Annotated in this window: 49 protein-coding genes, 2 tRNA genes and 6 pseudogenes (1 of these 57 only partly in view); 39 read left to right on the top strand and 18 right to left on the bottom strand. The window is 62.4% G+C overall.

Annotated features, from left to right (window positions below):
* Positions 1-204 precede the first annotated feature (204 nt).
* From Atro_RS00005 to Atro_RS00090, 18 genes and pseudogenes are all read left to right on the top strand, one after another.
* Positions 205-501: pseudogene (locus tag Atro_RS00005) on the top strand (phage tail tip fiber protein).
* Positions 471-629, top strand: coding sequence for a hypothetical protein (locus Atro_RS00010; protein WP_497925809.1), 159 nt, complete (start codon positions 471-473; stop codon positions 627-629). The pseudogene Atro_RS00005 and the gene Atro_RS00010 overlap by 31 nt, the downstream one beginning before the upstream one ends.
* A 339-nt stretch (positions 630-968) precedes the next feature.
* Positions 969-1,628 (top strand): hypothetical protein, encoded by a 660-nt coding sequence (locus Atro_RS00015; RefSeq protein ID WP_497925788.1) that lies wholly within the window; start codon positions 969-971, stop codon positions 1,626-1,628.
* Between the two features lie 206 nt (positions 1,629-1,834).
* Positions 1,835-2,935 carry an SGNH/GDSL hydrolase family protein gene (locus tag Atro_RS00020; RefSeq protein ID WP_497925811.1) on the top strand — a complete coding sequence of 367 codons (1,101 nt, stop codon included), beginning with the start codon at positions 1,835-1,837 and terminating at the stop codon, positions 2,933-2,935.
* Positions 2,887-3,129, top strand: coding sequence for a hypothetical protein (locus Atro_RS00025; protein WP_497925813.1), 243 nt, complete (start codon positions 2,887-2,889; stop codon positions 3,127-3,129). The genes Atro_RS00020 and Atro_RS00025 overlap by 49 nt, the downstream gene beginning before the upstream one ends.
* 31 nt (positions 3,130-3,160) lie before the next feature.
* Positions 3,161-3,862: a polysaccharide lyase family 7 protein gene (locus Atro_RS00030; RefSeq protein ID WP_497925792.1), complete on the top strand. Its 702-nt coding sequence runs from the start codon at positions 3,161-3,163 to the stop codon at positions 3,860-3,862.
* Positions 3,863-3,933: 71 nt separating this feature from the next.
* Entirely contained in the window at positions 3,934-4,419 is a 486-nt protein-coding gene (locus Atro_RS00035) for a glycoside hydrolase family 24 protein (protein ID WP_497925794.1), read from the top strand.
* Complete coding sequence (locus Atro_RS00040; RefSeq protein WP_497925796.1) at positions 4,416-4,862, top strand: holin family protein; 447 nt, start codon at positions 4,416-4,418, stop codon at positions 4,860-4,862. Before Atro_RS00035 ends, Atro_RS00040 begins: the two co-directional genes overlap by 4 nt.
* A 127-nt stretch (positions 4,863-4,989) precedes the next feature.
* Positions 4,990-5,068: transfer RNA gene (locus Atro_RS00045), tRNA-Val, on the top strand.
* 230 nt (positions 5,069-5,298) lie between these two features.
* Complete coding sequence (gene thrS, locus Atro_RS00050; RefSeq protein WP_497925798.1) at positions 5,299-7,221, top strand: threonine--tRNA ligase; 1,923 nt, start codon at positions 5,299-5,301, stop codon at positions 7,219-7,221.
* Complete coding sequence (gene infC, locus Atro_RS00055; RefSeq protein ID WP_169531319.1) at positions 7,221-7,772, top strand: translation initiation factor IF-3; 552 nt, start codon at positions 7,221-7,223, stop codon at positions 7,770-7,772. The genes thrS and infC overlap by 1 nt, the downstream gene beginning before the upstream one ends.
* A 62-nt stretch (positions 7,773-7,834) precedes the next feature.
* The gene (gene rpmI / locus Atro_RS00060) at positions 7,835-8,029 is read left to right on the top strand and encodes a 50S ribosomal protein L35 (RefSeq protein WP_039804765.1); all 195 of its coding nucleotides are present in this window, start codon (positions 7,835-7,837) and stop codon (positions 8,027-8,029) included.
* A gap of 30 nt (positions 8,030-8,059) precedes the next feature.
* Positions 8,060-8,416 (top strand): 50S ribosomal protein L20, encoded by a 357-nt coding sequence (gene rplT / locus Atro_RS00065; RefSeq protein ID WP_089167862.1) that lies wholly within the window; start codon positions 8,060-8,062, stop codon positions 8,414-8,416.
* A 196-nt stretch (positions 8,417-8,612) separates the two neighbouring features.
* On the top strand, positions 8,613-9,629 hold the full coding sequence (pheS, locus tag Atro_RS00070; protein WP_497925801.1) for a phenylalanine--tRNA ligase subunit alpha: 1,017 nt from the start codon (positions 8,613-8,615) through the stop codon (positions 9,627-9,629).
* Positions 9,630-9,665: 36 nt separating this feature from the next.
* On the top strand, positions 9,666-12,044 hold the full coding sequence (gene pheT, locus Atro_RS00075; protein WP_497925803.1) for a phenylalanine--tRNA ligase subunit beta: 2,379 nt from the start codon (positions 9,666-9,668) through the stop codon (positions 12,042-12,044).
* Positions 12,045-12,047: 3 nt separating this feature from the next.
* Positions 12,048-12,350, top strand: a complete 303-nt coding sequence (gene ihfA, locus Atro_RS00080; protein ID WP_011913482.1) for an integration host factor subunit alpha — start codon at positions 12,048-12,050, stop codon at positions 12,348-12,350.
* Positions 12,331-12,687, top strand: a complete 357-nt coding sequence (locus Atro_RS00085) for a MerR family transcriptional regulator (RefSeq protein WP_039804752.1) — start codon at positions 12,331-12,333, stop codon at positions 12,685-12,687. The genes ihfA and Atro_RS00085 overlap by 20 nt, the downstream gene beginning before the upstream one ends.
* A gap of 80 nt (positions 12,688-12,767) precedes the next feature.
* Positions 12,768-12,844: transfer RNA gene (locus Atro_RS00090), tRNA-Pro, on the top strand.
* A gap of 31 nt (positions 12,845-12,875) precedes the next feature.
* Here the strand turns inward: Atro_RS00090 and Atro_RS00095 are convergent.
* From Atro_RS00095 to Atro_RS00130, 8 genes are all read right to left on the bottom strand, one after another.
* On the bottom strand, positions 12,876-13,499 hold the full coding sequence (locus tag Atro_RS00095; RefSeq protein ID WP_497925815.1) for a hypothetical protein: 624 nt from the start codon (positions 13,497-13,499) through the stop codon (positions 12,876-12,878).
* Positions 13,500-13,755: 256 nt separating this feature from the next.
* Complete coding sequence (locus Atro_RS00100) at positions 13,756-15,195, bottom strand: DUF3987 domain-containing protein (RefSeq protein ID WP_497925817.1); 1,440 nt, start codon at positions 15,193-15,195, stop codon at positions 13,756-13,758.
* Positions 15,105-15,419, bottom strand: a complete 315-nt coding sequence (locus Atro_RS00105) for a phage NrS-1 polymerase family protein (protein ID WP_497927728.1) — start codon at positions 15,417-15,419, stop codon at positions 15,105-15,107. The genes Atro_RS00100 and Atro_RS00105 overlap by 91 nt, the downstream gene beginning before the upstream one ends.
* A gap of 65 nt (positions 15,420-15,484) precedes the next feature.
* Positions 15,485-16,195 carry a hypothetical protein gene (locus Atro_RS00110; RefSeq protein ID WP_497925819.1) on the bottom strand — a complete coding sequence of 237 codons (711 nt, stop codon included), beginning with the start codon at positions 16,193-16,195 and terminating at the stop codon, positions 15,485-15,487.
* A complete protein-coding gene (locus Atro_RS00115) occupies positions 16,192-16,677 on the bottom strand; it encodes a hypothetical protein (RefSeq protein ID WP_497925821.1) in 486 nt (161 codons plus the stop codon). Before Atro_RS00115 ends, Atro_RS00110 begins: the two co-directional genes overlap by 4 nt.
* On the bottom strand, positions 16,677-16,880 hold the full coding sequence (locus Atro_RS00120; protein ID WP_497925823.1) for a helix-turn-helix transcriptional regulator: 204 nt from the start codon (positions 16,878-16,880) through the stop codon (positions 16,677-16,679). The genes Atro_RS00115 and Atro_RS00120 overlap by 1 nt, the downstream gene beginning before the upstream one ends.
* Positions 16,881-17,008: 128 nt before the next feature.
* Entirely contained in the window at positions 17,009-17,872 is an 864-nt protein-coding gene (locus Atro_RS00125) for a hypothetical protein (protein ID WP_497925825.1), read from the bottom strand.
* On the bottom strand, positions 17,872-19,260 hold the full coding sequence (locus tag Atro_RS00130) for a tyrosine-type recombinase/integrase (protein ID WP_497925827.1): 1,389 nt from the start codon (positions 19,258-19,260) through the stop codon (positions 17,872-17,874). Before Atro_RS00130 ends, Atro_RS00125 begins: the two co-directional genes overlap by 1 nt.
* A 580-nt stretch (positions 19,261-19,840) precedes the next feature.
* Between Atro_RS00130 and Atro_RS00135 the strand changes: the two genes are divergently transcribed.
* The gene (locus Atro_RS00135) at positions 19,841-20,041 is read left to right on the top strand and encodes a YodC family protein (protein ID WP_497925829.1); all 201 of its coding nucleotides are present in this window, start codon (positions 19,841-19,843) and stop codon (positions 20,039-20,041) included.
* Between the two features lie 513 nt (positions 20,042-20,554).
* Here Atro_RS00135 and pta read toward each other — a convergent pair.
* Positions 20,555-22,693, bottom strand: coding sequence for a phosphate acetyltransferase (gene pta, locus Atro_RS00140; RefSeq protein WP_497925831.1), 2,139 nt, complete (start codon positions 22,691-22,693; stop codon positions 20,555-20,557).
* Between the two features lie 122 nt (positions 22,694-22,815).
* Entirely contained in the window at positions 22,816-24,003 is a 1,188-nt protein-coding gene (locus Atro_RS00145; RefSeq protein ID WP_497925833.1) for an acetate kinase, read from the bottom strand.
* A gap of 421 nt (positions 24,004-24,424) precedes the next feature.
* Here Atro_RS00145 and Atro_RS00150 point away from each other — a divergent pair, with 421 nt between their 5' ends.
* A complete protein-coding gene (locus tag Atro_RS00150) occupies positions 24,425-24,979 on the top strand; it encodes a host-nuclease inhibitor Gam family protein (protein WP_497925835.1) in 555 nt (184 codons plus the stop codon).
* A 113-nt stretch (positions 24,980-25,092) separates the two neighbouring features.
* Here the strand turns inward: Atro_RS00150 and Atro_RS00155 are convergent, their stop codons facing one another.
* Together Atro_RS00155 and Atro_RS00160 are read right to left on the bottom strand one after the other, a co-directional pair.
* Positions 25,093-26,682 carry a tetratricopeptide repeat protein gene (locus tag Atro_RS00155; protein ID WP_497925837.1) on the bottom strand — a complete coding sequence of 530 codons (1,590 nt, stop codon included), beginning with the start codon at positions 26,680-26,682 and terminating at the stop codon, positions 25,093-25,095.
* A 1,721-nt stretch (positions 26,683-28,403) separates the two neighbouring features.
* Entirely contained in the window at positions 28,404-28,886 is a 483-nt protein-coding gene (locus tag Atro_RS00160; protein ID WP_497925841.1) for a hypothetical protein, read from the bottom strand.
* 577 nt (positions 28,887-29,463) lie between these two features.
* On the opposite strand from Atro_RS00160, the gene Atro_RS00165 reads away from it, so the two are divergent.
* The 12 genes from Atro_RS00165 to Atro_RS00220 all read left to right on the top strand — a co-directional run bounded on the left by Atro_RS00165 (position 29,464) and on the right by Atro_RS00220 (position 45,071).
* The gene (locus tag Atro_RS00165) at positions 29,464-31,617 is read left to right on the top strand and encodes a hydantoinase/oxoprolinase family protein (RefSeq protein ID WP_497925845.1); all 2,154 of its coding nucleotides are present in this window, start codon (positions 29,464-29,466) and stop codon (positions 31,615-31,617) included.
* A gap of 35 nt (positions 31,618-31,652) precedes the next feature.
* The gene (locus Atro_RS00170) at positions 31,653-32,135 is read left to right on the top strand and encodes a hydantoinase B/oxoprolinase family protein (RefSeq protein WP_497925848.1); all 483 of its coding nucleotides are present in this window, start codon (positions 31,653-31,655) and stop codon (positions 32,133-32,135) included.
* Complete coding sequence (locus Atro_RS00175; RefSeq protein ID WP_497925850.1) at positions 32,048-33,970, top strand: hydantoinase B/oxoprolinase family protein; 1,923 nt, start codon at positions 32,048-32,050, stop codon at positions 33,968-33,970. The genes Atro_RS00170 and Atro_RS00175 overlap by 88 nt, the downstream gene beginning before the upstream one ends.
* Positions 33,971-33,980: 10 nt before the next feature.
* On the top strand, positions 33,981-34,487 hold the full coding sequence (locus Atro_RS00180; RefSeq protein WP_497925852.1) for an acetone carboxylase subunit gamma: 507 nt from the start codon (positions 33,981-33,983) through the stop codon (positions 34,485-34,487).
* A gap of 285 nt (positions 34,488-34,772) precedes the next feature.
* Entirely contained in the window at positions 34,773-36,761 is a 1,989-nt protein-coding gene (locus Atro_RS00185; RefSeq protein WP_497925854.1) for a sigma-54-dependent Fis family transcriptional regulator, read from the top strand.
* A 192-nt stretch (positions 36,762-36,953) separates the two neighbouring features.
* Positions 36,954-37,751, top strand: coding sequence for a PP2C family protein-serine/threonine phosphatase (locus Atro_RS00190; RefSeq protein WP_497925856.1), 798 nt, complete (start codon positions 36,954-36,956; stop codon positions 37,749-37,751).
* A 15-nt stretch (positions 37,752-37,766) separates the two neighbouring features.
* The gene (locus tag Atro_RS00195; RefSeq protein ID WP_497925858.1) at positions 37,767-39,506 is read left to right on the top strand and encodes a serine/threonine-protein kinase; all 1,740 of its coding nucleotides are present in this window, start codon (positions 37,767-37,769) and stop codon (positions 39,504-39,506) included.
* Between the two features lie 56 nt (positions 39,507-39,562).
* Entirely contained in the window at positions 39,563-40,408 is an 846-nt protein-coding gene (locus Atro_RS00200; protein WP_497925860.1) for an FHA domain-containing protein, read from the top strand.
* 321 nt (positions 40,409-40,729) lie between these two features.
* The gene (locus Atro_RS00205; RefSeq protein WP_497925863.1) at positions 40,730-41,251 is read left to right on the top strand and encodes a rhodanese-like domain-containing protein; all 522 of its coding nucleotides are present in this window, start codon (positions 40,730-40,732) and stop codon (positions 41,249-41,251) included.
* A gap of 78 nt (positions 41,252-41,329) precedes the next feature.
* Positions 41,330-42,313, top strand: coding sequence for a serine O-acetyltransferase EpsC (gene epsC, locus Atro_RS00210; protein ID WP_497925865.1), 984 nt, complete (start codon positions 41,330-41,332; stop codon positions 42,311-42,313).
* Positions 42,314-42,364: 51 nt separating this feature from the next.
* On the top strand, positions 42,365-43,297 hold the full coding sequence (locus Atro_RS00215; protein ID WP_497925867.1) for a family 2A encapsulin nanocompartment shell protein: 933 nt from the start codon (positions 42,365-42,367) through the stop codon (positions 43,295-43,297).
* Entirely contained in the window at positions 43,272-45,071 is a 1,800-nt protein-coding gene (locus tag Atro_RS00220) for a family 2A encapsulin nanocompartment cargo protein cysteine desulfurase (RefSeq protein WP_497925869.1), read from the top strand. Before Atro_RS00215 ends, Atro_RS00220 begins: the two co-directional genes overlap by 26 nt.
* A 41-nt stretch (positions 45,072-45,112) precedes the next feature.
* On the opposite strand, the pseudogene Atro_RS00225 reads toward Atro_RS00220, so the two are convergent.
* A pseudogene (locus Atro_RS00225) lies at positions 45,113-45,329 on the bottom strand (IS1595 family transposase); the annotation flags it as partial.
* A gap of 752 nt (positions 45,330-46,081) precedes the next feature.
* Between Atro_RS00225 and Atro_RS00230 the strand changes: the two are divergent.
* The 3 genes and pseudogenes from Atro_RS00230 to Atro_RS00240 all read left to right on the top strand — a co-directional run bounded on the left by Atro_RS00230 (position 46,082) and on the right by Atro_RS00240 (position 48,827).
* Positions 46,082-46,885 carry a tripartite tricarboxylate transporter substrate binding protein gene (locus tag Atro_RS00230; RefSeq protein ID WP_497925871.1) on the top strand — a complete coding sequence of 268 codons (804 nt, stop codon included), beginning with the start codon at positions 46,082-46,084 and terminating at the stop codon, positions 46,883-46,885.
* 82 nt (positions 46,886-46,967) lie between these two features.
* On the top strand, positions 46,968-47,321 hold the full coding sequence (locus Atro_RS00235) for a tripartite tricarboxylate transporter TctB family protein (protein WP_497925873.1): 354 nt from the start codon (positions 46,968-46,970) through the stop codon (positions 47,319-47,321).
* Between the two features lie 20 nt (positions 47,322-47,341).
* Positions 47,342-48,827: pseudogene (locus tag Atro_RS00240) on the top strand (tripartite tricarboxylate transporter permease).
* A 210-nt stretch (positions 48,828-49,037) separates the two neighbouring features.
* Here the strand turns inward: Atro_RS00240 and Atro_RS00245 are convergent.
* A pseudogene (locus tag Atro_RS00245) lies at positions 49,038-49,205 on the bottom strand (IS5/IS1182 family transposase); the annotation flags it as partial.
* A gap of 50 nt (positions 49,206-49,255) precedes the next feature.
* Positions 49,256-50,479: an MFS transporter gene (locus tag Atro_RS00250; RefSeq protein ID WP_497925875.1), complete on the bottom strand. Its 1,224-nt coding sequence runs from the start codon at positions 50,477-50,479 to the stop codon at positions 49,256-49,258.
* An 895-nt stretch (positions 50,480-51,374) separates the two neighbouring features.
* On the opposite strand from Atro_RS00250, the gene Atro_RS00255 reads away from it, so the two are divergent.
* The 3 genes and pseudogenes from Atro_RS00255 (at position 51,375) to Atro_RS00265 (ending at position 54,097) form a co-directional block, all read left to right on the top strand.
* Complete coding sequence (locus Atro_RS00255; RefSeq protein WP_497925877.1) at positions 51,375-52,367, top strand: hydroxyacid dehydrogenase; 993 nt, start codon at positions 51,375-51,377, stop codon at positions 52,365-52,367.
* Between the two features lie 144 nt (positions 52,368-52,511).
* A pseudogene (locus Atro_RS00260) lies at positions 52,512-53,044 on the top strand (transposase).
* Between the two features lie 306 nt (positions 53,045-53,350).
* Positions 53,351-54,097 carry a TerC family protein gene (locus tag Atro_RS00265; protein ID WP_497925879.1) on the top strand — a complete coding sequence of 249 codons (747 nt, stop codon included), beginning with the start codon at positions 53,351-53,353 and terminating at the stop codon, positions 54,095-54,097.
* A 100-nt stretch (positions 54,098-54,197) separates the two neighbouring features.
* On the opposite strand, the pseudogene Atro_RS00270 reads toward Atro_RS00265, so the two are convergent.
* Positions 54,198-54,407 (bottom strand): annotated as a pseudogene (locus Atro_RS00270) (IS5/IS1182 family transposase); the annotation flags it as partial.
* A 90-nt stretch (positions 54,408-54,497) separates the two neighbouring features.
* Between Atro_RS00270 and Atro_RS00275 the strand changes: the two are divergent.
* On the top strand, positions 54,498-55,208 hold the full coding sequence (locus tag Atro_RS00275; protein ID WP_497925881.1) for an IclR family transcriptional regulator: 711 nt from the start codon (positions 54,498-54,500) through the stop codon (positions 55,206-55,208).
* 401 nt (positions 55,209-55,609) lie between these two features.
* Here the strand turns inward: Atro_RS00275 and Atro_RS00280 are convergent, their stop codons facing one another.
* On the bottom strand, positions 55,610-56,941 hold the full coding sequence (locus tag Atro_RS00280; protein ID WP_497925883.1) for an MFS transporter: 1,332 nt from the start codon (positions 56,939-56,941) through the stop codon (positions 55,610-55,612).
* Positions 56,942-57,025: 84 nt separating this feature from the next.
* A protein-coding gene (locus tag Atro_RS00285) for a hydroxyacid dehydrogenase (protein WP_497925885.1) crosses the window boundary here: on the bottom strand, positions 57,026-57,138 show its end. 865 nt of this gene lie beyond the right edge of the window; the window shows 113 of its 978 coding nt (coding positions 866-978); its start codon lies beyond the right edge, outside the window — the gene reads right to left on this strand; the stop codon is at positions 57,026-57,028.

Genomic DNA, 57,138 nt, shown 5'->3' on the forward strand with positions numbered 1-57,138 from the left:
CTTTGTCGTCGCAGCTGACCACCCTGGAGGCAACCGCGTCCAGCAATACGGCGGCCATTCAATCGGAGGCGTCGGCCCGGGCAGGCGCAGATAGTGCGTTGTCGTCGCGGATCGATACCGTCGAAGCCACGGCCGGCAGCAACTCGGCGGCGATCCAGCAGACCCAGCGAAGCGCTGTCAGGGCTCGATGGCGAGCTGTCGGCGATGTGGAGCGTCACAAGCTTGCAGTCACCCCAGGACGGCAAGTACTACGGCGCCGGCATGGGCATCGGCATCGAGAACACCCTGAAGGGATGCAGGCGCAGATCTTGTGTCAGGCCGACCGCTTCGCGGTGATAAATGTCGCCAAACGGCCAGATCGCCACGCCGTTCGTGATCCAGGGCGGCCAGGTGTTCATCAACTCGGCGGTCATCGCGACGGCAACCATCGACATGGCCAAGATCGCCAACGGCGCTGCAGTCGACGAACTATGCGCAGGGCCCAAGCCGGCTGGCGGCTGAGCAAAGATGGCAACTTCGAGATCAACGCGCCGGTAGCGGGGAGCGGTCGGATGCTGATCAACAACAGTGGCGTCTACATCTACGACGCCAACAACGTGCTGCGCGTTGAGCTGGGAGCATTGAACTGATGTGGTTACGAGTTAGGGATGAACAGGGCCAGATCATTCTGGACTCGGGCGATTTCACATATGAGGTAATTTACAACGAGGTTCTGGGATTGGACTGGCGTGGGGATCGTGGAGACAACAATAACCATAGACGGCTTCGATCCGTCTACTTGTTGTTTTTGTATGTTCTTGAGTATCCGGGAAACTATAATCCAACATCGGGTAACGGGTATCCCGGCATGCCTTATATATACCCGTTCTCTGGTAACCAGATAACACTGCGCAGTGCAACGCCGGGAACGTGTCTACTAGAACATATGCCACGGGTGTTTATCGACTGATGGCATTCAGGATGCTCTGATGTTTGGATTTCGAGCACGTAACGACGGTGGGGTGATCCAGGTTTCTGCCGAGCGTCCCTACCTAAGTCTGCACGCCGAGGGATCTCTTAACCTCGGAACGGCATATCAAGCGACAGTCACATTTCCCACGGTGTGCACAACACAGCAACCCCCTCTGATATTCGTCAAACCAACATGGGCGAGTCAAGGCGAGAAACTATCGATCAAGTGCGGTGTGATCGGCTCGCCGGGTAACTGGACGGGATTCCGGCTGGTCAACGGGAATACATCGCAGATCAGCAACCTGGATTGGCTTGCTGCAATCTGGGCGCCGCTTACCGCCTCCGGAAACTATGGAATGCGCATCAGGGACGGCGGCGGCAATATTTGCTTTCACTCATCAAGCCAGCTCGTGAAGTTCAGTCGGTTCATTACAGCTTGGACAAGGACTGTATGGAATAGCTCGCTAACTGAGTATGAGAGCGGTGTGACGATAGCAAATGATGAGTTTGCCCTGGTCAGCCACTGCCACTCTTACTCGGTGATCAGTCAGGCCAGTGCAACACTCCACATCGGTGTGTCATTCACTTCGGCTGGTGTTGTCGGGCTTACATTGAATAGTTCAACTTCCAGCGTAGGCATTGGTTACTTCCCGGTATTACTGGCCAAGAAAAGTTAATTGCTGACAACCCTCCAATCACCGGCCCGCTAATGCGGGCTTCGTTATTTATGGGGCCCCCATGCTAACCCGACCAATAACTAAGCCGGTTATGCGGCCTTTGGTAAGTTCTGTGTTAAAGCCCAATCAATCTACTCTGGCAAATATTGTTGTCTCCGGTGGGCAGGTTGTTTTCTCAAATGGTTCAGTCGTTGTGAGTAGCTGATATGCCAGTTCAACTAATTGACGAACTAGACCGGTTGAAGGTCAAGCGCACCGACTTGCTCAGCTTCAAGCCGCTGGACCGCTGGATTAACTGCCCCGGCGACAGCCGTACCGCCAACGGTTTCGGCGGCACCGCGCCGAGCATCACCGGGGAGAACTACGGCCACTCGGCCCATTACTGCAGCCAGACCAACGGCCGGGTGCGTACAGACAAGGCACGCAACACCGCCACGCCGGGACACACCACGGCCGACTGGCTCAACGATATGCCGAACAAGCTCGCTGCCGGCGGCGACGTGTTCGTCAACCTGATCGGCACCAACGACCGCAACCCGACCAACAACTTCTCGCTGAACCGCAGCAAGCGGAACATCGAGTCCGGGCTGAAGATGCAGCTGGACGCCGGCAAGATCCCGATCATGATCGCCGAGCTGCCCCGTGGGGGTGACTATGTGCTGACCGGCGATCAGCTGAGCTATCACCTGGGACTGCGTGAATGGGTGCTGGAGCGCATGCCCGAGCTGGGCATCCGGGTCTCGGACCCTTGGCCGCTACTGGTCGATCTGGCCAATGAGGCGCTGGCCTTGCCCAGGCCGGAGTTCTTCGTCGACCAGCTGCACCCGAACCAGCCGGGCGGCATCCTGATCGCCAAGACCACGGCGCCGCACCTGATCGACCTGTTCGGTACGCCCCTGATCCTGCCGACCTACGACGAGCCCTACGACGCCACCTACTGCAAGGGCGGCTGGCTGACCGCCAACCCGCTGATGCTCGGGACCGGCGGCACCAAGTCGGCTTCGGCCAATGCTACCGGGCCGGTAGCGAACAACTGGAACGTGGCCGGCTCCAGCTGGACCGGCGGCAGCGTGGTCTGCTCCAAGGAGGTCAACCCGGACGGTGGCGAGTACCAGGTGTTCGAGCTGGGGGGTACGCCGACCCTCGCCGGCTCGAACCTGATCCTCGAGCAAGCCATCCCCTGGCCTCGCTGGCCACCGGCAACATTCTGCGCGGCATCGGCAAGGTGGTTTATTCGGGGCTGTCGGGCGTGGGCGGGGTGTCGCTCGATCTGCGCTTCATGCGTGGCGGCACCGCCTACTTCATGAAGAGCTTGGACCGCTATGCCGAGGGCTGGCAGATGAGTCCAGGCCCGGAGGCCGGCCCACAGGAGACGCCCTACCTGACCGCCGACCTGACAGAAACCGAGATCAAGCTGCGCGCCGTGATCTACGGCTGTCAGGGCGTGCCGATCCGCGGCACCGTGAAGGTCGGCCAGATGACGGCGCACAAGGTTCTGTAAGACCCCGCACCATCACCTGATAGGAGACATCATGGATCTTTCCGGTTTTAACCTAACCACCCCCGAATTGGCCTCGGATGGCGATGCCAAGACGTACTGGCCGGGCGAGTTCCCGTCCAATGAATATTTCAATGTTCTGAGCAATGGCGAGGTGGACCTCTGGACCCCCACCAAGCCCGAAGCCACCACGCCGAACTCGGATCGCTCGCGCACCGAGTTCCGAGAGATCATCCCCGGCACCAAGACCCTGAAGAACTGGCAGCTGGGCGAGCATCCGGCGCAGTACCTGCGGCCAGCGATGACCCTGTTCCAGTTCAACGGTAACGGGCGGGTCTGTATCGGCCAGATCCACATCAAGGACATCTCCCGCCCTGTCCTGAAGATCATCGCCGACGCCAGCAAGGACCCGGAGCGCAAGGTATTCAGCGTCCAGGCCAAGGTTCGCCAGGCCTGCAACCAGAGCGACGACCCGGGTTTCGTGCTGCTTGAAGGCGTGCCGATCGATGAACGCTTCAGCTATTCGGTGGTGGTCAGCGGCGGCGGGGTGGTGTCGGTCAACTTTGCCCACGGTACTCGCCGTGGCGAGTGTCGCTTCAACTTGCTGCCGTCGTACCTCGGCCGCCTGCTGTACTTCAAGGCCGGGCTCTACGTCCAGGAAGACGCCACGGAGCTGACCCTGCCAACCGAAGGCGCGCGGGCACGGCTGCATAGCCTTGTCGTCGAGCGCCCGTAACGCCGAGCTATCCCCTCTGATCATTACTCCGAACCCGCCGCCGGCGGGTTTGCTGTTTCTGGAGACTCCCCATGGCCCGACTCTCTGCCGCCGTCGCCGGCGGTGCGAACGTGTGCGCCTTTCTGGATCTGATCGCCTGGAGCGAGGGCACGGATAACGGCCGACAGCCGACCCGCGACCACGGCTACGACGTACTGGTGGGCGGAGGTCTGTTCGCCGGCTATACCGATCACCCGCGCAAGCTGATCAGCCTGCCGCTGCTCGGCATCAAGTCGACCGCGGCCGGGCGCTACCAGATCCTGTCGCGCTACTACGACCACTACCGCAAGCAGCTTGGTCTGCCTGACTTCTCGCCAATCAGCCAGGACCGCATGGCACTCCAGCTGATCCGCGAATGCCGGGCGCTCGATGACATCAAGGCCGGCCGCATCGAGCAGGCGCTCCGCAGCTGCCGCTCGCGGTGGGCGAGCCTGCCCGGCGCCGGCTACGGCCAGCACGAGCATGCCACCGATGACCTGCTCGCCCAGTTCATCGCCGCCGGCGGGGTGCTGGCATGAGTCTGCTGACCACCGCCACGGCGCTGCTGCCGACCGTCGCCGGACTGCTCGACCGGCTGATCCCCGATCCCGAGCAGAAGGCCGCGGCCCAGCTCGAGCTGCTCAGGCTGCAGCAGGAGGGCGCCTTCAAGGAGCTGGACGCGGCCCTGCAGATCAACCTGGCCCAGGCGAAGATCAACGAAGTCGAGGCGGCGAGCCAGTCGGGCTTCCAGGCGGGCTGGCGGCCGCTGGCGGGTTATGTCTGCGTGGCGGGCCTGGCCTACGAGTTTGTGGTAAGGCCGCTGCTGCCGTGGGTGCTGACCGTGGCCGGTACCGCCGATGTCCCGCCGCTGCCGTCGCTCGACGAGGTGCTGTTCGAGCTGGTGTTCGGGATGCTTGGGCTCGGGACGCTGCGGACGGCTGATCGGTGGAAGAGGGTGAGCGTGCTGGCGCAGAAAAAATAGGGGGATTGAGGTGCCCAGAACGGGCCAAAGAGGTGTTTTCCTGTATGAAAATACAACGCTAACTTATTGATATTTCGTGCTACAATCCCCGCATTCAAGGGAATGCGATTAGACCCATTTCTTTTGTAGGTTCAATAAGTTAGTGCTGGCTGGCTATCACCTTGACATGGTGGGGGTCGTTGGTTCGAGTCCAATTGTGCCTACCAAATCGAAGAAAAAGGGTCGCGAAAGCGACCCTTTTTTTATGGGTCGCTTGTCAGTGGCACGGCTTTCTGAAAGCATCCCGCATCCTTATACCTCCAGTGACTCCGCTTCGCCCGGATTGGGCCTGTGGGCTCCTGCCAATGTGAGGCAGGCATATCCGGCGGATCGCTTTACTGGCTAATCCCAACCCATGTGGCCTTTGGTAGGGGTCACCACTAGGAGAGGAGGCGCCATGCCCATCATCACTCTTCCCGACGGCAGTCAGCGCACGTTCGATCACCCGGTGTCGGTCGCCGAGGTGGCTGGTTCCATCGGCGCCGGTCTGGCCAAGGCGGCGCTGGCTGGCAAGATCGGCGGCCAGTTGGTCGATACTTCGTACCTGATCGGCAGGGATGCCGAACTGTCGATCGTCACCGGCCGGGATGCCGAGGGTGTGGAAATCCTCCGTCACTCCTGCGCGCACCTGATGGCCATGGCAGTCCAGGAGCTGTTCCCCGGTACCCAGGTCACCATTGGTCCGGTGATCGAGAACGGCTTCTACTATGACTTCGACTGTGAGCAGCCCTTCACTACCGAAGACCTGCAGCGCATCGAGCAGAAGATGGCCGAACTGGCCAAGGCCGATCTGCCGGTGATCCGCTCGCTGATGTCCCGTGACGATGCCGTGGCGTTCTTCGACAAGCTGGGTGAGAAGTACAAGGTGGAGATCATCTCCTCGATCCCCGGCAACGAGGAGCTGTCCTTCTACAGCCAGGGAGGCTTCACTGACCTGTGCCGTGGCCCGCACGTGCCGTCCACCGGCAAGCTGCAGGCCTTCAAGCTGATGAAGGTAGCCGGCGCCTACTGGCGCGGCGACTCGAAGAACAAGATGCTGCAGCGAATCTACGGTACCTGCTGGGCCAGCAAGCAGGACCTGAAGGACTACCTGCATCGTTTGGAGGAGGCCGAGAAGCGCGATCACCGAAAGCTCGGCAAGCGTCTCGATCTGTTCCACACCCAGGAAGAGGCGCCGGGCATGGTGTTCTGGCATCCGAACGGCTGGGCCCTGTACCAGGTGCTCGAGCAGTACATGCGCGGCGTGCAGCGGGAGAACGGCTACCTGGAGATCAAGACGCCGCAGGTGGTCGATCGCGTGCTCTGGGAAAAGTCCGGGCACTGGGCGAACTACGCCGAGAACATGTTCACCACCGAATCGGAAAGCCGCGACTACGCGATCAAGCCGATGAACTGCCCGTGCCATGTGCAGGTGTACAACCAGGGCCTGAAGAGCTACCGCGAGCTACCGCTGCGTCTGGCCGAGTTCGGCGCCTGCCATCGCAACGAGCCGTCGGGGGCGCTGCACGGCATCATGCGCGTGCGCGGCTTCACCCAGGACGACGCGCACATCTTCTGCACCGAAGAACAGATGCAGGCCGAGTCCGCCGCCTTCATCGAGCTGACCCAGCAGGTCTATGCCGACTTCGGCTTCCAGGATATCCAGCTGAAGCTGTCCACTCGTCCGGAAAAGCGCGTCGGCTCCGACGATCTGTGGGATCGCGCCGAGGGCGCGCTGGCCGCGGCCCTGGAGGCTGCCGGCCTGCCCTATGAGCTGCAGCCGGGCGAGGGTGCCTTCTACGGGCCGAAGATTGAATTTTCCCTGAAGGACTGTCTGGGGCGTGTCTGGCAGTGCGGCACTCTGCAGCTGGACTTCAATCTGCCGGTCCGTCTGGGCGCCGAGTACGTCAGCGAGAACAACGAGCGCCAGCATCCGGTGATGCTGCACCGGGCGATCCTGGGTTCCTTCGAGCGTTTCATCGGCATCCTCATCGAGCACTACGAGGGAGCTTTCCCGGCCTGGCTGGCGCCGACCCAGGCGGTGATCATGAATATCACCGACAAGCAGGGCGAGTTCGCGCTCGAGGTCGAGAAGATCCTGAATCAAAGCGGTTTCCGTGCCAAGTCCGACTTGAGAAACGAAAAAATCGGTTTTAAAATTCGCGAGCATACTTTGCTCAAGGTTCCCTATCTCTTGGTGATCGGAGATCGGGAAGTCGAGACGCGAGCCGTAGCTGTGCGCACCCGTGAAGGAGTCGATCTGGGCTCGATGCCTGTCGAAAAGTTCCGTGAGATGCTGGCGCAGGCGGTAGCCCGGCGTGGTCGCCAAGAATTGGAGTAATCATTATTAAGCGTGAAATGAGACAAGATAGAAAAGCTCAACCGAAAGCCCCGATCAACGAGAATATCTCGGCACGCGAGGTTCGGTTAATTGGAGTGGACGGCGAGCAGATTGGCATCGTCTCGATTGATGAAGCGCTTCGTGTAGCGGAAGAGGCCAAGCTGGATCTGGTCGAGATTTCCGCCGACGCGGTACCGCCCGTGTGCCGGATCATGGACTACGGCAAGCACCTGTTCGAGAAGAAGAAGCAGGTCGCGGCGGCGAAGAAGAACCAGAAGCAGGTCCAGATCAAGGAAATCAAGTTCCGACCAGGGACGGAAGAAGGGGATTACCAGGTAAAACTACGCAACCTGGTACGTTTCCTTAGCGAGGGGGACAAGGCCAAGGTATCCCTGCGATTCCGCGGCCGTGAGATGGCTCACCAGGAGCTGGGCATGGAGCTGTTGAAGCGGGTCGAAACCGACCTCGTCGAATATGGCGCCGTCGAACAGCATCCGAAGATGGAAGGACGCCAGCTGATCATGGTCATCGCCCCCAAAAAGAAAAAATAACCCACCAGGGCACTGGCAGGCCTTGCGGTTATGCGTAATCACTCAATGCGGAGTATCCGAACATGCCAAAGATGAAAACCAAGAGCGGCGCCAAGAAGCGCTTCAAGCCGACTGCGAACGGCTTCAAGCACAAGCACGCTTTCAAGAGCCACATCCTGACCAAGATGACGACCAAGCGTAAGCGTCAGCTGCGCGGCACCTCGCTGATGCATCCGTCCGACGTCGCTAAAGTCGAGCGCATGCTGCGCGTTCGTTAATTCCGGTCAAGATTCCAGAGGTAATTATTCATGGCTCGTGTTAAGCGTGGCGTCATCGCCCGTCGCCGTCACAAGAAAATTCTGAAACTCGCCAAGGGCTATTATGGTGCGCGTTCGCGCGTATTCCGCGTCGCCAAGCAGGCGGTGATCAAGGCAGGCCAGTACGCCTACCGTGACCGCCGTCAGCGCAAGCGCCAGTTCCGCGCCCTGTGGATCGCTCGTATCAACGCCGGCGCCCGTCAGAACGGTCTGTCCTACAGCCGCCTGATTGCCGGTCTGAAGAAGGCGGCTATCGAGATCGACCGCAAGGTTCTGTCCGATCTGGCCGTGAACGAGAAAGCAGCGTTCGCCGCGATTGTCGAGAAAGCCAAAGCCATCTTGGCTTGATTCCCCGACAATCACCGGGCTAGCCCGGTGCCGAACGTCACCAATAGGGGAAGAGCCCAGTGCTCTTCCCCTATTTCGTATCTGAGAAGGGGTTTTTGCAAAACCGAGCGCTGCGTTCCTGGCAGACCGCCTGCCGAGTGCGAAAAGGTCGAAGCAGGCGCCAGGACAGTTCTGCAAGACCCCCTGGAGGTTGTACATGGAAAACCTGGATGCACTGGTCTCGCAAGCGCTCGAGGCCGTGCAACATTGCGAAGACATCAATGCCCTGGAGCAGCTCCGGGTCCACTACCTGGGCAAGAAGGGCGAACTGACCCAGCTGATGCAGACCTTGGGCAAACTTTCGGCCGAGGAGCGGCCGAAGGCGGGTGCTCTGATCAATGCGGCCAAGAGCAGCGTTCAGGAGGCCCTCAACGCGCGCAAGGCCGACCTCGAATCCGCTGCGCTGGCCTCCAGGCTGGCCGCCGAGCGCATCGACGTGACCCTGCCGGGGCGTGGCCAGACCTCCGGCGGTCTGCATCCAGTGACCCGTACCCTCGAGCGTGTCGAGCAGTTCTTCACTCATATCGGTTATAGCGTCGCCGAGGGGCCGGAAGTCGAAGACGACTACCACAACTTCGAAGCCCTAAACATTCCCGGCCATCACCCGGCGAGGGCGATGCACGACACCTTCTACTTCAATGCCAATATGCTGCTGCGCACCCACACCTCGCCGGTCCAGGTGCGCACCATGGAAAGCAGCCAGCCACCGATCCGTATCGTCTGTCCGGGCCGCGTCTACCGCTGTGACTCGGATATCACTCACTCGCCGATGTTCCACCAGGTCGAAGGCCTGCTGATCGATGAGGGTGTCAGTTTCGCCGACCTCAAGGGCACCATCGAGGAGTTTCTCCGGGTGTTCTTTGAAAAGCCGCTTGGCGTGCGTTTCCGCCCCTCGTTTTTTCCCTTCACCGAACCCTCGGCCGAGGTCGACATGCAGTGCGTGATGTGCGGCGGCCACGGCTGCCGGGTGTGCAAGCACACCGGCTGGCTGGAGGTAATGGGATGCGGCATGGTGCATCCCAACGTGCTGCGCATGTCCGGTATCGACCCGGAGAGGTACCAGGGCTTTGCATTCGGCATGGGCGTCGAGCGCCTGGCCATGTTGCGTTATGGGGTCAACGACCTGCGTCTGTTCTTCGACAACGATCTGCGCTTCCTTGCGCAATTCCGCTAGGACCGCAACCGTAACCGAATTCTTTGGGAGAACAGGATGAAATTCAGCGAACAATGGCTGCGAAGCTGGGTCAACCCGCAGGCGTCCCGCGATGAGCTGGTAGCCCGTCTGTCCATGGCTGGCCTCGAGGTGGACAGCGTTACCCCTGTGGCGGGTAATTTCAGCGGCGTGGTGGTGGGCGAGATTCTCGCCGCCGAGCCGCATCCGGATGCCGACAAGCTGCGCGTCTGCCAGGTGAGCGATGGCAGCGAAACCTTCCAGGTGGTCTGCGGTGCACCCAATGCCCGCCCGGGCATCAAGATTCCCTTCGCCATGATTGGTGCCGTGCTTGGCGAAGACTTCAAGATCAAGAAGGCCAAGCTGCGCGGCGTAGAGTCCTTCGGCATGCTCTGCTCGGCAGCCGAACTCAAGATCAGCGAGGAGAATGACGGCCTGCTGGAGCTGCCGACCGACGCGCCGGTGGGGCAGAATATCCGTACCTACCTCAACTTGGACGATGCCAGCATCGAGGTAGATCTGACTCCCAACCGTGGCGACTGTCTGTCCCTGGCCGGCCTGGCCCGCGAGGTGGGCGCCCTCTACGGCGCTCCGGTCACCCATCCGTCGATCGTCAGCGTACCGCCGCTACATGAGGAAGTGCGCCCGGTCGAAGTGCTGGCATTCCAAGCTTGCCCGCGTTATCTCGGTCGCGTAGTGCGCAATGTCGACCTGTCACGGCCGACCCCGCCGTGGATGGTCGAGCGCCTGCGCCGCTCCGATGTTCGCGCCATCGATCCGGCGGTCGACGTCACCAACTATGTGATGCTCGAACTGGGCCAGCCGATGCATGCCTTCGATCTCGCCGAGATCCGCGGTGGTATCCGTGTGCGCATGGCCGAGGAGGGCGAGAAACTGGTCCTGCTCGACGGTCAGGAGGTTAGCCTACGCGCCGATACCCTGGTGATCGCCGACCACGAGCGCCCCCTGGCCATCGCCGGCGTGATGGGGGGCGAGCACAGTGGTGTTGCTGCCGGCACTTGCGACCTGTTTCTCGAAAGCGCCTTCTTCGACACTATTGCCATCGCTGGCAAGGCCCGTTCCTACGGCCTGCATACCGACGCCTCGCACCGTTTCGAACGTGGTGTCGACTGGCAGCTGGCCCGCGAAGCCATGGAGCACGCTACCACGCTGCTGCTGGAGATCGTCGGCGGTGAGCCCGGCCCCATCGTCGAAGTGGTCGATCCGGCATACTTGCCGCAGGTGGCGCCGATCACCCTGCGTGCCGAGCGTATCGAGCAGATGCTCGGTCTGCGCATGGAGGCTGCCGAAATCGAGCGCCTCTTGGTCGCGCTGGGGCTGACGGTCCACGCCGTTGCAACTGGCCAGTGGCAAGTCGGAGTGCCCAGTCATCGTTTCGATATCAGTCTCGAGGTGGATCTGATCGAGGAGCTCGGCCGTCTCCATGGCTACAACAACTTGCCGGTTCGTTATCCGCAGGCACGTCTGGCACCGCAGGCGCGTGCCGAGGCCCGTGGCGAACTGCCGGTGCTGCGTCGCCTGCTGGTTGCGCGCGGCTACCAGGAAGCGATCACTTACAGCTTCATCGATCCCAAGCTGTTCGAGCTCTTCGCGCCGGGCACCGAGCCGTTGACCCTGGCTAATCCGATTTCCGCAGACATGGCGGCTATGCGTGCCTCGCTCTGGCCGGGACTGGTCAAGGCGCTGCAGTACAACCTGAACCGCCAGCAGTCTCGTGTGCGTCTGTTCGAGAGTGGCCTGCGTTTCGTCGGTCAGCTGAGCCACCTCGTGCAGGAGGCCGTGCTGGCCGGGGTGATCACTGGCAGCCGCCTGCCGGAGAGCTGGGGTCATGCCCGGGATGCGGTGGACTTCTATGATGCCAAGGCCGATGTGGAGGCGCTGCTCGCGACTGCCGGTGCTGTCGACGAATACCGCTTCGTCAGTGGCGAGCATCCAGCCCTTCATCCAGGACAGGCCGCACGGATCGAGCGTGGGGGGCGTCTGGTAGGCTTCCTGGGTTCCCTGCATCCTGAGCTGGGCAAGGCATTGGGACTGGATCAGCCGGTCTTCCTGTTCGAACTGAGCCTGGCGGAAATTACCGCCGGTCGTCTGCCGACTTTCCGCGAACTTTCGCGTTTCCCAGAAGTGCGCCGCGATCTGGCGCTGATCGTCAATCGCGAAACGCCGGCCGAAGCGGTACTGCAGACTATCCGCGAGGCGGCAGGGGACTATCTGACCGACCTTCGGCTGTTTGACGTCTATCAAGGTAAAGGCATTGATCCGCAAAGAAAAAGCCTGGCCGTTGGCTTGACCTGGCAACATCCATCGCGCACTCTTAACGATGATGAGGTGAACAGTACAACCCAGAACATCCTCGCCTCGCTGGAAGAAAGGTTCAACGCGACGTTAAGGAAGTAACGTATGGGGGCTCTGACGAAAGCTGAGATGGCAGAACGTCTCTACGAAGAGCTTGGCCTGAATAAACGAGAAGCCAAGGAATTGGTGGAGCTGTTCTTCGAGGAAATCCGCCAGGCGCTGGAGCACAACGAGCAGGTCAAATTATCCGGCTTCGGTAATTTCGATTTGCGCGACAAGCGCCAACGGCCTGGCCGCAATCCCAAGACGGGAGAGGAAATCCCGATTACGGCACGACGCGTCGTCACCTTTCGTCCAGGGCAAAAGCTGAAAGCCAGGGTTGAAGCCTATGCTGGAACCAAGCCATAACGACGAATTGCCTCCCATCCCTGGGAAGCGTTACTTCACCATTGGCGAGGTCAGTGAGCTTTGTGCGGTCAAGCCGCACGTGTTGCGTTACTGGGAGCAGGAGTTTCCCCAGATCAACCCGGTCAAGCGTCGGGGCAATCGGCGCTACTATCAGCGTCAGGATGTCCTGATGATTCGGCATATCCGCGCCCTGCTGTACGAGCAGGGCTTCACCATCGGCGGGGCGCGCCTGCGCCTCTCCGGCGACGAAGCCAAGGAAGATACGACCCAATACCGGCAATTGATCCGACAGACGATCGCCGAGTTGGAGGATGTTCTTCAAGTTTTGCGCAAATAGCCGAAGTCGCAAAAAAAACTTCCACTTTTCAGAAGCTTAATATATAGTTCGACCCGCTCCGGTAAACCGGGGCAAGTAGTCGGGGCGTAGCGCAGCCTGGTAGCGCACTTGCATGGGGTGCAAGGGGTCGAGTGTTCGAATCACTCCGTCCCGACCAATAAATTCAATGAGTTAGGCCGGTTGAGCAATCACCGGCCTTTTTCATTTCTGCAATTTGGCTGTTCTGGTGACCGTTGGGTGACCGTTTGTGCTTGGCTGGGCTTACTCGCGCAGCCCCGCACATACTCGGCCATTGAGGCGACGGCTTGCCGCTCAGCCTCCCGTAACTGCTCGATCTTCCGGGCGAAGGTTCGCCAGTGCATGCCCTTGGGCTTGGGGATCTGATCGACAGGGATCAGCTCATGGCAGCCCAGGGCACGGCGCAGCTTCCAGTGGCGGTTGTGCGGCCGGTCGCTCTTGCTGGCTTGCTGGGCGGAGTAGTTCAGGCTCAGGCAGTGGCGGCAGGCGGTCACCTCACCAATACACAGCTTGGCCATGCGGCTGCCACAGGAAGGACAGTGAAACCAAGGGCGCCTGCCTCCCAGGTGGACCGGCGTCCACTCGATAGCGGTGCGGTACTCCCGCGACTTCCCTGCCACTCGATAGCTCAGGCACAGATGCTCGGCATCCTCCACGTGAATGCGGATGCTGGCGCCCGGTCCCCATTGCCACAAAAAGGAGCGCCCCGGTTCCAGCAGTCCGTAACGGTTTAGAGCGTTGATATCCAGGCGGAGAAAATTTTCGACCGTCCCATGTTCCTTCGGTCTGCTCATGATTTTCTAACCTCGGTAATTTGGAAGATGAAATATTGAGTGCTTGAGGGTGTGCGGGACGGTGGGGGGCTGCGGATTCTGCGGATTCTGCGGAAAGCCCCGAATCTTAGGGACTCCAGCTTGCGGAAGATTTGCGGAGAGTCGCGGATTTTCTGCGGAAAGCACGGCGCGGGAAGTTACATAACTTACGGGGCGCCGACTTCCGCAGGCTTTCCGCACTTTTCCGCAAATCCTCCGCAACGGCAAACCCGCGCTGTTACTGGCTTTCCGCAGAGTCCGCAGAATCCGCAAGGGGGGCGAGTTGAAATTGCTTCCCGTCGCTGGTGGTCAGGTTGCCGTGCTCGACCAGGATCGCCAGCAGCTTGTCGCGTCGCTTGGCGCTACGGGCTGCCGGCGGCCCAGATTTGCCGAGCTTGTCCCGGTGGAACTCCCGCCAGGCATCCGCCCGCTTTGAATCGCGCAGCCACTCCAGTAGCGCAGCAGCCTGCCGCAGGTCGGGGTCAACCGCAGCCCTGTCCGTGTACCGCAGCCACTCCCCCAAGCTATGACGAACAATGGCGCAGGCGTTGCGCATGGCCTCGCCATCAATCCGGCCGCGCCCCTCGAAGTGGGCCAGCACAGTGGCCAGGCGGCGGGCCAACTCGCCCGCTCGACCGGCGAAAGGGCGCAAGCCAGCAAATTGCCCCAGCGTGACCTGTTCGCCTTCGACCTCGTTGTAGAACTCCAGCCACTCGGTCTCCCCGTCCGGCGCCAACGCCAGCACAGGGGGACGCACTTCGCTGGTATCCTTGTCGATGTGGTCATGGCTGGTCTGAATCTCCCGGCAACGGCTCCAGAAGGCTTGCAGGCGCCAGTCATCCCAGCTCTGGCGGGCCATCCGCTCGGCGTCCAGGAGCCGTGTACCGGCCAGGCTCTTGGGGCTGGCGAACAGGAAGCGCGGTAGGAAGCCTTGACCGCGCAGCAAAGGGTCATTCAGGGCCTCGGCCGCAGCGATGGGCTGCGCCAGCAGATGGACGCTCAGACGACGATGGTAGGCAAAGCCAGAGCCTTCCAGATTGGCACGCGAGCGGGTGCGCTCGAACGTGCCGGCATCGAACGCCTTGCACAGCCCGCCGATGGTCGCCGTTCGCGTGTCGGCCTTGAGCGAGGCGCCGCCCAGCATCTGCCCGCCTTCGTCCGTGTCCCAGGAGGCAGCAGCGGTGCCACGGATGAAATCACCGGCGATAGGCTCGAACGTCGCGTCGCTGTACTGCGTGCGGGGATCGGGCGGCATCGGGTGTGCCTCCAGGTACTCCTCCCGCTTCTTTCCCTTGTGCTGGCGGGCCTCGGCCTCGATCTCAGCGCATGCCTGCCGGTGGGCGCTCCGTGCCTCCCGCTCGGCCTCGTCGATCACACGGAAAGCTAGCCGGCGGCACTCGCTCTTGCGGTCGCCGGAGTCGGCCAGGGTCAGCATGAACAGCGATGCCGGCATGCCTTTGGGGTGATGAATATGCGGTGCGTTGATTCGCGTCTGAGCCAGGTGGGCGGCAGCGCCGATCACGCATTGAGCGGCCAGCGCCAACGGGGCCTGTACATGCTCGGCAATCGCCAGGGCGGCGTCGCGCATTACCGGTGGCAGGGCCTCGACCGGATAGGCTGCGCTCGGCGTGGCCTCGTCCTCGGGCAGCAGCGCACGCGGGGCCTTCTGGCCGTACACGCTGGTGCAGCCAGCGATGGCCCTCTCGATGGTCCGGCACAGGTAGTCCCCCGGCCCCACTTGTCCCGCGCCAGGTCGGAGCGCCGCATCAGGCGCTCCATGCGCACCGGGTTGCAGCCGGTCCAGAAGGCCAGACGCGACGCCAGGGCCAGATCGGCGCTGCTGCGGTCGATGCCATCGCCTTCGCTGCGGTCGCTCGGCCAGCAGGCGCTCAGGGCCTCCACGTCGCAATTCCACAACTGGGCAAAGCTCGCCTTGCCGGCTTCCCCGCCGAACGCTTGGGCAGCCGTCAGACGCGGCAGGCTGCGCTTAGCCAGCTCCAGCAATTCGTCGTCATCCTCGGGGCGCTCCAGCCCTCCCGCTGGGGGGCGTCGCTCCAGTCCACAGGGGTAGCCGTGGTGCTGCTGGCGCGGGGCGGGAAATACTCGGCGGCGACAGCGCGGATCTCGGCATCGAGGTCGCTTGCTGCGTTGCCTTGGGCGCCTATCCCGGTCAGCGCCACAAAGCGCCCTCCTGTGTACAACTCCAGGCCTTGCTCGGTGTTCTTGCAGGTGTGATCGAACGGCTTGGCGCAGGTGCCGATCAGGTGGAAGCCGGTGCCGCTGGACGAGACCTCGACTGCGGCGCCCGGCAGGCGCTGGAATAGGCGAGTGGCCAGCTCGCTCCATTGCCCAGTGGCGGAGTCACGGCAGCCGTCCCCGTCAAAGAACCAGAACGGGTCGTCCTCATGAAACACAAAGCCGATGCCGCCGCTGTGGCGGAACGTCTCCAGCCAGTGGGGCAGCATCATCAATGCATCGGCGGCGCTCATCAGGGCTTCCCGCTGCGCCCAGCTCGCCGGGTAGCGTGGCACCTTGTCCATCTTGCCGGGCCGGCCCTCCTTGGGAACAAGCTCATAGATCAGGAACGCCTTGTGTGCGGCCAGGGCATGCAGGGCGCCGCCGGGATCGAGTGCGGCGGCTATGGGCGAGGGCGGCGGTACTTGTGCGAGGGCGGTCATTGCTTGCCTCCCTGCATCGGAACAACCGGGGCGCGGGGCGGCTCGGGCCATTTCCCGTCAACAGGCGGCGGGAAGTCGAACACCGGGAGCGGCATCCAGCCTTCCAAGAACAGGCTGCGCGCGTCCTCCTCGCTCCACTTGTGACCGGGGATATCAGGCAGGGTGAAGAACTTCCGCGCGTGAGTACCGGGGCCGAGCCGGCGAACCACAGTGTGGGTGTGCGACGACAGCCCCGCCTCGATTGCCGCCCGCACCTCGGTGGGGTCAAGGCCGGGGGGGCAGCTCAGCCCCGTGAGGCCGCCCTGTATCTCGCCGGGCATAATGCGCCGAATGCGATACTCGCTGCGCTTGTGCCTTTTGAAATAGCTATGGTCGATGGCCATGAAGTCCAGATAGATCATGCTGGCGCTGGCGGATATATCATGACGGCGCGATTTATTCCCGAGCCTGCCCTTTGTGGTGGGCTTCTTTTTGCGTGACATCAGGCGCGGCCCTCCAGGCGATCAGCGATCCACTGCTCGACCTCGCGGCTATCCCACGCGACAGCGCGGACGCCGATGCGGCGAGCCTTGGGAAATTTCCCCTCGGCCATCAGGTCGTAAATGTGGGTGCGCTTGAAGCCGACCAGCGCCGACACTTCGGGCAGGCGCATAAGACGGGTGACTTGGTGTGCTATTGCGGCCATCGTCGTTTCCTCTTGAGTCGCAGCGGGGCGCTGCGGACGATGGCGAATCTAGGGGGTGGGGCAGGGCCCCGTCGTTGCCAATAAACCCCCCTGTTTTTTGGCAGCCGATCAGCAGGACATTAGGACTTTCAGGACTTGCTCTTCGCTGCAAATCTCGCACTGGTCCAGGATTTAACGATCCTGCGCGCCTCGATATCTGCCGGGCTTGGGGCAGGCGCTGGCCTCGGATGATCGGCCTGTCGCGCCCAGGATGCCTCGATATCCATAGGGGGAAGCTCGCCCTCTGTGGCAACTAGCGGGGACGGTGTCGGCTCGCCATTGGACAGCCCTAGCCAGTTGACGCAGAACAGCCGAGCCTTCGTGCGATTCCATTCTTTGATATCCCGCTTCTCCACCGGATGCATTTCCTCGGGGATCAGCTGGAAGCCGCTGTGTGCGAACTCCTCCACGTAGCGCATGACATTGCGGGCAGACAGCCCCGGCAACGGTGCTTGGTAGTTCACCAGGCCACTGTGCAAATATACCCCGACCGCCTCGGCCCGCCCGCTCTCGATCAGGCTCTTTGGCAGGAGGGCGAATTGCGGGTCTAGGTGGTAGCAATACCAAGCCCACATTTTGATCCAGCCAACATCGGATTCGCCGGCCTTTGGCGGGCGCCCAGCCTTGCCCCCCAGCCAGCCACTGGCATCTGTGTCCTTGTCCATCTGCTTTCGGAGCCATCCAACGATCTCGGCGCGCAGGGCAGGCGAGATAGGCTCGCCACGTTCTACGCAGTCGATGAAGCGCCCACGTGCGCCGGGACGCTCCAGCCCCTCCACTTGGCGCCGGAAGCCGTCCACAAGAAAAGCCAGAATATATGGCGGTATCGACCCGCCATGCTTCAGCCAAATTACCGCGCGCCCCAATTGGAAAAAGGCTTCGTCGGTGGACAGGCTGGTGCCGATGCAGCCATAAAAGCCGGGGATATTGGAGCCAAGGGGGATAGTTGGCATCACATAGCCCTACCGTGCCAGAGGCTAAACGGCACTACGTTGTCAACATCGGGCCGGGTCAGCAGGTCCAGGCGGTTGCCCAGCAGACGCCAAGCGTTGGCCATCTCAGTGGCGTAGCTGTGCCGCTGGTAGGTGCGCTTAACCTTATTTTCCTCGGTGTGGTTTAGGCAGCGTTCGGCCACTTCGGGCAGCACACCGAGGGCGGTCATCAGTGTGGCGCCGGTGCGGCGTAGGTCATGCGGTGTCCACTTGCCTCCCGGCAGCAGCAGGGCTTGGGCCTTGGCGCTGCGGCGGCTCATGGTGCCTTGGTCGGGCTGGCGTTGGCGGTCGCCAAGCTGCTTGGTCACGGTCTTGGGGCAGACCGGGCCGCTGTTGTCAGTGTTTGGATAGCACCAAGGCGACGCGCCGTTGATTGCTTGTACGCGCTCGAACTGGCGAGCAGCGAAGGCGGATAGGGTGACGGTGTGCGGCTTCCCGTTCTTGCTGTTCTCGGCAGGGATCAGCCAGGCGCCTTGCTCCAGGTCGACATGTTCCCAGCGGGCGGCCAGCAGTTCGCCTATGCGGCAGCAGGTAGACAGGGCGATCCAGATTGCCGCCTCCGTCGTGACCAGTAAGCCGGCCTCCGGTACTTTCTTGGCGAGGATGCGGATTTCGTCGTCGCTCAGCACGCGGTCGCGCTCCACGTCCTTGCCGCCGATCTTGGCTTTGCGGATGCTGGCTGTAGGGTCGTGCTCGATCAGGTCACGGTCCACGGCAAAGCGGAACATCTGCCGCATCAGTGAGAAGATCAGCTTGGCCATGCGATTGACGCCACGGGTGAGGAGGGCGTCCGTCACTTCGGTGATGTGGCCTTTTCTCACGTCGGCTACAGCAAGCTTACCCAAGTAGGGCAGCACGTCCTTTTCGAACATCCGGCGCACCTCGGCGCCCCCATCCTTGCGGTTGACCAGATCCACATTTGCCCAATGCTCGAACAGCTCGGCAACGGTTTTGCGTGCTGCCTGCCGGGCCTGTTCTGCCTCGGCGTCGGCTTTCTCAGCGGCCAGTCGCGCCAGCTCGGCATCACGAGCGGCAATGCGGGTGGCTTCTTCGGCTTCCAGGTGCTCGCGCAGATTGGTAATGCCACTCAAGTACAGGTCAGCCAGTTCACGGGCGCGTTGACGGGCAGCCCGCAGCGTTAATCCGGTAGTGCCATCCCGGTCATAGGCGCCGATAGGGAGGCGCACACGCTTCCCGGTTGAGTCGGTGTAGCGGAAGTAGAAAAGGCGGTCGCCGCTGGGGGTGATCCGGGCAATAAAGCGGCCATGCCCTTTCGGGGCTGATTCGTTCAGCCAAATATCTTTGTCCGCAGGCTTAGTATTCAACTGGCGGTCGGTGATTTCGCCCATGCTGTTCTCCAGTCGTGACCGTTTGCGTTTTCTGGTGACCGTTTGGTGACCGTTTGTGCGTGGCTGTAAACGGATGCTAGCGGAACACAGTGGACAAGGCAAAGATTGTAATCCAGTGAAATCAATGGATTGGCGATGATATGTGGATTTGTCAGGAAGGCGTCGGACTATGATTTACCCTTATGGGGTGCAAGGGGTAGAGTGTTCGAATCACTCCGTCCCGACCAATAAATTCAATGACTTAGGCCGGTTGAGCAATCACCGGCCTTTTTCATGTCCTGCGATTTGGCTTTTCTGATCACCGTTAGTGAAAAGCTGTGCGAGTTCAGCATGCGCACATCTCTCAGGTTGCCAATGCTGACTTATGCCCGATGGCAAATTACGCGTCAGCTTTCATCTTGAAGTCCTACTCATCGCATCCTCTTTGCGGCGAAGTGGCAATCATGCTCTGCCTGACCCGCCTTTGGCCTTGGATAGGAGGGCTTCAGTGGGCATGGTTCAGCATTGGAACTACATGTGAAAGCTGATTTGCGAAACCCGCTCCATACTTGAAGTTCAGCCATTCCTAGGGAGCAGAAAAATGACTGAGCTTGAGTTTGTGAAGGGCGATATCGTTGCGTTGAAAAGCGGTGGGCCAGCGATGACGGTTGAGAGTATCGGCAACTATGCCGAAGGTTTGGCGCGGGGTCCGGAGAAAGGAGCCAAATGTATTTGGTTCGATGGCGGTAAGCCGCAGGAGCACGTTTTTGATGTGGCAGTGCTGGAGAAGGTCGCGCCTTAGTTCTATTGACTGTCAGCGTAGCCAGAGCAGGGCAGCGGCGAAGGCCAGCATTTCCAGAGGTGGCTGGCCTGTTTTCAAAGCGCGTAGTGTCGAGCATGAACGACAGTCTGATGGTCTGTATCCCCACTCAATACCACGTGGGGCGTGCTCCAGACGCCAGCGGGCAAAGAGCACTTCAAAACGCTATGCCGTGAAGTCGAAGCAGCGGGGACGTATCCGCCATGAACACCGCTGCGCAGGATCCATGGCGCCGGGCGCCGCTTCGACCAGTCGGCGACAACTGGGAGTAGTGAGCCACATTCCCTTATGGCTAGGCCATTGTTGCCTGATGTGCTAGGGGGCAGGCCGAATCCTCGCTGCCACCCCATTGTGCTTCTCCGGGGCAGGTGTCCTTGCGTGAGCGCTTGGGCAGCGCTCACAGGTATCCTGGTTCGTGCTCAAGATCGGCATCCATGCCGATCAGATAGCGAGCACTGATAGACGTGATCCCTTGATCTACTTTTCTCCAGCCGGTCAGGCCTCGATCAGCTGGCCCTGCTCCAGTACCGTCTGCTTCTTCTGCTTGGCGATGCTGGCAGCCTGAAGCGCGGTGAGGGCGATGGTGAAGACGATGTCGTCCACCAGTGCGCCGCGCGACAGGTCGTTCACTGGTTTGGCCAGGCCCTGCAGCATCGGGCCGACGCTAATGCAGTTGGCATTGCGTTGCACCGCCTTGTAGGTGGTGTTGCCGGTGTTCAGGTCGGGGAACACGAACACGGTGGCCTGGCCGGCGACCGGGCTGTTCGGCGCCTTCTGCTTGCCGACGCTGGCCACTGAGGCGGCATCGTACTGCAGCGGGCCGTCGATCGGCAGGCCGGGCGCGCGCTCCTGGGCAATGCGGGTGGCTTCGCGGACCTTGTCCACCTCGGCGCCGCTGCCGGAGTCGCCGGTGGAATAGCTGATCATTGCCACGCGCGGATGCACGCCCAGGGCCACGGCGGACTCGGCGCTCTGCAGGGCGATTTCGGCCAGTTCGCTGGCGCTCGGATTGGGGTTTACCGCGCAGTCGCCGTAGACCAGCACCTGATCCGGCAGCAACATGAAGAACACCGAGGACACCAGGTTGTAGCCCGGGGCGGTCTTGATCAGCTGCAGGGCCGGGCGGATGGTGTTGGCGGTGGTGTGTACGGCGCCGGAAACCAGGCCGTCCACTTCGTCCAGTGCCAGCATCATGGTGCCGAGCACCACGGTGTCCTTGAGCTGCTCGTCCGCCATCTCGGGGGTGAGGCCCTTGCTTTTGCGCATTTGCACCATCGGGGCGATGTACTGGGCGCGAATGCTGTCCGGATCGAGGATCTCCAGGTCGGCCGGCAGGGTGATGTCCTGCTCGCGGGCCACGGCCTGAACTTCCTCCGGGCGGGCCAGCAGTACGCAACGAGCGATACCGCGCTCCTGGCAGATGGCGGCGGCGCGGATAGTGCGCGGCTCGTTGCCTTCCGGCAGGACGATGCGCTTGTTGGCTTCTTGGGCGTGCTTGACCAACTGATAGCGGAACGCCGGCGGCGATAGACTCAGCTCCCGCGGCACGCTGCAGCGGGTGTGCAGGTACTCCGGATGCAGGTGCTTGGCGATGAAGTCGGTGACGCGGGTGGCGCGGTCGATATCGTCCGCCGGGGTTTCCTTGTTCAGGGCGAACAGGCTGGTAGCGGTGTCATAGGATCCGGTGGTCACACTCATCACCGGCAGGCCACCCTCCAGGGCCGCCTTGCACAGATCCATGATGCGCGAGTCCGGCATGAAGTCGCTGCACAGCAACAGGCCGGCCAGCTTCACACCGTTGAGCGCGGCCAGGCTGGCGGCAAGGATGATGTCGTCGCGATCGCCCGGGGTCACCACCAGCACGCCCGGCTGCAGCAGCGGCACGGTGCTGGGCACGGCACGGGCACACAGGACGATTTTGCCCACCCGACGCAAGTCGGCTTCGCCGGCACTGAGCACCTGGGCGCCGAGCAGCTCGGCCACGTCACGGGTGCGCAGGGTATTCAGCTCTTCGGAGAAGGGAATGGCGCCGAGCAGCTGGAAGTCGGCGCTATCGAGCAGAGGCAGATGCTCCTTGAGGCGTTCGACGAAGGCCGGGACGCCGTCCTCGCTGTCGATCTTGTTGATGATCGTGCCGAGTACCTTCGGGTTCTTGGCGCCGCCGAACAGCTGGGCCTGGATCTCGATGCGCTCGGCCAGCTGCTTGAGGCTGTCGTTGCCCTGGGCGGCGATCAGGATGAGCTCGGCGTCCAGGCTCTTGGTCAGCAGGGGGTTAAGGTAGGCGGAGTAGTCGCTATCGCGGGTCGGCACCATGCCCTCGACAATCACCACGTCCTTGCCGGCGGCGGCTTGCTGGTAGCGGCTGACCACTTCCTCCAGCAACAGGTCGATTTCGCCGTCGGCCAGATGGCGCTCCACCTGATCCAGCAGTATTGGTTCGGGCGTGCTCCGACCCAAGGTGCGCTCGACCAGCAGGCAGGAGCGCTCGCGGCCTTGGTCGATGGGGAAGGGCTGGGCGATCGGCTTGAAGAAGCCGACCTTCAGGCCGGCCTGCTCTAGAGCGCGGATCAGGCCGAGGCTGATGGAGTTGAGGCCGACGGCGTAACCGGTGGGTGCGAGAAACAGAGTGTGCATGGGTTCTCTTGCTCAGACTGTGGAAAGCATGATACCGGCGGGAAGTTAGATGACGAAACCCGACGCCATGACGGCCGTCGGGTTTCGTTACATCGCTGATTCCCGTCTGCGCGGATGTTCGATCAGGCGTCGAGCAGGGCGAGGGTGTCCAGGGCGATCTGGCGTTCCTCGTTGGTCGGCACCACCAGGATGCGCGGGCTGTCGGCGGTCTGGATCTCGCCGCCGACGCCACGGGTGCAGCGGGCGTTGGCTTCGGCGTCGAGCTTGAAGCCGAACAGCTTCATGTGCTCCAGGGTGCGCTCGCGCACAGCGGCAGAGTTTTCGCCGATGCCGCCGGTGAAGATCAGGCCGTCCAGCTTGGGCAGAGCGCAGGCCATGCTGGCCAGCGACTTGGCCAAGCGGTAGCAGAACACCTCGAAGGCCAGAACGGCACCCGGATGGCCAGTCAGACGGGCCTCGGACAGGGTGCGCATGTCGTTGGACAGGCCGGACAGACCCTTCAGGCCGCTGTCGTGGTTGAGTACGCGGTCGATCTGCTCGATGCTCCAGCCCAGGGTACGGGCCAGGTGGCTGTGCAGGTTGGGGTCGACGTCGCCGCTGCGGGTACCCATCGCCACTCCTTCCAGGGGAGTCAGGCCCATGCTGGTGTCGCGGCTTTCGCCGTTGACGATGGCGCAGGTGGAGCAGCCGTTGCCCAGGTGAGCGCTCAGCCAGCTGCTGTCTTCGACCGGCACGCCAACCATTTCCGCTGCGCGCTTGCTGACGTAGCGGTGGCTAGTGCCGTGAAAGCCGTAGCGGCGCACGCCGTGTTCCTTGTACAGGAATTCCGGCACGGCATAGCGATAGGCGTGGGGCGGCATGCTCTGGTGGAAGGCGGTATCGAATACGGCGACCTGCGGCAAGCTGGGGAACAGTTCCAGCGCGGCCTCGATGCCGACCAGGTGGGCCGGGTTGTGCAGCGGCGCCAGGTGGGCGTTGGCGCGGATACCTTCGAGCACGTTGGCGTCGACCACATGGGACGCGGTGAAGTGCTCGCCGCCGTGCACGACGCGGTGTCCGATGCCGTCGAGACGGCCGCCGGCGGCTTCCTGGGCCAGTGGAAGGATCTTGCCCAGTACTGCCTGATGGTCGGCGCCTGGCAGGCTGAGGGTTTCCTTGGTGTCGCCAAACTGCCAGTGGAGGACTGCCTCCGGGCTACCGAGACGTTCGGCCAGCCCCTGCAGAGGGAAGGTTGTTTGTGTTTCGTTGACCAAGGCGAACTTGATCGACGAGCTACCACAGTTGATCACCAGAATATTGCGGGCGGACATTGGTGGGACTCCTGAAACATGTGGCGCATGGCCATTACGCTCAATGGCCACACAATTTTTGTAATTGGATTGTGCCCGGCGTTCTTGTGGAACATGGACGGATCAGGGGTTGCGTTATCGTGCCACGCAGGGTAGAGATCTGCCGTTCTGCTTTAGTCGAACGGAACTTTTTTGGACGGCTATCCGGCGAAAGATATTGGAGCGGATTCAGGATCGAATCTCCGGCCCGGAGGCAGGCTGCCTGATCTCGAGGGCAGGCTCGCTGCAAGGTTTGACGTGGCTTGATTCATGAAACAAGCTGAAATTGGCTCGAATTCGCAAGTTGCTTGCTCAAGAGAAGCTCGGCGCATCGACTTGGGCGTGATGCTCGAATCAGATTCAGCTCGATTTCACTGAAATGCTGGAGGCAGGAGGAGCAATCATGGCAAAAGCCACGCATGTGAAGGCCAACGCAGCCCAGTTTCCGGTTCCTCAAAGTCGCGATGAAGTGAACGAGGCAATTGCCAAGATCGGCCTGCTCCAGCGCGAGCGTGCGCGCATCCAGACCGATATGAACGATGAACTGGCCAAAGTGAGGCTGCGCTTCGAGGAGGCGGCCACTCCCCTCAACGAGCAGATCATGGCACTGACCCAGGGGGTGCATACCTGGTGTGAGGCGCATCGCATGGAGCTGACCAAGAGCGGCAAGACCAAGTTCTATGATTTCGCCGCGGGTGAAATCAAGTGGCGCATGCGTCCGCCCCGGGTGACCCTGCAATCGATCGACAACGTGCTGGAAACCCTCAGGCGTCTGGGGTTGACCCGCTTCATCCGGGTAAAGGAGCAACTGAACAAGGAGGCCATGCTCGCAGAGCCGGATGTGGTTGCCGGCCTGGCCGGAGTGAAGATCGAACAGAGCGAGGACTTCGTCATCTTGCCCTTCGGGACCAAGCTCGAGGAAGTCGACCGATCGGGCGACCACCACTTCGGCCCTTGATCCAGGGGCACCGTCGCTTCGCCGAGGCGCTTGCACCGTCTCGCTGAAGGCGCCGGCTGTGCCGACAGGCCCTGGACTTGCGGCGCGTTTTTTTCCGGCACGAGCGGTGGCGTTCAGCGTGCAGCCTCTGCCAGTTGCATGTCGGCGCCAGCCCAGACTTTGCGAAAGCGCCCCATGATCGCCTCCGCTTCCTCGTTGCGGTTCTGCGCGCGCAGAGCTCGAGCCAGGCCGTGCAGCGACCAGCCGTTCTCCGGAAAACGCTTCAAGTCCTCACGAAAGGCCTGTTCGGCTTCTGCGCTCCGGCCTGCCTCGAGCAGCAGCAGACCGAGTTCCTGACGTACCGGCACCGTCCACTCCGGAGGTTCGCCGTAGACCAGGCCGTCTTCGAGGCGCGCCGCTTCGCGCAAATGATCGATGGCTCCCGGAAAATCCGCCTTCCTGGCGGCGATCTGGCCGGCCAGCACTTGCGTGGCGATTTTCAGGATCGCTCCCGAGGTATTGAACTCGAGGCGCAACGAATTCATTTGCGGATCCTGGGCTGTGGCGCGCAGTTGCGCCAGCTCTGCCTCGGCTCCCGGCACATCGCCGCGTGCCGTCAGCGCCCGGCCCCGGGCGTAGTGCCAGAGGGCGCGGGCATGGGGGAGGTCCTGCGGCGGAGCCTCGGCCTCGAGAATCTCGTCCCAGCGGCCGAAGCGAGCCAGCATCTGCAACTGGCGGGTCTGGTGCTGCTGCAGGAAGGTCATCCCGGGCTCCCGCAACATCGGTTGCGGCACCAGTTGCGCCATCTTTCGCGTGGCGCCCAGCGCCTGTCCGCTGCGGCCGATCATGCTCGCGGCGAAGGCCAGGAAGTCGTAGTTGTGCGGGTAGTAACCGGCGAGGTAGACGCCGAACGCCGGATTCTGGTCGCGAATGAAGGTTTCGTCGGCATGCACCGCATGCTCGTTGGCCTCGATGGCATCCTCGTAACGTCCGACGCGGATATAGATATGCCCGGGCATGTGCACCAGATGGCCGGCACCGGGCATCAGAGCGGCCAGTCGTTCCGCACAGGGAACCGCACGCTCGGGCTGAGCCGCCTCGACGGCGTGGATGAAGAAGTGGCACGCGCCTGGGTGGTTCGGATTCGCCGCAATCACCCGCTCCAGCTGGGCAAGCATCTCGGGCGTGTCCGGTCGTGGCTGGCCGTCCTGGCTCCAGTACTGCCACGGGCTCAGGTCCATCAAGGATTCCGCGAAGAGGGTCGCCGCCTCCTGATCCTCGGGGTACTCGCGAACGACCTCGCGCATCGCACGGGCATAGGCTGCATCCAGGGCGCTCCGCTCGGCAGGCGGGGGCATGCTGTAGCGCGTTGCAAGGGCGCGAATCAGGGCCTGTTCCTTCGGACTCGCCTTGCGCGCCAGCGCGTTCTGGACGGCGGCATGCGCGACGGCTCCGCTATTGGCGTCCATCGGTGCGTTGATATTGGGACCGCTCGCCAGAGCGATTCCCCAGTAGCACATGGCGCAATCCGGATCGAGGCGGACCGCTTCCTCGAAGGCACGGATCGCCTCCTGATGGTTGAAGGCGTAGTAGAGCCGCAAGCCCTGGTCGAAATGGCGCTGTGCCAGTGGTACGCCAGTGGTGATGCCATAGTGGTGATCACCGAGGTTGTCATAGAGCGGAACCGTGGAGCGTTCGGCCTGGGCCGCGGGTCCTAGGCTCAATGCCAGAGCGGCGCCTAGTGCAGGAAGAAGGCGGCGTTTCGGAGCGCGAGGCAGCGGGCGATGGGAAAGGCGAAGCAGGGCTGGCAGATAGCGAGTGATCCAAGTGCTCACGGTATCGCTTCCTTACAGGCAGATTTGCAATGGTGTCGTGCGACCTGGCACAGGTTGAGCTACTTCGGGCTTGCCTGGTCGAACGATAGACTATCGGTCGAGTGTATTTCCAGTGCCCACCAGGCCATTCCAAGAAAAATATAGCGTATGTATATGGAGCAGGAGCCGATTGTGCTTTCAAGAATTTAGATATTTGAAATGATTCTTTCTGGGGTGAATATAGCTGCATCGTGACTTGTTATGCAGCGACCATTGTCGGATATGTTTTTGCTGTTCGTGATTTTAATGGGTGCAGTAATAGAAGGCACAGAGGAGTGTTTTGGGGGCTTTGACTTTCGGCCCGGGGCGGGCGATCAGATTATTAATGGTTTGGTATAAGTTTCGGTCGTTTTGTGCAGGGCAATATTTTAGGGGGCGAGTTCTCGTATCGACATCTGGATAAAGGTATGGCGGGGCCTTGTGAATGGAGTTTCTAGACGCTTCACCATTCGTTTCAGCGGGGTCGTCAGGTTGGTTACATTTTGTCAGGCGCTGCAAAAATATTGCTGGCAGTACTGGCTATACAATTTTTTGGCGGAGATTTGATCGATTTTAGGTTTGTGTGACCTGAGCAGAGTCTTCGAAAAATATCGATGTGATAAGAGCGTCGTATAAACAACTACCGCATCATGATTGTTCCTGGCATGTCGGTTGCTCGGGGTGAATAACAATCCAATATGCGTTTTGCTGGCTGGCATACTGGCGTCCCCTGGGAAGGCTATCCAACAACTTTGCTTGCTGGGCCCAAGGACTCTGGCTTGACGACACATGCTGGCTAGACGTTCAGGCATGCTATCCCGGCTTGTTCGGCCGCTGTCGGCCACGAAGGCGCCAAGATACGCTCGCCCGACGCACACCCTGGGTGGCCGATTGCACGCATGCTGTCGACTTCATTACCTCCATTGCTATAAATCGGCCGGTATATAACTTTCACGCATTGGTACGCTTCTTTTTAGCCGTTCGTCGGTAATGGGAAACTTTGCGGACCACTCACTTTTCAAAACTATCGATACAAATGAAGCAAGTAATCTGCTCAATCGGTAGCCAAGAAAAAGGCTCCAGGTGCAGAAGCCGAAGGCCCGATGATCCGACTTTAACAGTCATGCCGGGTTGTCGTGCCATTAATTAATGGGTTTTTGCGATTGAGTGAGTAGGCAAGTATTCCCAGTGCTGGCATGAGTATTTGCAAGGTAGGGTGGGAGCGATGCCAGCACTTTTTTGAGTCGCAGGCTTGATTAAACAAAAAGGCGGCTATACTGGAAATCGCGCAAGGTGCTTGATAGTTGGTCAGGCATAAAAGATTCATCAAAAGGCGCGAATGTTAGTTGGTTAATAACTGCATGAAGTTGCTTGTACGCAACTGCGCACTGACCGTCAGCGAGACATGCCGCAAGATAATAGCGGTGACGCCACGCAGGCGGTTTACAACCACGATTTCCCTACAGGAAATCGGATACGCGGGCGACGAGGCAGTGTAAGGGCAGCCAACGTGTCAGGGAGATTCTTGTGCAAAGGAGGAAAGGCAAAGCGAGTCACAGCCCATGAGCCAACGCCCAGACAATCGAAATAAGTTATGTAAGGAGTTCATCATGGCTACTGAAAAACAACAAGGCAATCAAGGTCAGCAAGGCCAACAAAGCAACATGGGACGCCAAGGCGGGAGCGAGTCGCAACAGGGCCAGAATGCAGGTCAACGCACTGGCAGCCAAGGTGCTGGACAAGCCGGCCAGCGTGCGAGCGATCAGGACTGGAATCAAAGCCAAGGCGCACAGGGCATGGGTAGCCAGCAAGACCGTGAGCGTCAAGCTGGGCAACAAGGCACTCAACAAGGCCATCAGGGTGGCCAGCAAAGCGGTCAACAAGGCCAACAAGGCCAGCAAGGCACTCAACAGGGCCATCAAGGTGGCCAACAGGGTGGTCAGCAGAGCGGCCAACAAGGCCAGCAAGGTACGCAGCAGGGCCATCAGGGTGGCCAGGCAGGTCAGCAGCGTAGCAATCTGAGCGAGGAGGAGCAGCGCAAGCAGAACCAGGCCCGGCAGGAAAACCAGGGCCAACAAGACCGCAACCGCTAATGCATGATGAGGTCAGACCCGGACTCCGGGACACTGACGACCTGCTGGCTTGATCCGGTCAGCACGCTGATATAAACGACAGGATCAATGGATGGCCCCGGGCAGCGAGTCGGGCCATCTTTCTGGGCAAGAATCAACACCCCGCGAGGCGGGTGAAGTTCAATGCCGGCCGCCGCAAGCGGACAGCGCGCCGCTTGCAGCGGCCTTTCTTGTTTCCCGCCGATTTTCCCATCCCATCCCATCCCATCCCTTTCCGTCCGTCAGGAACCTGGAGAGCGCCCTGCATGTTTGCCGGCTGGCCGTGGAGCTTGAGAACGGCGTCTGAAACTCATACGTCCGAGGAGGACGCCATTCGGCTATCGGACGCCCGCACCCGCCTCGGCAGAGTCGATTTATAAAAATAAATCTTTTTATTTCAATAGCTTAATTATGTTCTCCGAACATGGCCCAGGCCTTGCTCCGTGGCTTGGCGAGCCGCGACTGCTGCCCTTTTGGCAGGCAAGGATGTGCGGTCTCGACAGGTTGTACCGCGACAATTCGAACAACAACGGAGAACCCCATGGACATGCAACGCTCGAAAGTCCAGGTGATGGGCATCGATGCCGGCGGCACGATGACCGACACCTTCTTCGTCCGCGAGGACGGCAACTTCGTGGTCGGCAAGGCGCAGAGCAACCCGGCCGACGAATCCCTGGCCATCTACAACTCTTCCATCGACGCGCTGTCCGCCTGGCAGCTGGGCGTCGACGACGTCTACCCGGAGCTGGTGACCTGCGTGTATTCCGGCACCGCCATGCTCAACCGGGTGGTGCAGCGCAAGGGCCTGGATGTCGGCCTGATCGTCAACAAGGGCTTCGAACAGACCCACTCCATGGGCCGCGCCATCCAGAGTTACCTGGGCTACGCCCTGGAGGAGCGGCTGCACCTCAACACCCACCGCTACGACGCACCGCTGGTGCCCTATTCGCGGACCCGCGGGGTCACCGAGCGCACCGACGTGCAGGGCCGGATCGTCATTCCGCTGCGCGAGGAGGAGGTGCGCCAGGCCACCCGCGAGCTGATCGAGGCGGGCGCCCAGGCGATCGTCATCGTGCTGCTGCAATCGCACAAGAACCCGACCAGCGAGAAGCGCGCCCGCGACCTCTGCCGCGAGGAGCTGAGGCGGCTCGGTGCGGACCTGCCGGTGTTCGCCTCGGTCGACTACTACCCGTCGCGCAAGGAGAGCCACCGCACCAACACCACCATTCTCGAGGCCTACGCCGCCGAGCCGTCGCGCCAGACCCTGCAGAAGGTCAGCGAGCGCTTCAAGAAGCACGGCGCCAGGTTCGACCTGCGGGTGATGGCCACCCACGGCGGGACCATCTCCTGGAAGGCCAAGGAGCTGGCGCGGACCATCGTCTCCGGGCCGATCGGCGGGGTGATCGGCTCCCGGCTGCTCGGCGAGGCGCTGGGCTACGAGAACATCGCCTGCTCGGACATCGGCGGCACCTCCTTCGACATGGCGCTGATCACCAAGGGCAACTTCGCCATCGCCTCCGACCCGGACATGGCCCGCCTGGTGCTGTCCCTGCCGCTGGTGGCGATGGACTCGGTGGGCGCCGGCGCCGGCAGCTTCGTGCGCCTCGACCCGTACAGCGGCTCGCTCAAGCTGGGCCCGGACAGCGCCGGCTACCGGGTCGGCACCTGCTGGCCGGAAAGCGGCCTGGACACCGTGTCGGTGACCGACTGCCACGTGGTGCTCGGCTACCTCAACCCGGACAACTTCCTCGGCGGCACCATCAAGCTCGACGTCGAGCGCGCCCGCCAGCACATCCAGGCGCAGATCGCCGGGCCGCTCGGGCTGTCGGTGGAGGAGGCCGCCGCCGGGGTGATCGAGCTGCTCGACCTGTCGCTGCACGAATACCTGCGCGCCAACATCAGCGCCAAGGGCTACAACCCCACCGACTTCGTCTGCTTCTCCTACGGCGGCGCCGGGCCGGTGCACACCTACGGCTACACCGAGGGCCTCGGCTTCAAGGACGTGGTGGTGCCGGCCTGGGCGGCGGGCTTCTCGGCCTTCGGCTGCGCCTGCGCCGACTTCGAGTACCGCTACGACAAGAGCGTCGACATCGCCCTGGCGCCGGACAGCGGCGAAGCCGCCTGCGCCGAGGCCTGCGCGGTGATCCAGGCGGCCTGGGACGAGCTGGCCGCCAAGGTCATCGAGGAGTTCGTGATCAACGGCTTCAAGGCCGAGGATGTCACCCTGCTGCCCGGCTACCGGATGCAGTACATGGGCCAGCTCAACGACCTGGAGATCACCTCGCCGATCGCCTCGGCCGCCAGCGCGGCCGACTGGCAGCAGATCACCGAGGCCTTCGAGGACACCTATTCGCGGGTCTACGCCAGCTCGGCGCGCTCGCCGGAACTGGGCTTCTCGGTCACCGGGGCGATCATGCGCGGGCTGGTCGCCACCCAGAAGCCGGTGCTGCCCGAGGACCCCGAGGCCGGCCCGCAGCCGCAACCGTCCGCGCACCTCGGCAAGCGGCCGTTCTACCGGCACAAGCGCTGGGTCGACGCCGACATCTGGCAGATGGAAGCCCTGCAGCCGGGCAACCGCATCGTCGGGCCGGCGGTGATCGAGTCCGACTCCACCACCTTCGTGGTGCCCGACGGCTTCGAGACCTGCCTGGACAAGCACCGCCTGTTCCACCTCAAGGAATGCGCCCGCGGCTGAGCCCGGACCGGAACAACAACAAGAGAGACTTCACCATGAATATGCTGGCCAAGAATGCGCCCGGCTCGCTGCTGGGCAACGGCAAGACCCTGCAGGCCTTCCGCGGCGAAGTGATGCAACGCACCAAGGAAACCGGTTTCTACAACGGGCTGAGCAGCCTGCCGTTCCGCGAGAGCGACCCGATCGGCTACGAAAAGCTGTTCTCGAAGATCCGCGGCGGCCTGGTGCACGCCCGCGAGACCGCCAAGAAGATCGCCGCCAGTCCCATCGTCGAGCAGGAGGGCGAGCTCTGCTTCACCCTCTACAACGCGGTGGGCGACTGCATCCTGACTTCCACCGGGATCATCATCCATGTCGGCACCATGGGCGCGGCGATCAAGTACATGATCGAGAACGACTGGGAGAGCAACCCCGGCATCGCCCCGGCGACATGTTCACCAACAACGACTGCTCGATCGGCAACGTGCATCCCTGCGACATCGCCACCATCGTGCCGATCTTCGCCCACGGCAAGCTGATCGGCTGGGTCGGCGGCGTCACCCACGTCATCGACACCGGCGCGGTGACCCCGGGCTCGATGTCCACCGGGCAGGTGCAGCGCTTCGGCGACGGCTACCAGATCACCTGCCGCAAGACCGGGGTCAACGACCAGCCGCTGCGCGACTGGCTGCACGAGTCGCAGCGCTCGGTGCGCACGCCCAAGTACTGGATTCTCGACGAGCGCACCCGCATCGCCGGCTGCCACATGATCCGCGGCATGGTCGAGGAGATCATCGCCGCCGAGGGCCTGGAGGCCTACGAGCGCTTCGCCTTCGAGGTGATCGAGGAGGGCCGCCGCGGGCTGCAGTCGCGGATCAAGGCGATGACCCTGCCGGGCACCTACCGCAAGGTGGCCTTCGTCGACGTGCCGTTCAAGCACGAGGACGTGCAGACCTCCTCGGCCTTCGCCAAGGTCGACACCATCATGCACTCGCCGGTGGAGATCACCATCCGCCCGGACGCCAGCTGGCGGCTGGACTTCGAGGGCGCCAGCCGCTGGGGCTGGCACACCTTCAACGCCCACCACGTGGCCTTCACCAGCGGCATCTGGGTGATGATGACCCAGACCCTGGTGCCGACCCAGCGGATCAACGACGGCGCCTGCTTCGGCACCGAGTTCCACCTGCCCAAGGGCGCCTGGTGCAACCCGGACGACCGCCGCACCGGCCACGCCTACGCCTGGCACTTCCTGGTTTCCGGCTGGAGCGCCCTGTGGCGCGGCCTCGGCCAGGCCTACTACAGCCGCGGCTACCTGGAGGAGGTCAACTCGGGCAACGCCAATACCTCCAACTGGCTGCAGGGCGGCGGCATCAACCAGGACGGCGAGGTGCACGCGGTGAACAGCTTCGAGGCCTCGTCCTGCGGCACCGGCGCCATGGCGATCCGCGACGGCCTCAACCATGCCGCGGCGATCTGGAACCCGGAAGGCGACATGGGCGACATCGAGATCTGGGAGATGGCCGAGCCGCTGCTGTACCTGGGCCGCAACGTCAAGTGCAACTCCGGCGGCTACGGCAAGTACCGCGGCGGCTGCGGCTTCGAGACCCTGCGCATGGTCTGGAACGCCCAGGACTGGACCATGTTCTTCATGGGCAACGGCTACATGAACTCCGACTGGGGCCTGATGGGCGGCTACCCGGCCGCCACCGGCTACCGCTTCGAGGCACATCACACCGGCCTTGGCGAGCGCATCGAACAGGGTCTGCCGCTGCCCTTGGGCGGCGACCGCGATCCTTCCGCGCCGGCCTACGAGCAGCACATCGCGGCCAGTGCCAGGGTCAAGCGCGACAAGCAGTGCATGACCACCGAGGACTGCTACGAGAACCACGACCTCTACCTCAACTACCTGCGCGGCGGGCCGGGCTTCGGCGATCCGCTGGAACGCGAGACCGGCGCCATCGAAGACGACCTGAACCAGGGCTTCGTCCTGCCGGCCTACGCCGAGAAGGTCTACGGCGCAGTGATCGTCCAGAACGCCAAGGGCCACTGGTCGGTGGATGCGGTGGCCACCGAGGATCGCCGCCAGCAGATCCGCGCCGAGCGCCTGCAGCGCTCGCAGCCGACCCGCGAGTGGATGCGCGAGGAGCGCGAGCGGATCGTCACCAAGCACGCCTCGGCGCCGGTACGGCAGATGTTCGCCAGCAGTTTCGCCCTGTCGGAGAAGTTTCTCGCCGAGTTCAAGGCGTTCTGGGAGCTGCCGGTCGACTGGACGCTGACCGAGGAGGAACTCGACCAGCCGACCTATGGCTCCAGGTACCGCATGGACCTGTCCCTGCTGCCCGACGTGCATACCGTGGTTCAAGTGGAAGAGTGAGGAGCGCGCGATGAGCACCTATACCAAGGAACAAGTGAAGAACCTGGTCGACGGCCGCCTGGACTGGGACACCACTACCCGCATGCTGACCATGCCCAAGGACCGTGAGCGCTTCGAGCTGTACCTGAGCGTGCTGCAGGAGCGCGTCGCCTGGCCGGACCGCATCGTCCTGCCGCTGGGCCCGGCGTTGTACATCGTGCAGTCGGCGACCAGCAAGCGCTGGGTGACCAAATGTCGCTGCGGCCACGAGTTCTGCGACTACCGGGAGAACTGGAAACTGCACGCCAACATCCACGTGCGCGACACCCCGGAGAGCATGCAGGAGGTCTACCCGGCGCTGCTCGCCCCGGATACCCAGTGGCAGGTGTATCGCGAGTACTACTGTCCGCACTGCGCCACCCAGCTCGACGTCGAGGCGCCGACCCCCTGGTATCCGGTGATCCACGACTTCGAGCCGGACATCGACACCTTCTACCGCGACTGGCTGGAGCTGCCGCTGCCCGAGCGCCTCGATTGATCGGGTGAAACCACCGTCTCCCCGGCGTTTGCCGGGGAGCCCTCCGAGAGGCCCCGTCCCCGGGCTCCATCCCGCCGCTGGCCTTGACCCGCCAGCGGCTGCCGCCTGTCCGTACTCGCAGAAGCGCCGGGACGATTGCCGGATCGGATGGGTGGATTCCTGTCTAGAATGCCTTGCAGTTTCTACGGCATTGCATGTTTTCAGATGCCTGCCGCAGTAAGGACGCTGTGGGCGTTTCGCTCGCAGGGCCGGACCAAAAACAATAACAATCAAGGGTGATGGCTGATGAGTTCGCTCATACCGCAAGGAGTCTTTTCCTGTCCCGAGAACGACCAGCGGATCAGGGCCGCTTGGCGGCACTTTCTCAGGGGGGCCGATCTGCCCGGCGATCTGGCCGTGCGTCCTCCGGTCGACCAGTCCTGGCGGCGCTGCCTGGACAGCCGGGTCGATCCGGGCCTGCAGCAGGCCCCCGAACCGCTGACCGACGTGCAACTCGAGGCCCTCCGCGATCGCCACCGGCGTCTGCTCGATGCCAGCATGCCGGTCATGGCCATGGCTCGCGAACTCATGGCGCAGACCGGCAACATCATGCTCCTGGCCGACAGCGACGGCATGGTCATCGAGGCGGGCGGCGATTACGCGGCGCGCGACCGGGCCGAGCGTATCCATCTGATGCCCGGCAGCCCCTGGGACGAGCGGCTCTGCGGCACCAATGCCATCGGCACCGCGCTGCTGCTGGGTCAGCCGGTGCAGATCCATGCGGCGGAGCATTTCTGCGAGGGCATCAAGCGCTGGACCTGTTCCGCCTCGGTCATCCGCGACCCGCGCGACGGACATATCCTGGGCGCGCTGGATGTCTCCGGCGAGTCGCGCAGCTTCAGCCGCCACAGCCTGGCCCTGGCGGTGACCACCGCCCAGCGCATCGAGTCGGCGCTGGCCAAGCGCGAAATGGCCAGCCGCTACCAGCTGCTGGAGCTCAGCGTCGAGCAGCTGGCCGCCCACCGCGACGAAGGCCTGCTGCTCTTCGACCCCCACGGCTTTCTGGTCCGCAGCAACGACCGTGGAGCGGCCGCCCTGGCGGCTCGCGGCATCGATTTCGAGCTGCGCAGCAACGCCCGGCTGCCAGCCCTCGCGCTCGGCCCGGACGGCCGCCCGAGCGGCCCCTTGCCGGCGTGGCTGACGGTCGACTGGCTGCAGCCCGTTCAGGTCCGGGGCGAGGTATTGGGCACGCTGCTGCGCATTCCCTTGCCGTCCCGGACATTGGCTGCTCCCAAGCCGCGCAAGAGTGGTATGCCGGACGAGCGGGAACTCGGCTTCGCCCGCCTGGTGGGCAACGGTGCGGCGCTGGCCGTGGCGCTGCGCAAGGCCCGGCAGCTGGCCGGCTGCAATGTGCCGGTGTTGCTGCAGGGCGAAACGGGCGTGGGCAAGGAGGCGTTCGCCCAGGGCATCCACTCCTCGGGGATCGGCCGCGACGGCCCCTTCGTGGCCATCAACTGCGGCAGCCTGTCCCGCGAGCTGCTGGCCAGCGAGCTGTTCGGCTACGCCGAGGGTGCCTTCACCGGCGCCCGGCGTGGCGGCATGAAAGGCAAGATCGAGGCGGCCCACGGCGGCACCCTGTTTCTCGACGAGATCGGCGAGCTGCCGCTGGACCTGCAGAGCCACCTGCTGCGGGCGCTGGAGGAGGGCGAGATCTACCGGCTGGGCGAGTGCGAGCCGCGCCGGGTCGAGTTCCGCCTGGTGGCGGCGACCCACCGGGATCTGCGCGAGGAGGTGGCCCAGCGGCGTTTTCGCCAGGACCTGTTCTACCGGGTGGCGGTCACCAGCATCCGCATTCCGCCGTTGCGCGAGCGGCGCGACGACATCCCCCTGCTGGCCGCGCATATCCTGCGGCGCCAGGCCGAGCGGCACGGGCGTCCGCTGCCGGAGCTCGCCCCCGAGGCCCTGCAGGCGCTGATGGCCCATGACTGGCCCGGCAACGTGCGCGAGCTGCGCAACGTCCTCGAGGGCATGCTGCTGCTGGGCGGGCGTTGCCTGACCCGCGACGATCTGCCGGACGAATTGCGCCAGTCGGCACGGGCGGCGGCCGGGCTGGTCGAGGGGCGACTCGAAGAGGCCGAGCGCGAGGTCATCCGCCAGGCCGTCGAGCGCAGCCGCGGTAACCTCACCCAGGCCGCCAGGGCGTTGGGCATCGCCAAGAGCACCCTGTACCTGCGGCTCAGGAAGTACGGCATGTCCCGAACGTCGGCAGCCGGCGAGCGGTTGCGGCTCGATTGAGCGTCGCGGCTGGAGCCGTAAGGAGGCGGGCATCCGCGCCGCTCCCCGGCAAACTGTGCACTTCTTCACCTTCCCGGCGTCGGGTCCGACAAGCGGCTGTCCGGGTGCGGGCGGCGGGGTATGCTACTAGCAAATAGCCATTTCATTCGCCGCTGCCACCTGCCACCGCCAGCCACGAGACTGCCTGCCGTCATGTCGATCACTCGGTCTTCCGCTCCCCGCCTGGGATACGCGGCGCTCACGGCCGTCGGCCGGGTGCGCACGCACAACGAAGACGCCTTGCTGTGCTGTCCGCAGCTGCGCCTGTGGGCGGTCGCCGACGGCATGGGCGGCCACCGGCGCGGCGAGGTGGCCAGTGCCTTGGCGCTGGATGCCCTGCGCCGGCTGATCGTCCGCGGCCAGGACCTGCGCGACGCCATCCAGGGCGCCAACGCCGCCGTTCTCGCCGCCGGCGAAGCCGAGGAGGGCAGCCGCGGCATGGGCACCACCCTGGTGGCGGTGCGCTTCGCCGGCGTGGATTTCCAGCTCGCCTGGGTCGGCGACAGCCGTGCCTACCGGATCAGGGCTGGCTCCATTGAGCAGCTCACCCGCGACCACAGCTGGGTGCAGGCGATGATCGACGCCGGCCGGCTGACCCCCGAAGAGGCCGGTTGTCATCCCCGGCGCAACGTGGTCACCCAGTGCCTCGGGCAAAGCCGCGAGGCGCTCGAGGTGGAGCTGGTGCAGGGCCGTCTGGGCCGCGGCGAGCTGCTGCTGCTGTGCAGCGACGGCCTGACCCGCGAGCTGAACGACGCGCAGATCCAGCAGCTGTGCGCCCGCGCCGCCACCCTCGACGCCCTGGTCGGCAGCCTGATCGAGGCGGCCAACCGCATGGGCGGCCACGACAACATTTCCTGCATCGTGCTCGGGCTGGCCCCGTCGCCGGTGCAGGCCGCGGCGCCAAGGCCGCGCAGCTTCCTCAGCAAACTGTTGAAACCCGCAAAGAACTGATCGGCGCCCGACTCCATGAACGACAGCGTGCTTGATATTCCCGGTTACCGCCTGCATGGCCTGCTGGGCAAGGGCGGCATGGCCGCGGTCTACCTGGCCACCCAGCAATCGCTGCAGCGCCAGGTGGCGATCAAGGTGCTGGGCAAGGCCGAGGACCAGAGCTTCATCCTGCGCTTCATCCGCGAAGGGCATCTGGTCGCGTCCCTGCACCACCCCTCGATCATCACCATCTACGACATCGACCAGCTGCCCGACGGCCGCCACTACCTGGCCATGGAATACCTGCCCGGCGGCGACCTGGCGCACCACAAGGGCGAGCTGTTCGCCCCGGAGCGGGCCCTGCAGATCGTTCGGCAGATCGCCAGCGGCCTGGCGGTGGTGCACGCCAAGGGGCTGGTGCACCGCGACGTGAAGCCGGCCAACATCCTGTTCCGCGGCGACGGCACCGCGGTGCTCACCGACTTCGGCGTGGCCAAGGATCTCGACCTCGACAGCGAGCTGACCCAGTTCGGCATCGCCGTCGGCAGCCCGGCCTACAGCAGCCCGGAGCAGGCCCAGTGCCAGCCGCTGGACGCGCGCAGCGACATCTACAGCCTCGGCGTGATCCTGCTGGAGATGCTCACCGGCGCCAATCCCTTCCGCGGCAGCAACTACACCCAGACGGTGATGAACCACGTGCAGCTGCCGCTGCCGAGTCTGCCCGGTTCGCTCGGGCCGCTGCGCGGCCTGCTCGAGCGCATGCTCGCCAAGGAGCCGGAGCAGCGCTTTGCCAACTGCCAAGAACTGCTGGCGGCGCTGGATGCGCTCGAGCTGGGCGATCCCGACGAGACGCGTCTCGGCCCCGGCCTGCAGCTGAGCGCCAGCCGCAGCGAAGAAGACACCCCGGCCGCCCGGCCCGCACCGCGCCCGCCGCGCCGTGCGCGCTGGCCGGCGGTGCTCGGCGTGCTGCTGCTGGGCGGCGCGCTGGCCGGCGGCGGCTTCTTCTGGCAGCACTGGCAGCGGCAGCAGCAAGTCGACGCCTTGCTCGCCAGGGGCGAGCAGCGCCTGGCCGAGGGACAACTGCTGGCGCCGGCGCAGGACAGCGCCGAGCACTACTTCCGCGAGGCGCAGCGCCTGGATGCGCGCAGCCAGGCCGCTCAGAGTGGACTCGCACGGGTCCGGGCCGCGCACATCGGCGGCCTGCTGACCCTCGGCAACCAGCGCCTGAGCGAGGGGCGTCTGGAGGAGCCGGCGCAGGACAGCGCGGCGCACTACTTCCGCCAGGTCCTCGAACTGGACGCCGGCAACGCCGACGCCCTCGACGGCCTGAAGCGCCTGCTCGAGGCGCGCATCGCCGGCTACCTGGCGCGCGCCGAGCGGAGCATCGCCGACAAGCGCCTGCTGACCCCCGAAGACGACAGCGCGGTCTTCTACTACCGGCAGATCCTCGGCTGGGCACCCACCAACGAGCAGGCCCTGACCGGCCTGCACCGCGTCGCCAGCCACTACCGCGACCAGGCCAACGCCGCCTACCGGCGCCGGGATTTCCCCGCCGCCTTGGAAATGATCGAGCACGGGCTGCAGGCCGAGCCGGAAAACGCCGAACTGCTGAGGATGCGCGACGAGCACCGGGAGCTGCTGGCCTCGGCGCGCGCGGCCAGGGCGGCCCAAACCAGCCGGCCTGCTCAGCGGACGTCGGCGCCGCCGCGCAGCGAGCCGCCGGCCGAGGACGGCAACCCGCTCAAGCGGGCCTGGAACAACCTATTCGGCAACTGACCGACAGTCGCCGCCCCCCACGAGTCTGCGCCACGAGAACAGGGCTCATACCGCATATGCTCAAGCTGAACTTCAAAGACAGTCGTCAGGCCCCCATCTGGCTGGTCGAGGAGCGTTTCACCATCGGCCGCGACCGGCGCAACCACCTGGTCCTCGACGATCCGGGCGTCAACGCCTTCCACGCGGAAATCCGCCAGCAGAACGGCCAGTACTACCTCCACGATTGCGACGGCGAGGGCGGCACCTTCGTCAACGACACGCGCATCGCCAGCCACTACCAGCTGCGCGCCGACGACCTGCTGCGGATCGGCGCCGTGGAACTGCTGCTGCTCGACCCGAGCAAGGCCAAGCCGCGGGCGGAGGCCGCGCAGCGCTGGTTCCTGCAGGTGATCCAGGGCGAGCACGAGGGGCGCAAGTTCCACGTCCAGGGCTCGATGACCTTCGGCCGCTCGACCAAGTGCGAGCTGTGCTTCGGCGATCCCGAACTGTCGCGCCGCCACGGCGAGTTCTTCCTCAAGGGCGACGTGCTGGAGATCAAGGATCTGGCTTCGGCCAACGGCGTCTACGTCAACCGCACGCGGGTCGAGAGCGCCGTCCTGCAGCCCGGCGACCAGGTGCGCATGGGTTCGGTGACCCTGCTGGTTATCGGCCCCAAGGTCGAGGTGCTGCAGACCGAGGACGAGGACGCCACGCTGTTCATGGCGGCGGTCGATCTGCCCAAGGCGGCGAAACCCAAGGCGAGCGGCCGCACGCCCGTCGCCAACCCCCTGCATGCCGCCGCCCAGGCCGCTCCCGCGCCCCAGGCCGAGACGAAGGCCGGCTCCAGCCCGCTGGCGCTGGGACTGCTGACCGGCGGGACGCTGCTGGCGGTGGCAGCGCTGCTGGTGGTGGTCTTTCGCTGAGGGAACGGCCCGGAGCAGTCCGGGCGTTTCCGCCTTTCTCCCCAGGGGCGGCGCCATGCCGATAGGGATGGCCGCGGTCTCTTGCCTGTCGATTCGCTGCCTGCGCCTCGATTTGCCGTTCCGCCAAGTCCGATGCCGTTCGGGTGGGCGGTATTTGCCCTTGATACCGATTTGCCATGGCAGCATGCTTTTATTCCAAAAAGTTTTATAAATAAAATAACAAATTATTTTTTTGGAATAAGTGGGCGGCATACAGTACGCCGTAACGTGGTGCGGCGGATGGGCTGCCGGGCCTCGACCAGTCAACCGGAGGACTCCCCAATGCCTGCTGCCGCCCCAGTTCCCCAAGTCGCCGAAGAGATCCGGCGCCCCGTCGACCTGTCCGCCGTGCTCGCCGCCCGTCCGGCCGAGCTGCTCGCCCGGGCCAGGGCCCGCGCCGTTGCCGCCGGCCTCGGCTACGCCGGCAGTCTCTATCCGCCGGAGGCCTGGGCGCTGCTGCAGGCCGGGGCGGCGACCCTGGTGGACGTGCGCAGCGCCGAAGAGCTGAAGTTCGTCGGGCGCGTGCCGGACAGCCTGCACGTCGCCTGGCAGAACGGTCCGACGCTGGTCAGGAATCCGCGCTTCCTCACCGAACTGGCCGGCAAGGCCGGGCGCGACGGCGTGCTGGTGCTGCTCTGCCGCAGCGGCAAGCGTTCCGCAGCGGCGGCCACGGCGGCCACGGGCGCCGGTTTCTCCCAGGTGTTCAACGTGCTCGAGGGCTTCGAGGGCGACCTCGATGCCCATCAGCAGCGCGGCGAGAGCGGCGGCTGGCGGCACTGGGGCCTGCCCTGGGTGCAGGACTGAGCTGCGCCTTCCCGACACTTCCTTCCCTCACCATCCTCGTTCAGCACCGGCCGCGTCCGCGGCCGGCAGGGTTTCCTCATGTCCAATAAACTCAAGGCCGTCTTCGACGGCGTCTCGCACCTGCCGGAGGCGCCCGCGTCCCGGCCGGTGAACTGGCAACTGGAGCAGATCGTCGACGAGCTGCGCGCCGCCCGCGACGACTGGCGCAAGAGCTGCGGCCGGACGCGCGAGCTGGGCGGCCGCGAGCTGCCTTCGCGGCAGACCGTGGCGGAGATTCTCGCTGCGCTGTGCGGCGCGCTCTTTCCGATGCGTCTGGGGCCCAGCGACCTGCGCGAGGAGAGCGAGGATTTCTACGTCGGGCACACCCTCGACAGCGCGCTGAACGCCCTGCTCGGCCAAGTGCGCCTGGAGCTGCACTACGTCGCCCGCCAGTGTGGGCAGCGCGAGCCGGACTTAGAGGCGCGCGCGGTGCAGATCGTTCGCGAGTTCGGCGCCGCGCTGCCGGAGCTGCGCCGCTTGCTGGACAGCGATGTGATCGCCGCCTATCAGGGCGATCCGGCGGCGCGCAGCCTGGACGAGGTGCTGCTCTGCTATCCGGGCGTCCAGGCGGTGATCCACCATCGCCTGGCCCACCGCCTGTACCGCGCCGGGGTGCCGCTCTTGGCGCGGATCGCCGCGGAGATCGCCCATTCGGCCAGCGGCATCGACATCCATCCGGGGGCGCAGATCGGCCACAGCTTCTTCATCGACCACGGCAGCGGCGTGGTGATCGGCGAGACCGCGGTGATCGGCAACCGCGTCCGCATCTATCAGGCGGTGACTCTGGGCGCCAAGCGCTTCACCGTCGACGAGTCCGGCCAGCTGCTCAAGGGCCAGGCTCGCCACCCCATCGTCGAAGACGACGTGGTGATCTACGCCGGGGCCACCATCCTCGGGCGCATCACCATCGGCAAGGGCTCCACCATCGGTGGCAACGTCTGGCTGACCCGCAGCGTGCCTCCGGGCAGCAACGTCACCCAGGCGACCCTGCAACACCAGCCAGGCAACGCGGAGCAGTCATGACGACGACACTTCCGGCCCTGTGCATTCATCCGAATCTTTCTGGAGTGATTCATGAGTGACTTTCAGGACATCCGCCAGGCTCTGGGCGACAGCGCCGCCCGCCAGCTGGCGAACGCGACCAAGACCGTCCCGCAGCTTTCCACCATCAGCCCGCGCTGGCTGGTGCACCTGCTGCAGTGGACGCCGGTGGAGGCGGGCATCTTCCGCCTGAACCGGGTGAAGAACCCGCTGAACGTGCAGGTCGCCTGCTCGCAGCGCGACGAGGCGGTGCTGCCGCAGACCTTCGTCGATTACGAGGAGCAGCCGCGCGAGTATTTCCTCAACGCGGTGACCACCATCCTCGACGTGCACACCCGCGTCTCCGACCTCTACAGCAGCCCGCACGACCAGATCCGCGAGCAGCTGCGCCTGACCATCGAGACGATCAAGGAGCGCCAGGAAAACGAGCTGATCAACAACCCCGAATACGGTCTGCTGGCCAGCGTCGACCCGGGTCAGCGCATCTCCACCCTGAGCGGCGCGCCGACCCCGGACGATCTGGACGAGCTGATCGCCAAGGTCTGGAAGGAACCGGCGTTCTTCCTCGCCCATCCGCTGGCCATCGCCGCCTTCGGCCGCGAGTGCACCCGCCGCGGCGTGCCGCCGCCCACCGTCAGCCTGTTCGGCGCGCAGTTCCTGACCTGGCGCGGCCTGCCGCTGATCCCCTCGGACAAGGTACCGTTCGACGACAACGGGCGGACCAAGATCCTCCTGCTGCGCGTCGGCGACAAGCGCCAGGGGGTGATCGGCCTGTACCAGCCCGGCGTGGCGGGCGAACAGAGCCCGGGGCTGTCGGTGCGCTTCATGGGCATCAACCGCAACGCCATCGCTTCCTACCTGATCTCGCTGTACTGCTCGCTGGCGGTGCTGACCGAGGATGCCCTGGCCGTGCTCGATGACGTGGAGGTCGACAAGTACCATGACTATCCGGCCACCTATCGATAATCCGCCGCCGGCCGCTCCGGCGCCGGGCCTGCCGGACGTGGCGGAGCTGGCGCGGCTGGCCAACGCCTTGTTCGCCAGCCTGCCGGGCGGCGCTCCGTCGGGCGGCACGCCGGCGCTGTCCGGCCTGTCGCCCGCCGAGCCGGCTTCGGCCGGGGCGGCAGCCGCGCCGCAGGCCGGGGAAGCGGCTCCGGCGGGCATCGCCGACGGCCTGGAGCTCGGTTCGCCCGAGGCCTACGCCGCGGCGCTGCCGACGGTGTTCCCGAGTGCCGGCGGCCTGGCGCCGTCGGCCGGAGGCGCGCCATCCACGCCGTACTACTTCCTCGGCGAGGGCAGTGCCTACGCCGGCGAGCCGCAGCGCTTCGCGGAGATTCCCGTCGAGCCGAGCAGCCTCGCAGTACCGGGCGGGGACTCGCTGGGCGCGATCCTCCGCTCGATCCTCGCCGAGCCGTCCGTCCCGGCGGCGGTGCCGGGACAGGGAGCCGGGCAGTTCTACTTCCTCGAGCGGAGCGCTCCTCTGGAGAAGGCGCCCGAGCCTGCCGTCCGGCCGCAGGTCCGCAGCGGTTTCGACGTGCAGGCGATCCGCCGGGATTTCCCGATCCTCGCCGAACGGGTCAACGGCCGGCCGCTGGTGTGGTTCGACAACGCCGCCACCACGCAGAAGCCCAAGGCGGTGATCGACCGTCTGGCGTACTTCTACGAGCACGAGAACTCCAACATCCACCGCGCCGCCCACGAGCTGGCGGCGCGGGCGACGGACGCCTACGAAGGTGCGCGCAACAAGGTGGCGCGCTTTCTGGGGGCGAAGTCGGCGGAGGAGATCGTCTTCGTGCGCGGGGCGACCGAGGGCATCAACCTGCTGGCCAACACCTTCGGCCGCCGGTTCATCGGCGAGGGGGACGAGATCATCGTCTCCCACCTGGAGCACCACGCCAACATCGTGCCCTGGCAGCTGCTGGCCAACGCGGTGGGCGCGAAGCTCAAGGTGATCCCGGTGGACGACTCGGGGCAGATCCGCCTCGACGAGTACGCCAGGCTGCTCGGCCCGCGCACCAAGCTGGTGAGCATCACCCAGGTGTCCAACGCCCTCGGCACGGTCACCCCGGTGGCCGAGGTGATCGCCCTGGCGCATGCCGCCGGTGCGCGGGTGCTGGTGGACGGCGCGCAGTCGGTGTCGCACCTGAAGGTCGACGTGCAGGCGCTGGACGCGGATTTCTTCGTGTTCTCCGGGCACAAGATCTTCGGGCCGACCGGCATCGGTGCGGTCTACGGCAAGAAGGCGCTGCTCGACGAGCTGCCGCCCTGGCAGGGCGGCGGCAACATGATCGCCGACGTGACCTTCGAGAAGACCCTCTACCAGGAGGCGCCGGCGCGGCTGGAGGCCGGTACCGGCAACATCGCCGACGCGGTGGGGCTGGGGGCGGCGCTGGACTACGTCGAGCGCATCGGCCTCGACGCCATCGCCCGCTACGAGCACGAGTTGCTGGAGTACGCCACCCAGGGGCTCGCGGGGATTCCCGGGCTGCGGCTGATCGGCACCGCGGCGGACAAGGCCAGCGTGCTGTCTTTCGTGCTGCAGGGCTACCGCACCGAGGAGGTCGGCGCCGCCCTCAACCGCGAGGGCATCGCCGTGCGCTCCGGCCACCACTGCGCGCAGCCGATCCTGCGCCGTTTCGGGGTGGAAACCACGGTGCGGCCGTCGCTGGCGTTCTACAACACCTTCGAGGAGATCGATCTGCTGGTGAGTACCGTGCGCCGTCTGGCGACCCGGCGTTGAGTGCATTTGCCCCGGCCGTGCGGCCGGGGACTTCTTTTGGGCTATGTCTGAGTTAGCTGTTGCATGGCAACTCGTCCCAGCGATTCACTCAGGCAAGTCAATGGATTGAGCTGTGCCTTGTAGCGTTCGGGGAGGCGGCGTTATCCCAAGTAATGAGTCAGGTACTTGGTGGCCACACCATGAAAGCGGATCATCCAGCTCTTCGGACGGCTGTCGTAGGCGTTCATGTTCTGGATGTGGAGGGCCATCGATCCTGCGCGTTTTCCACATCGTGCTCAGGCCCTCCCGCACTCCATGCTCGGCCTCGACCCACTGGCACAACTGCGTCAGTGTCTGCTCGGGTAGCATGGCTGCGCGCTCGGTCAGAGCCCTTTCGTGCCCCTGAAGCCGAAGGGGGACGTGATTGCACTGGACCCGGCACTGACCTGGCCCAGTTGCCGGCGTGGGCGCGCCTGCGCCACATAGGGCCCGCTCACCACAAAGCGCCTGGCCGCCTCGTGAATCGAGCCATCAGCCGCCAGCACCCGTTCACACAGATCCTGCCCATAGGCCTGTCCTCGAGGCCCCCATAAGCCACCTCCAGCATTGCCGAACCCAGGCTTCCCGTTCAGCTTGTCTGCTCAATCCCGGTCCGGTTACAACCGCCAGTCAAGCCGAAAATGCTCTACTACGGAAGCAGCCGACAATCCGAGAAATCAGAATTACGTTTCTATATTTTGCGTAAATAGCTGATTTATGGCTTTTAAATCACCAATGTTGCGTCTTAAGTTGGATAATTTGAAATGGCATTTCATTATGTTAGGATGAGGACGTGACGCTCCTCTGAGCTCACCAACAAAAACAAAAAAAGGTGTCGTGCTAATGAATGTAAAAAAACCCGCCTGCAGCTCATTGTTGGGCTATCCAGTGTTTTGGCTTTCTCCGCGCATGCTGATTGGCCGGAAGACCGACCGATCGAGATCGTTGTTGCCTACGCACCGGGCGGTAGCACTGATGTAATGGCTAGGGCCATGGAGCCTTATCTCGAGAAGGAGCTAGGCGCTGATATCGCCATCATCAATAGGCCAGGTGCTGCCGGTGAAATCACTTATTCCATTCTCGCCAAGGCAAAGCCGGACGGGTACACGCTAGCCTTCATCAACACGCCTGGCTTTTTAAGCACTAGGGCACAGCGCAAGGTCAGTTACGATCCGACCAAGATAAAACCTCTTGCTCGTATTGTGGATGATCCAAGTATTTTGGTTGTGAAGGATAGCTCGCCTTACAAGTCGCTAGTCGAATTAGTCGAGGCGGCGAAGCAGAAGCCTGGGACCATATCGATTGGTACTTCAGGCATAGGCACAGATGACCACCTTGCATTGATAGAGTTGCAAAGAATTACTGGTGCGGTGTTCACTCATGTTCCTTTTAATGGAACGGGCGAGACAAGAACCGCCTTGCTAGGAGGCCATATTAGTGCTGGCGGGATGAATGTCAGTGAATATAGCAAAGACGATGGATTCCGAGGGCTTGTACAGTACTCCGACGAACGCTTTAGCCAGCTACAGTCGGTACCGACAGCCAAGGAGCAAAATATTAATCTACGCATGAGCTCAGAGCGTGGCATGGCTGCTCCGGCTGGACTCGCCAGCGAGATTCATCAGAAGCTATCCGAGGCAATTAGGAAGGTTTTAGAGAACCCTGAGTTTGTGGCAAAGGCTAAAGAGCTTGCACTGCCGGTCGCCTATCTCTCCGGAGAAGAGTGGGAGGCGCAAATGCCAGCTCAACTCAAGACTTACCAGGAGCTTTGGAGGGTCTCGCCATGGGTACAATAAAAAATAATAACCCGGACTTGCTTTGCAGTTTTATCTTCGTTGCTATCGGTGTCGCCACGTTAGTGGCTAGCACAACCTTGCCGTGGGTAGCCTTGCAATGATGGGGCCGGGCTTCATGCCTATAGCTATTTCAATAGCCGTGATTGCAATCGGTTTGGTCGTCGGTATTGCTGCGATTTCAAGAAATCCCGAAGCTATTAGCCCTATACGCCTCAGGCCACTGCTGACACTGCTCCTGGTAGTGGGTGGCTTTGCGTTTGGTGCTGAGTTTTTAGGATTCGTAATAACTTCGGCTGGACTGGTTTTTTTTGGAAGTATGGCAGACCGAGATTGGCGACTTAAAGAAGCACTTATTTCGAGTTTGGTTCTTACCGCCTTCGGAGTTCTGGTGTTTATAAAGGGTCTGGATGTGCAAATGCAGTTAGGGCTATTCTAATGGAAATATTCGATTCGTTGATGCTTGGTTTTAGCACAGCGCTGACGCCTACGAACCTAGCTTTCTGCTTCATAGGGGCCCTATTAGGTACGCTGATAGGCGTTTTGCCTGGCATTGGTCCGACTGCGACGGTCGCCATCCTGCTTCCGATCACGTTCTTTCTGCCGCCAGTAGCTGCGCTAATTATGCTTGCTGGAATTTTTTATGGTGCGCAGTACGGGGGGTCTACAACAGCCATTTTGGTAAATTTACCTGGTGAGGCATCGGCTGTGGTGACGGCATTGGACGGCCATGCGATGGCGAAAAAGGGACGTGCGGGGGCCGCTCTTGCGGTTGCTGCGCTCGCTTCGTTCTTCGCCGGTACTGTCGCGACCGCCGCTATTGCCGTTGCTGGCCCGTTGCTTTCGGGGTTCGCTTTATCGTTTGGCCCTGCAGAATATGTGGCACTTACCATCTTCGGATTGATAGCGGCAATCATCTTGGCAAGTGGCTCGGTGCTGAAGGCGATCGGCATGGTCTGCTTGGGATTGCTGCTCGGTATGGTGGGCATGGATGTCAGCAGCGGCGCAACGAGGCTTACTTTCGGCTCTACAGATTTGTATGACGGAATAGACTTTGTTGTGATCGCCGTTGGTTTATTCGGTATTGCCGAAATTGCAATAAACCTGGAGTCTCCTGAGGCAAGAGGCAGTCTAGTGGAGAGGGTTTCTAATCTTTGGCCATCCAGGCAGGATTTTGGCAAGGCCTTGCCGGCTACGATTAGAGGCACCGTATTGGGTACAGTGTTAGGTGTACTTCCCGGCGGAGGCGCAACCCTAAGCGCATTCAGCGCTTACTCTTTGGAGAAAAAGTGCTCAAAGACCCGAAGCAATTCGGAAGTGGATTGGTGGAGGGGTTGCGGCACCTGAAGCAGCCAACAATGCAGGTGCCCAATCATCCTTCATTCCGTTACTGACGTTAGGTATACCCTCCAACTCCATCATGGCCATGATGCTCGGCGCAATGATGATTCATGGGGTAACGCCGGGTCCGTCAGTTATAACAAACCAGCCAGAGCTATTTTGGGGGCTTATTGCGAGCATGTGGCTGGGTAATGTCATGTTGCTTGTTATAAATCTTCCCCTTATACGCATGTGGGTAAAGCTCCTAAAGGTCCCATATAGGTTGCTCTTTCCGGCAATTCTTCTTTTCTGCTGCGTCGGTGTATATAGTGTTAACAATCGCGGGTTTGACGTTGCATTGGTTATTATCTTTGGTCTGCTCGGGTACTTGTTTAGAAAGGCGAAGTGTGAACCGGGTCCGCTTTTGCTCGGTTTCGTCTTGGGCCCTATGCTTGAAACAAACCTTCGGCGGGCAATGTTAATATCTCAAGGGGATGCTGCAGTATTTATTGATCGTCCTATCAGCGCGGGGTTGTTCGCTGCTTCGCTTGCGCTGTTGCTTCTAATGATAGCTCCTGTATTCCGCAAAAAACGGGATGAGACTTTTCAAGAGGGTGAGCAATAGATTCTACTCGGCATCCGCAAGGATGGTTGAGTAACGTTACCGAAAGACCTTGCGAGGCGTGGTATAGAGCGGATTACAAGTGATCCACTCAGCGCTTCGCAATTTCAAGCTTGGGGCAGTTCCACAAGTCGGCTGCAGCAGCCAATTGTCAGTCGAGCTATAGTCGACTAATGCCATCAGAAACCAGGGGTAAACCTTGGTTTCTGCGTTTTATGGGCGAACTTCACCCATACCCATCAACTGTTTCCTGGCTATCCAGAGGTTCGACAGGGCGAACAGCGTGACCAGTTGCGCCGTATTCTTTGCCAGACCGCGGAAGTCCACCTTGGTGTAGCCGAACTGCCGCTTGATCACTCGGAGCGGGTGATCGACCCTGGCTAGTTTAGCCTTTTGCAACAGCGAACTCGGACATAGCCATAATTTGGGGTTCACCGCTTCGTGTTGGTGAAGCGGTCGACGAGCAGGTAGGTCGCCAACAAGGCGCCCGTAGTCCCCATTGTCGCTGGCGCCCCTATTACGCTCGCTGCCAGCCCGGCGAGCAGTCCTCCGATCGCTTCGAAACCGAAGCGCATGGCGATGTAAAAGGCAACGACGCGCCCGCGCAGGGCTGCAGGAGCCTGGCTCTGTAATAATATATTGGTGCTGACATTGCTGGCGGAAATACCAAAACCCAGCACTACCAATATTGGCAAGGCTACTGCCAAGGGGGCGTTCATCGCCAGCCCGAGCAATGCCAGTGCACAGCAGGTGGAGGCACTCGTGATGATGGTCTGCAATCTGGACAATGTGCCGCCTAACGCCACTACTAGGGTAGCGATGAATGCCCCAGCACCTGCCGCGCCCCATAACCAGCCCAAGGTTTGCGCATTGCCTACATATAGCGTCTTGGCGAGGACTGGCAGCAGCACCGCATAATTGGATGCCAGCAGATTTACGACGACCACACCGATGATTAATCGCCGTATGTCGAGCGTTTGCCAGAGATAAAGCAGGCCTTCGCGAAATATTTCCCGAGTCGAGCCGGTAGCCTTGGTGACTGGCGCGCCTTGCGTCCTGAGAAGGCCAAGCAGCAGGACGGTAAAAGCGATTGAGGTCAGCAGAAAGCATACTGCTTCACTGCTTATAGCGATTAGCGCCCCGGCCAAAGGTGGTCCAATAAATCGCGCTGCATTGAACAGCATCGCATTGAGCGCCAATGCGTTGGGCAAGTCGGGGGCGGCAACGAAACTGCCGATTAAGGCTTGGCGCAAGGGGGTTTCGATTGCATTGAGCAGGCCCAGGAGCAGGGCCATCGCAACGATCAAAGCACTGTCGACCCAGTCCAGCCACGCCATTGTCGCCAGGCATAGCGACTGCAGAGTCATGATGGCTTGGATGATGATGAGCAGCCTGCGTTTGTCGTGCTGGTCGATCCAGGCGCCCGCGAGCGGCCCAACCAGTAGTTGCGGCACAAGTGTCAGGAAGGTGATGACGCCCAGAAGCAGGGCAGAAGCGGTCTGATTATACGCCAGCCAGGATAACGCAACCTGCTGAACCCACTTTCCTAGCGTGGAGACACCTTGGCCGGCAAAATAGATTTGAAAATCACGGTGCGCTAAAGCCCGTAGTGGGGCTGGCCAACACGAATTGCGAGAGGGGAGTCTGGCTGTCAATGGGGCGTTCTCCTAGTTTACTCTGCCGAGCCGCCCGCCGTCGCACGTCAATACAGACACCTCATGCGAGAAGATGCACGAAGCTGTTTTTTCTTCAAGGCTTCCAATGCCCCAAAACGGTCATTCTGCTCTTTGGCGATCTGATCCGGCTGCTTCTGCTTGGCAGCGCGCTTGGTGGATGCCTTGTCTAGACTTCGGCAACATGAATGACCACGTCGTCAGGCCCAATCACCATGTCGTCTATCTATGACAATGGACACATTGATGTCGTCCCGGCGACATCCTTATAGGTCGCATGGTGCAAAGCCCAAGCGGCGAACAGAGGAAAATCACCAATGCCTATGCTGGCAGCATTCCGAATGCTCCATTGATGGTGAGGCTGGTCACCCATAGCTTGATGGCGTAAGCCATCATCGTTTCATCAATCAAGGGCTCAGGTTACTACGGCGTCTACAGCTATGAGATCTCTCAGCTATGCAATATCCAAGGCGTCGCGTAGCAGCATTATTGTCACCCGGACGGGTTTTACGGTCAGCGTGGGGTCGGCTAGAACGTCTTCCTCGTGCATTTAATCACTGCTTTCAGCGGCCGGTACGTTGCGTAACGAATACCCCATTCATCTTCACTGCTGGATTTGGCGCCACCTTCAGGATGCTTAAGGTCATCTGGCATTTCTTCTCCTGAAATTATGCGCAGGCATTAATGCAATTCTATTAATTAGAATGCCATTTTGTTTTTTGCGTGTCAATACAGGCGCTATTGCATTTATTCGCACGTACAGGATGGAATCCGCTGATTTTTTCTGTATATTGAAACGATATTTCGTTTGTGCGCGTATCCATTGCTAGACGTCTTTCGGGCTATGGCCACCCGCTATAAAAACAAGGTATGCACGATGACCCGCAAGATCTTGCTGACAGGCCGGGAGTTGGCGTGTGAAGCCATGGCCTACGCTGCTTCCCATGGTGCGAGGGTCATTCCGACAATCCCCTACGCGCCGGCTGAAGAGCTGGTGGCGATCCTCCGTGAGGAGCAGCCCGACGCAATCGTTGTCCGTCAGAGCAAGCTGACCCGGGAAATGATTGAGGCTTCAAGGAACCTGGCTGTCATCGCTATTGCCGCCAAGTATGGGGTGGGATACAACCTAGTCGACATCCAGGCAGCGGCCGAGCGCGGCGTGCCTGTCGCCACTACGGTCGGTGCCAATGCCCAGTCGGTGGCCGAGCATGCTTTCGCGCTGATGTTCAGCGTGGCGCGGCAGACTGCTTTGCTCGACGCGCGCATGCGTGACGGCCGCTGGGACAAGGCCACCGCCAATGGCATGGGCATGGAGCTGTTCGGCAAGACCCTGGGCTTGGTCGGCCTGGGATCGATCGGAAGCATTCTGATGGATCTGGTAGCACCGCTCGGGATGCGGGTCAAAGTCTACGATCCATATTTGAAGGACCTTCCGCCACGTGCAAATGTTGAGCGTGAGGCGGACTTTGATCGGCTGCTCGAAGACTGCGATGTTATAAGCTTGCACTGCCCTCTGACTGATGCCAACCGCAACCTGTTCGGCGCTGCCCAATTCAAACGCATGCGACCGGGCAGCATTCTGATCAATACGGCCCGAGGCGAGCTAATCGACACCAAGGCTCTAGTACTTGCCCTGACCGAGAGCCAAATTGCCGGTGCTGGTCTCGACACCTTCGATCCGGAACCTCCGCATTCGGATAGTTCGTTGTGGAGCCTTGCCAACTTGGTAGCAACCCCTCATGTCGGGGCCTGCACCACCGAGGCGCGTGACCGCGCAGGCCTTCTGGCAGTCCAGCAGATCGTGGATGTGTGGCATGGAAAAGTGCTCGACCCGCGCTGCATTATCAGTCGCCAGTTGCCAGGCAACTGAAGCCGAGTAAGTCTAATCCAGGAGTCCGGTTAAATAGATAAGGTATTCCCCCGGCGAAGCTGGGGGGAATACTTGAGATTTGACTGTGCGATACGGTCATCAGGAGCCCTCTGTCTCGACCAAGAGACAGACGGTGCTCGCCCGATAGGAGACTATCAGAGTCTCACGCACACGAAGTGTGACTGTAAGTACTACGTTATTTTTATCTTGAAGAGATACAAACAGGCGATCTTCGTAGTAATTCGCAAACACCTTGGCGAGCTGTTGCATGAGTTGTCGAGGCAGAGGGGCCGGATAGTGGAATACCTGACCATGTTCATATTAATCCGGCAATACGAAAGCACAAATAATGTTCATACTAGTAGCGGCATAGGTACTTGATTTTCAAGGATAAATCAAAATACATAAAGTGCTCTATTGTATTGCCGGACTAATATGTGCATCAGCATTTCAGCCAGGCACCCGGTGTCTATGTGGTGGGCTACATCAAGGGCAAGAGTGTGGTTTTGATAGCGCGGCGTTTTATGGGAAGGGCGAGGAGCTTCACGGCTGAGAAGTTCTGGAGTCGGGGGTATTTCGTTTCAAGCGTGGGGCTGGACGAGGAGGTGGTGCGTGCATACATCTGGAGCCAGGAAAATGAAGATGAGCACTATGATCGGCTCAAATTTGGCCTGTAGCGATAGCTGCCTTTAGGCGGCCCAACTACTTATTCCTTTGAGAGACTAACAGAATAAAGCCCCCGGATTTGTCGGGAGATACTTACTCGGAACTTGAAAAATTTCGGCATGATGCAAGCGCTAAAGCCTGAATGTATGTTGTGAAGAGCAAGTACACCGACGAGCAGGCATGCTCGTCGCGCGAGCCATGGACGCCTTTCCGCTGGCCAGCAATTGGCGAAAACTTCACGCAGTCGCTTACAGACTCCCGCGGCTAGCGGCCCATCTGCCGCCGACCGCACAACCGACGAATTTAGAGGACCCCTTATGGACTGGCTGACCAACCCGGAGATCTGGGTTGCCTTCTTTACCCTGACCGCGCTGGAGATCGTGCTCGGCATCGACAACATCATCATGATCTCCATCCTCGTCGGCCGCATGCCGAAGGAGATACAGCCGCGCACCCGCCTGTTCGGCCTGGCGCTGGCGATGGTCACGCGGATTCTCCTGCTGCTGTCGATCTCCTGGGTGATGGGCCTGACCGTGGATCTCTTCCACGTCTTCGGCCAGGGCATTTCCGGGCGCGACCTGATCCTCTTCTTCGGCGGCCTGTTCCTGCTGTGGAAGAGCAGCACCGAGATCTACCACGGCCTGGAAGGCGAGGACGAGACCAACGAGGCGCCCAAGGGCAACGGTCAGTTCATCGGCACCATCGTCCAGATCGCCATCATCGACATCGTGTTCTCCCTGGACTCGGTGATCACCGCGGTCGGCATGGTTTCCCACGTGCCGGTGATGATCGCCGCGATCGTCGTCGCCGTGCTGGTGATGATGGCCGCCTCCGGCACCATCAGCGAGTTCATCGACAAGCACCCGAGCCTCAAACTGCTGGCCCTGTCGTTCCTCATCGTGGTCGGCACCGTGCTGATCGCCGAGAGCCTTGGGGTGCACGTGCCCAAGGGCTACGTCTACTTCGCCATGGCCTTCTCGCTGGCGGTGGAGGCGCTGAACATCCGCATGCGCCGCCCGCGCGCCGAGCCGGTGCAACTGCGCAAGGACATCCCCGGCCAGTAAGCCGCAAGCGCTGTACGACAACGGGGTCCGTGCGGCCCCGTTTTCGTTAGGGTCTTATGGGCACCTCTAAAAACGCATATCCAGGCTGAGCCAGACGGCAGCGCTTGATGCCCGAGATCTTCTTGCCTGCGTCATACCCCTTCAATGCCGCAGTGTCCGGGTTCTTCGCGCTCTGCGCGTCCACAATCAAGAGCATGCTGCAGGCGTTGCGCCCCAGTTTCTCGCGGGCCGCGCCAACCTGATTTTTGAGCGCCTGCTCCAGCAGGCTGCCGCCTTTGCGCGACTCGCTCCAAATGGCCAGGCACGAATTATAGCGGTCAAGTTTTTCCTGTCGGATAATGTCTGCTTCCGATCTCAGAGAATAAGACATTGACGAGGCATTCGATTTGAGGTGTTACAGATGGTGAAAACACGGCCGCGTCCGGCGGTAAATGGAGTGGCTTCGGCCGACCGGGTCCTGATGGTCCTGACAGCGTTCCGCATGGGCGACACGGCCCTGAGCTTGGTGGAACTAGCCGAGCGCACCGGCCTGATCAAGAGCACCATCATGCGCCTAATGGTGTCGCTGGAAAACCACGGGCTAATCAACCGCATGTCCGACGGTCGCTACCAGCTGGCCAGCGAGGTGATGCGCCTCAACGCGGTGTACCAAGACGCCCTGGACCTGGAGCGGCACGTCATGCCGCGACTGCACCATCTAACCGAAGAGACTGGCGAGACTGCCTCCTTCTATGTGCGCCATGGCGCCTATCGCCTGTGCCAGTACCGAGTCAATTCGCCCCATCGCCTGCGCCTGCACCTGCAACCCGGCGACATGCGCCCGATGGACGAAGCGGCCGGTGCCCAGGCTCTGCGCACGCCCTTCGACAAAGGTATCTGTCTTGACAAGCCGTTCTATTCCTGCGGTGCTACCGACCCCCACGCGGCCTCGATGGCACTGCCGATCTACGGCCCGCAGAAAGAGCTAATCGGTGCACTGGTGATCTCCGGACCGGCCAGTCGGCTGACCGAGGAGCGTGCCGAGTCATTGAAGGAGATGTTCTGCGAAGCGGCTCAAGATCTGATGCGTAGCCTAGGCGGCAAGGTAGCGGACGGCAAGACTGCTCGCTGAGAGTTCAGAAGTTGTAAAGTGTCACAGCATCATCCCGCAGGATCAGAGTGCGATCCTGCTTCCCGCTCTACCAGCGGGTTGTCCTGAGCGACCTGTGGATATGCCAGCCCAGCGCATCGGCCCGCACGGCCCGGCTCCGGGTCGGCCAGTGGCGCAACCGCCGAGGCTGAGGTTAAAGCGGATGCTGCGATCGCCGGAGTTGTTCAGCGGGGCCAACTCTTCACCCTGGCTGAAGGGCGCGTTGGCGGAGGGGCTCGGCGAGATAAACGCACTTTGGGCGCTGTTTGCTTGGAGGGCGTAGCCAGCGAGAAAGCAGCATAGATGCTTCCTCGTTATTGTTCCGTTGTAGCGATACCCGCCTTCTAAGCAGAAGGCGGGTATCGTGTCGCTTGGAGCTGCACTTAGTTAGTAGTGCTAATCGGCTTAGCGTACTCGGCCTGCTCGTGCTGGAGCTTGCGACCAAACACCAGGACCATGATGCCGCCGGCCGCGCACAGTACCGCCAGCGGCATCAGTGCAAGGGCATGGCTGCCGGTTGCGTCATGGATCGCGCCGTAGACGTTGACCATCAGCCCGCCGCCGATCAGGTTGGCCATCGCGCCGATCGCTGCCAGACCCGCCGCAACGGTGGAGGACGACAGCCAAGTCGAGACCAGAGCCCAGAACGGTCCCTTCATCGAGTAGGCACCGATCAGCACCATGCTCAGCATCACCACCGTAGCTGGCAGCGACGAGGTCACGAGAGCCATCAGCAGGCCGGTGGCAATCAGTAGCAGGGTCGCCGCGGTGTGCCAGCGCCGTTCGCCGCTGCGGTCGGAGCTGCGGCCCCAGACGATCATCAGTATCGACGCCAGGCCATAGGGAATGGCGTTGACTAGGCCAATCTGTATTGCGTCGAGGCCGAAGGTCTTGAGCAACTGAGGGCCCCAGACGCTCATGGTGGAGCCCGCAGCGGATGCACCGGAGTAGATCAGCGCCATGAGCCAGATGTCCTTGTGGCGCAGGAGCTTCCACAGCGAGATATGCCCGATGGTGGTTTTCTTTGCGCTTTCCTCGGCCAGGTGTTGAGTCAACCAGTCGCGCTGCTCGGCGGTCAGCCACTTGGCTTGCTCGGGACGGTCGGTCAGCACGAACAGACAGGCAATGCCCAGAAGTACCGCCGGGATGCCTTCGAGAATGAACAGCCAGTGCCAGCCGCGCATGCCCAGCCAGCCGTCCAGGCTCAGCAGCATGCCCGACAGGGGGGACCCGAGGAAGTTGGCGCCGGGAATGGCGACCATGAAGATGGCCACCATGCGTCCACGGTAGGCCGACGGCAGCCAGTAGGTCAGGTACAGCAGTACGCCGGGGAAGAACCCGGCCTCGGCGGCACCGAGCAGGAAGCGCATCACGTACAGTGAGTTCGCGCCTTGGACGAATGCTGTGCCGGCCGAGATCAGACCCCAGGTAATCATGATCCGGGCGAGCCAGACCCGCGCGCCGAATTTCTGCAAGGCCAGGTTGCTAGGTACCTCCACCAGGAAATAGGAGAAGAAGAACAGGCTACTGGCGAAACCGAAGACCTTCGCCGACAGGCCCAAGTCTTGGTTCATCTGCAGCGAGGCCATGCCGATGTTGCCGCGGTCAATGATCGCGATCAGGTAGCAGACGATCAGAAAGGGCAGTAGGCGCCAGGCGACCCGGCGCATGGTTGCGCGCTCGAGTTCGCTGACGGTGGGGGTGGCTGTACTCATGGAGCCCTCCATTGTTGTTTTTCTGGAGTGTCGCGTTGCCGCAGCGACCCAGCCGCAGGGCGGGCAGGGCGCGGTGGCAGGCGGTCAGTTGTCGAGCAGGTGGCGGTTGACCACGCAGCGTGGATCCAAGGACTTGCCTGCCCACAGGTCGAGGATCTGCCGAACCGCGAGCAGGCCGACGCGGTCGCGGGCCTCGA

Source organism: Azotobacter tropicalis (assembly GCF_059739045.1).

What these genes read in the sequence shown, in the direction of transcription:
- Atro_RS00145 (WP_497925833.1), bottom strand. Translation starts at nt 24,003, where the DNA reads ATGTCCGCCCGCAATATTCTGGTGATCAACTGTGGTAGCTCGTCGATC.
- Atro_RS00035 (WP_497925794.1), top strand. Translation starts at nt 3,934, where the DNA reads ATGGCCCGACTCTCTGCCGCCGTCGCCGGCGGTGCGAACGTGTGCGCC.
- Atro_RS00200 (WP_497925860.1), top strand. Translation starts at nt 39,563, where the DNA reads ATGCTCAAGCTGAACTTCAAAGACAGTCGTCAGGCCCCCATCTGGCTG.
- Atro_RS00185 (WP_497925854.1), top strand. Translation starts at nt 34,773, where the DNA reads ATGAGTTCGCTCATACCGCAAGGAGTCTTTTCCTGTCCCGAGAACGAC.
- Atro_RS00020 (WP_497925811.1), top strand. Translation starts at nt 1,835, where the DNA reads ATGCCAGTTCAACTAATTGACGAACTAGACCGGTTGAAGGTCAAGCGC.
- Atro_RS00170 (WP_497925848.1), top strand. Translation starts at nt 31,653, where the DNA reads ATGAATATGCTGGCCAAGAATGCGCCCGGCTCGCTGCTGGGCAACGGC.
- Atro_RS00040 (WP_497925796.1), top strand. Translation starts at nt 4,416, where the DNA reads ATGAGTCTGCTGACCACCGCCACGGCGCTGCTGCCGACCGTCGCCGGA.
- Atro_RS00255 (WP_497925877.1), top strand. Translation starts at nt 51,375, where the DNA reads ATGACCCGCAAGATCTTGCTGACAGGCCGGGAGTTGGCGTGTGAAGCC.
- Atro_RS00115 (WP_497925821.1), bottom strand. Translation starts at nt 16,677, where the DNA reads ATGTCACGCAAAAAGAAGCCCACCACAAAGGGCAGGCTCGGGAATAAA.
- Atro_RS00015 (WP_497925788.1), top strand. Translation starts at nt 969, where the DNA reads ATGTTTGGATTTCGAGCACGTAACGACGGTGGGGTGATCCAGGTTTCT.
- Atro_RS00220 (WP_497925869.1), top strand. Translation starts at nt 43,272, where the DNA reads ATGACTATCCGGCCACCTATCGATAATCCGCCGCCGGCCGCTCCGGCG.
- Atro_RS00215 (WP_497925867.1), top strand. Translation starts at nt 42,365, where the DNA reads ATGAGTGACTTTCAGGACATCCGCCAGGCTCTGGGCGACAGCGCCGCC.
- Atro_RS00135 (WP_497925829.1), top strand. Translation starts at nt 19,841, where the DNA reads ATGACTGAGCTTGAGTTTGTGAAGGGCGATATCGTTGCGTTGAAAAGC.
- Atro_RS00120 (WP_497925823.1), bottom strand. Translation starts at nt 16,880, where the DNA reads ATGGCCGCAATAGCACACCAAGTCACCCGTCTTATGCGCCTGCCCGAA.
- pta (WP_497925831.1), bottom strand. Translation starts at nt 22,693, where the DNA reads ATGCACACTCTGTTTCTCGCACCCACCGGTTACGCCGTCGGCCTCAAC.
- Atro_RS00125 (WP_497925825.1), bottom strand. Translation starts at nt 17,872, where the DNA reads ATGCCAACTATCCCCCTTGGCTCCAATATCCCCGGCTTTTATGGCTGC.
- thrS (WP_497925798.1), top strand. Translation starts at nt 5,299, where the DNA reads ATGCCCATCATCACTCTTCCCGACGGCAGTCAGCGCACGTTCGATCAC.
- Atro_RS00180 (WP_497925852.1), top strand. Translation starts at nt 33,981, where the DNA reads ATGAGCACCTATACCAAGGAACAAGTGAAGAACCTGGTCGACGGCCGC.
- rpmI (WP_039804765.1), top strand. Translation starts at nt 7,835, where the DNA reads ATGCCAAAGATGAAAACCAAGAGCGGCGCCAAGAAGCGCTTCAAGCCG.
- Atro_RS00030 (WP_497925792.1), top strand. Translation starts at nt 3,161, where the DNA reads ATGGATCTTTCCGGTTTTAACCTAACCACCCCCGAATTGGCCTCGGAT.
- pheT (WP_497925803.1), top strand. Translation starts at nt 9,666, where the DNA reads ATGAAATTCAGCGAACAATGGCTGCGAAGCTGGGTCAACCCGCAGGCG.
- Atro_RS00150 (WP_497925835.1), top strand. Translation starts at nt 24,425, where the DNA reads ATGGCAAAAGCCACGCATGTGAAGGCCAACGCAGCCCAGTTTCCGGTT.
- Atro_RS00175 (WP_497925850.1), top strand. Translation starts at nt 32,048, where the DNA reads ATGTTCACCAACAACGACTGCTCGATCGGCAACGTGCATCCCTGCGAC.
- Atro_RS00230 (WP_497925871.1), top strand. Translation starts at nt 46,082, where the DNA reads ATGGAGCCTTATCTCGAGAAGGAGCTAGGCGCTGATATCGCCATCATC.
- Atro_RS00130 (WP_497925827.1), bottom strand. Translation starts at nt 19,260, where the DNA reads ATGGGCGAAATCACCGACCGCCAGTTGAATACTAAGCCTGCGGACAAA.
- Atro_RS00190 (WP_497925856.1), top strand. Translation starts at nt 36,954, where the DNA reads ATGTCGATCACTCGGTCTTCCGCTCCCCGCCTGGGATACGCGGCGCTC.
- Atro_RS00275 (WP_497925881.1), top strand. Translation starts at nt 54,498, where the DNA reads ATGGTGAAAACACGGCCGCGTCCGGCGGTAAATGGAGTGGCTTCGGCC.
- Atro_RS00195 (WP_497925858.1), top strand. Translation starts at nt 37,767, where the DNA reads ATGAACGACAGCGTGCTTGATATTCCCGGTTACCGCCTGCATGGCCTG.
- Atro_RS00265 (WP_497925879.1), top strand. Translation starts at nt 53,351, where the DNA reads ATGGACTGGCTGACCAACCCGGAGATCTGGGTTGCCTTCTTTACCCTG.
- Atro_RS00110 (WP_497925819.1), bottom strand. Translation starts at nt 16,195, where the DNA reads ATGACCGCCCTCGCACAAGTACCGCCGCCCTCGCCCATAGCCGCCGCA.
- rplT (WP_089167862.1), top strand. Translation starts at nt 8,060, where the DNA reads ATGGCTCGTGTTAAGCGTGGCGTCATCGCCCGTCGCCGTCACAAGAAA.
- Atro_RS00085 (WP_039804752.1), top strand. Translation starts at nt 12,331, where the DNA reads ATGCTGGAACCAAGCCATAACGACGAATTGCCTCCCATCCCTGGGAAG.
- Atro_RS00010 (WP_497925809.1), top strand. Translation starts at nt 471, where the DNA reads ATGCGCAGGGCCCAAGCCGGCTGGCGGCTGAGCAAAGATGGCAACTTC.
- epsC (WP_497925865.1), top strand. Translation starts at nt 41,330, where the DNA reads ATGTCCAATAAACTCAAGGCCGTCTTCGACGGCGTCTCGCACCTGCCG.
- Atro_RS00205 (WP_497925863.1), top strand. Translation starts at nt 40,730, where the DNA reads ATGCCTGCTGCCGCCCCAGTTCCCCAAGTCGCCGAAGAGATCCGGCGC.
- pheS (WP_497925801.1), top strand. Translation starts at nt 8,613, where the DNA reads ATGGAAAACCTGGATGCACTGGTCTCGCAAGCGCTCGAGGCCGTGCAA.
- Atro_RS00165 (WP_497925845.1), top strand. Translation starts at nt 29,464, where the DNA reads ATGGACATGCAACGCTCGAAAGTCCAGGTGATGGGCATCGATGCCGGC.
- Atro_RS00280 (WP_497925883.1), bottom strand. Translation starts at nt 56,941, where the DNA reads ATGAGTACAGCCACCCCCACCGTCAGCGAACTCGAGCGCGCAACCATG.
- Atro_RS00095 (WP_497925815.1), bottom strand. Translation starts at nt 13,499, where the DNA reads ATGAGCAGACCGAAGGAACATGGGACGGTCGAAAATTTTCTCCGCCTG.
- ihfA (WP_011913482.1), top strand. Translation starts at nt 12,048, where the DNA reads ATGGGGGCTCTGACGAAAGCTGAGATGGCAGAACGTCTCTACGAAGAG.